Raw genomic sequence first — 57,671 nt, 5'->3', positions numbered from 1 at the left:
ACGCCTCGCCCGACCTGCGCGGCTTTGCCCACTGGGAACACGATGCGCTGATCCGCCGCTTCCGGGAATTGGATCAGGCGATGACCGCGCTTGCGCCTGCCGAGGTGATGCGCCGTCTGGGCAATGATCTGCCCGCCCGCGACGCCGTGCCGCGCAATTCCGAACTCGGCGTGCTGCGGTATCAGCTTGGTCTGCAACGCCCCTCGGTGACCATTCGCAACCTGATCGGGCAGATGAAATCCAGCTTTCCGCAGCTTGCGCCCTGCGTGCTGATGTCGCCGCTTTCGGTGGCGCAATATCTACCGCCGGGACAGGGGCAGTTCGATCTGGTGATCTTTGACGAGGCCTCGCAGATTTCGACCTGGGATGCGATCGGGGCGATTGCGCGGGGGCGGCAGGCCATCATCGTCGGCGATCCGAAGCAACTGCCGCCGACCAATTTTTTCGGCCGCAGCGAAGATGACGAGGCTGATGCGGAACTGCCGGTTTTCGAAAAGGACATGCCCTCGATCCTCGACGAGGTCTGCGCGGCCGGCATCCCGACCCATCGCCTGAATTGGCATTACCGCAGCCGGGACGAGGCCCTGATCGCCTTTTCAAACCACAATTACTACGGCGGGGGGCTGGTGACATTTCCCACACCCGATGCCACGACCCAGGCCCTGAGCCTGCATCGCGTCGCCGGAGTCTATGGCAGAGGGCAGGGCCGCACCAACCCCGAAGAAGCCCGTGCCGTGGTGCGGATGATCCGCGCCCGGCTGGGGGAATGGATCAATCTGCCGGAAGCGGATCGCCCGACATTGGGCGTCATCACCTTCAACAGCCAGCAACAGAGCCTGATCCTTGATCTGCTCGATGCCGAGCGCAAGCAGGCGCCCGAACTGGAATGGTTCTTTTCGGACGATCGTGAAGAACCGCTGATCGTGAAGAACCTCGAGAACATCCAGGGCGACGAACGCGATGTCATGCTGTTTTCGGTGACTTTCGGCCCGGATCCGGCGGGCAAGCTTTCCATGAGCTTCGGCGCGCTGAACAATGACGGCGGCGAGAAACGCCTGAATGTCGCGGTCACGCGTGCGCGGGCGGAGCTGCATGTCTTTGCCTCGATCACCGCCGACAGGATCGACCTCAGCCGGACGCGGGCGCGGGGCGTGCGCGATCTCAGGGCGTTTCTGGATTATGCCGAGCGCGGCGCCATCGCGCTGTCGGCCCAGGACAGCGGATCTCTGGGCGGCGTGGACTCTCCCTTCGAGGCCGCGGTGCGCGACGCGCTCGAGCGCCGGGGATGGGAGATCCACAGCCAGATCGGTGTCTCGGGTTTCCGGATCGATCTGGGCGTGCGCCATCCCGATCTGCCGGGGGTCTGGCTTGCGGGTGTCGAATGCGATGGCGCCACCTATCACCGCGCCGCCACCGCCCGCGACCGCGACCGTGTCCGGCAGGCGGTGCTGGAACATCTGGGCTGGCGGATTCTGCGGATCTGGTCCACCGACTGGTTCCGCAATTCCCCCGAGGTAATCGGCCGCATAGATGCGGAACTGCGCGAGGCGCTGGAGGCGGATCGCAAGCGCCGTCTTGAACGGGACGAGGCGCTCCGCCTTGCCGCCGAGGCCGCCGAGGAGGCGCTGGAAACATCGGATCAGGCCGAGGCGGAACCCACGCCAGAGGACGCGGCGGCTGATGCGCCGCGAACCGACTTCGATCCCGAGAAGTTCTTTTCGGCGGCTTACAGGCCCGAACTTGCGGCGCGCGTCTTGGCCATTGTCGCGGAATCGGGACCCGTGACCGAGGCCGCTCTTGCACGGATGGTAGCGCAGCAGCATGGCTGGCAGCGCACCGGCACGCGCATACAGGCGCGGGTGGCCGAGTTTCATCCCATGTTCGACATTGCCGATGAAGCTGGGACAGCATTCCTTTGGCCCAAGGATGCGATGCAGGCGCGCTGGCCCTTCCGCGGCCTGGCGGGTCGTCCGCTGCGCGAAATCTCTCGCGCCGAGATCGCCTGGCTCGAGGACCAGCATGAGGCAAGGATCGCCTCGGCACCCGACCCGGTTCTGGAACTCTCCCGTCTCATGGGCGTGGTGCGCCTGTCGCAGGACGGCCGGGCCTATCTCGAGGCCTGCCGGTCCTGGCGGCTGGACGTACCGCTCGCGGCGGAATAGCTGGAAAGGGACTTCACCTTCGCGGCGGCTGGGGGCAATCTCGGGCCCTCAGCATTTGACGAGGAAACCAGCGATGTCCGATTTGCCCCAGCCCGCGCCGATCCCGGCAATCGATCCTGCCCTGCTCGGCCGCTGGCGGCGTGTTCCCGTCGCGGTGCTGGTCGATCTTGCACCGGAATGCCAGATCGACATCGCGATCCGCCCGCTGCGCCCGGCGGGACTGCAGCCTGCCCTGTTCGGCCGCGCGGTCACGGCGCGCTGCGACGTGCCCGATTTCGGCGCGGTCTTGCGCGCGATTGCCCTGATCGAGCCCGGCGACGTCCTGATGATCGACGCCGGGGCCTCGGCCGCATGGGCCGTGATCGGCGAGATCCTGGGCGGTCACCTGCATCGCATCGGTGCCAGCGGCATCGTGTGCGACGGCGCGGTCCGCGACAGCGCCGCCCTGGCGGGATTGGCGGATTTCCCGGTCTATGCGCGCCATGTCAATCCTCTGGGACCCGTCGGCGCACAGGGAAAGCAGGTGAACCAGCGGGTCACCATCGGCGGCTGCCAGATCGCGGCCGGAGATCTCGTGCTGGGCGATGCCGATGGCCTGGCCGCGCTTTCTCCCGCGCGGGCCGCCGAGCTGATCGACCTGGCCGAGGCCAAGCTGGCGCTGGAAGCAGAATGGATCAGCCGCCTTGGGGCCGATGAGCCGATCGAACGGGTCTTTGGGCTGCGCTGAGCGTCGCGGGATCAGGAAAACGCTCGGGCGATCTGGTCGCGGGAACAGCCATTTGCCAGCAGCAGGGCAAGCAGGATCCGGGCTTGACCGGGGCGAAGCCAGGTCGAATGGATTGCGCCCGCCCGCATCAGATCATGCCCGCCGCCGCCGCCGCCATAGGCCGGCGCAAGCCGCCCCTCGGGGACACGGCTGCTGGTGACGACCGGAATGCCTGCCGCGACCGCCTTGGCGACGGCTTCGGCAATGGTGGGCGTGGCATTGCCCGAACCAAGCGCCACCAGAATGATCCCCGCGGCCTCTGCCTCGATGCTGGCCAGCAGATGCAGCGCATCCGCGCCGGGATGCAGTGCCACCAAGTCGATGCGCCGATCGCCGACAGGGGCGGGCAAAGGCGGCAGGTCCCCGGCCTCGGACTGGGTCGCGCGGCGAAAGGCGTCGGCCTGATCCGAGGCCGCCTTGTAAAGCCCCCAGGCCGGAAGCCGCCGGCCGCCAAAGGCAAGCTGCACCCCTTTCGGCCCCAGCGCCTCGCGGATCGCATCGGCCAGATTCCCCGGCCCGTCGGGCGCATCGCTATCGGCCGAGAATTGCGCTCCGGTAAAGATCACCGGCTTTTCCGGTGCCAGCTGCAGCTGGACGAGCAGCGCGCTTTCCTCCATCGCATCGGTTCCGTGAAGGACAACGACCCCTGCGACATGGGGATCGGCCAGTTCCGCTGCGACGGCATCGCTGATCCGTTGCATGTCCCTCAGCGTCAGGCAGGATGAATCCATCGCCAGCAGTTCGACCGCGCGCAGATGGACGGGCAGGGGCGGCAGGATGTCCAAGAGATCCTGTCCTGTCAGGCTGGGACTGGCCGCCCCCGCCGCGTCCTTGCGGCTGGCGATGGTTCCTCCGGTGGCAATCACCGAGATCAGCGGCAGGTTCTGGGGGCTGGTCAAGGGGGTCTCCTTTTCATCACGAGACCCAGTTTACGCCATGGCCGACCGGATGGACATGGTGGTCCCGGGGGCCCGTCACGGCCCCCGGCAGGTCTGTCAGACGCGTTCGAGCGTGATCGCGATGCCTTGGCCGACGCCGATGCACATGGTCGATAGCGAGCGCTTGGCACCGTTCAACTGCATCTCCAGCGCCGCCGTCCCGGTGATGCGTGCGCCGGACATGCCCAAGGGATGCCCCAGAGCGATGGCCCCGCCATTGCGGTTCACGCGCGCGTCGTCATCGGCAATGCCGAGTTGGCGCAAAGTGGCGAGGCCCTGCGAGGCAAAGGCCTCGTTCAACTCGATCACGTCGAAATCGGACTGCGTCAGCCCCAGCCGCGCCATCAGCTTTTGCGAGGCGGGGGCGGGGCCGATCCCCATGATGCGGGGCGGCACGCCCGCCGTCGCGCCGCCCAGCACGCGGGCAATCGGGGTCAGGCCATATTTCTTCGCCGCCGCTTCGCTGGCAAGGATCAGCGCCGCCGCCCCGTCATTGACGCCCGAGGCATTCCCGGCCGTGACCGAGCCACCCTCGAAGAGCGGCTTCAGCTTGGCCAAGGCCTCGACCGAGGTCGCGCGGGGATGTTCGTCGCGGGTGATGGTCAGCGGATCGCCCTTGCGCTGCGGGATGGTCACCGGGGTGATCTCCTGCGCCAGACGCCCATTCTCCTGCGCCGCAGCAGCCTTGGCCTGAGAGGCCAGCGCCATCGCATCCTGATCCTCGCGCGAGATGCCGAAATCATCCGCGACGTTCTGCCCGGTCTGCGGCATGGAATCGACGCCGTACTGCTTTTTCATCAACGGGTTGATGAAGCGCCAGCCGATGGTCGTGTCATGGATCTCGGCATGGCGAGAAAAGGCCGTCTCGGCCTTGGGCATGACGAAGGGCGCGCGCGACATGGACTCGACGCCGCCCGCGATCATCAGCTCGGCCTCGCCCGCCTTGATGGCACGGGCGGCGGCGATAATCGCATCCATGCCCGAGCCGCAGAGGCGGTTGATCGTCGTCCCCGAGACCTCGATCGGCAGGCCCGCCAGCAGCGCCGACATGCGGGCGACATTGCGGTTGTCCTCGCCTGCCTGATTGGCGCAGCCATAGATCACGTCATCGACGGCGGCCCAATCGACGCCTGCATTGCGCTCCATCAAGGCGCGCAGCGGGACCGCGCCCAGATCATCGGCCCGGACGGCGGACAGCGCGCCGCCGAAGCGGCCGATGGGGGTGCGGATATAGTCGCAGATATAGACTTCGGTCATCTCAAAGCTCCGGCACGGTCAGGTCGGCCACGTCGCCGTCCCGATGCAGGGTCGCGCCCGTCAGGGATTGCAATTCGTCGAAGGACATCGAGGCGAGCTTTTCGCGCAGGACGAAATGGCCGTCCTGAATGTCCACCACCGCCAGCGAGGTATAGACCCGCGTCACGCAGCCGACGCCGGTCAGTGGCAGCGAGCATTGCTGCACCAGCTTCGGCTTGCCGTCCTTGGTGACGTGATCTGTGATGACGGCCACGCGTTTTGCGCCATGGACCAGATCCATCGCGCCGCCGACCGCCGGAACGCCCTTGGGGCCGGTAGACCAGTTCGCGAGATCTCCGTTTTCGGCGACCTCATAAGCACCAAGGATCGCGACATCCAGATGCCCGCCGCGCACCATGGCAAAGCTGTCGGCATGGTGGAAAAAGGCGGTGCCGGGCTTGATCGTCACGGCCTTCTTGCCCGCGTTGATCAGGTCCCAGTCTTCGGTGCCGGGGGCAGGGGCCTCGCCAAAGCCGAGGATGCCATTCTCGGTGTGGAAGATCGCCTGACGGCCCGGAGGCTGGAATTTTGCCACCATCTCGGGGAAGCCGATGCCGAGGTTCACATAGGCCCCATCGGTGATGTCCTGCGCCGCGCGCCAAGCGATCTGGGTCGAGGAAAGCTTGGTCATGCTGCGACCTCCGGATAGGCGGCATTGGCGCGGTTCAGGTCTTCTTCCTGCGCGGGATTCGACACCTCGACGAGGCCCTGCACGAAGATGCCGGGGGTGACGACGGTTTCCGGATCAATCGCGCCCGGCTCGACCAATTCGCTGACCTGCACGATGGCGGTCTGTGCGGCCATGCACATCAAGGGGCCAAAGTTCCGCGCGGCCATGCGGTAGGTCAGGTTGCCAAGCTTGTCGCCCTGATCGGCCTTGACCAGCGCATAATCGGCCTTGAGCCAGCGTTCCTGCACATAGGCGCGACCCTCGAATTCCTCGACGGGTTTGCCCTTGGCGAGGTCGGTGCCGTAGCTCGTCGGCGTGTAGAAGGCCGGGATGCCCGCGCCGCCGGCGCGGATGCGCTCGGCCAAGGTGCCCTGCGGGACCAGTTCCAATTCGATTTTTCCGGCAAGGTAAAGCTCGGTGAAGACGCGCGGATCGGCCGAGCGCGGGAAGGAACAGATCAGCTTCGCGACCATGCCCTGCTCGATCAGCGCGGCCAGACCGACATGGCCATTGCCCGCGTTGTTGTTCACGACCGTCAGGTTCTTCGGGTGGCCGGTCGCGAGATAGCGGTCGATCAGGGCGTGGATCAGTTCGATCGGCGCGCCCGAGCCGCCGAAGCCGCCGATCATCACCGTCATTCCGTCTTCGATCCCCGCCACGGCGGCGGCAAGATCGGGAAGCGTCTTGTCCATTCTTCCTCCTCTGCGGACGGGCCGCATGTTTGCAGGCTTGACCTACACAAAAGGCGGGACTTCCGTCCATGCGGTTTGTGCGATATGATGCATTTGTTCACATATCGCACGAAGGCCCGGCATGAGTATCAATGAACGCGACATCATGGGCGGCCTCGCCAAGGGGCTTTCGGTGATCGAGACCTTCACCGCCGAGCATCCGCGCCAATCCATCGCCGAGGTCTCGGCGGCATCGGGACTGGACCGGGCGACGGCGCGGCGCTGCCTGCTGACGCTCGCGCATCACGGCTATGCCGATTACGACGGCAAGTTCTTTACCCTGACCCCACGCATCCTGCGGCTCGGCACCGCCTGCCTCGCCACCATGCCGCTGCCGCAGATCGTGCAACCCAATCTCGACCGCCTGTCGGAAGAGATCGCGGAAAGCTCGTCGGTTTCGGTGCTGGACGGGGTCGAGATCGTCTATGTCGCCCGCGCGGCGCAGCGCCGGGTGATGTCCATCGCTCTAATGCCCGGCTCGCGCCTGCCAGCCTATTGCACCTCGATGGGGCGGGTGATGCTGGCGGCGCTGAACCCGGCCGAATTGAGCGCATTTCTGGCGCAGGCACCTTTCGCGCAGCGAACGCCCTATACGCGATTCACGGCGGAAAGCCTGATCGATGAACTCGCCCGCGTCCGGCGCGACGGATTTGCCATCATCGACCAGGAAGTAGAGATCGGTCTGCGGTCGATCGCCGTTCCCTTGCTGAATTCGCGCGGCCTCGTGGTCGCCGCGCTGAATGTCGGCCTTGCCGCAGCCCATGCCACGCCGCAGGAGTTGCAGAACCGTTTTCTGCCGCAACTCCTGCGGATGCAGTCCGAGATCCGCGGCCTGCTGCGCTAGCTCGGGCGGCGTGCGACGGCGGCGGCGATGGCCTGACGGATCTGGACCTCGGCATAGGGCTTGGTCAGCAGCACCGCGCGCTCTGGAGATCCCTCGGGCAGGCGGCTCTGTCCGGTGGCGAAGATCAGGGCCAGATCGGGCCGCGCCTGCAAGGCCTGCCAGGCCAGAATGTCGCCTGAGGTGTCCGGCAGGCCCAGATCGGTCAGCAGGAGGTCGAAATCCCCGCTCGCCAAGGCATCCAGCGCCTGTTTGGCATTGGCCGCCTGACTGACGCTGTGGCCCAGGTCCTCGAGCGTCATCGCGGTATCTGCGCGGATCAGAAAATCGTCTTCTGCAAGCAGGATGTTCAGGGATCTGCGGCTGCTCGGGCTCTCCGGCCGGGCATTGATGACCTGCCGCAGTCGGCGGGCCAGGGTCTCGCGGGAATAGGGCTTGGCCAGCAAGGTTACGTCCGGATCAAGCTTGCCGTCATGGACCATGGAATCCTCGACATAGCCCGAGGTGTAGAGCACGGCGATGTCGGGCAGGATCTCGCGCGCGCGGCTGACCATCTGGCGGCTGGTCATGGCGCCGGGCATCACAACATCGGTAAAGATCACGTCGATCGGCGTGCCGCTCTCGACAATGGCAAGACCCGCTTCGGGATCCTTGGCGGTCAAAAGCCGATAGCCAAGCCCCGAGAGCAGATCGACGACGGTCCGGCGCACGGCTTCGTCATCCTCGACGACGAGGATGGTTTCCGTGCCGTTTTCGATCAGGCCGCTGCCAAGGGTCGTATCGGCCTCGGCCTCGCCCATTGCCCGGGGCAGGAAGACCCGGACCACGGTGCCCGATCCTTGCGTGCTTTCGATCGCGACATGGCCGCCCGACTGCCGGACAAAGCCATAGACCATCGACAGGCCAAGGCCGCTGCCCTTGCCCTCGGGCTTGGTCGAAAAGAAGGGCTCGAAGACCTTTTCGAGGATTTCGGGCGACATGCCCGAGCCGGTATCGGAGATCGCGAGCATGACATATTCGCCCGCGACCATTTCCGGATCATCCCCCGTCTCGTCAAGTTCGATCCGGGTATTCGCAAGGGTGATGGTCAGTCGGCCGGCCCCCGACATGGCGTCACGGGCGTTGATGGCAAGATTGAGCAGGACGTTTTCCACCTGGGCCGGATCGGCGCAGCTGTTCCACAGATCGTCCGGCTGCTCCAGCGCGATCTCGATCATCTCGCCCAGCGAATGCCGCAAGAGGTCATCCATCCCGGCAATCAGCCGGCCGATATTGATGACACGCGGCTCCAGCGCCTGCCGCCGGCCAAAAGCCAGAAGCTGGCTGGCGAGCTTCGCGCCGCGCTGAACGCCGGCAAGCGCATGCGTCACCCTTTCGCTGGCGCGGGCATTGCCCGCGACATCCTCGGCCAGCAGGTGAAGATTGCCCGATACGACTTGCAGCAAATTGTTGAAATCATGCGCCACGCCACCGGTCAGCTGGCCGATCGATTCCATCTTTTGCGCCTGATGCAGCGCATTCTCGGCGCGGTGGCGGCGGGCGACCTCGGCCTCGACCCGGCTTTCCAGACCCTCGTTCATCTGTCGCAACTGCTCTTCGGCGGCTTCGCGCTGCCGGACCTGCCGTTCCAGATCCTGGGCGCGCTCGCGCAGGAGCGCCTCGGCCTTTCGCTGCTCGGTAATGTCGGTATGGACGCCGACCCATTCCCGGACCTGCCCCCGCTCGTCAAAGCTGGGCACGGCGCGGATCGCAAAATTGCGCCATTCCCCATCGCGTCGGCGAATGCGATGTTCGTTGATATAGGTGTTTCCGGTTGCGACCGACGCCCGCCAGGTTTCTAGAGACAGCGCACGGTCCTCGGGATGAATGGCGTCGAGCCAACCGGTCCCCCCGAATTCTTCGGGCTGCTGGCCTGTCAGCCCGGTCCAGCCAAGCTGTTCGCCCCGCATCACGCCGTCGGGATCGGTGGTCCACAAGACGCCATGAACTGCGCCGACCGCCGCGGCAAAGCGCTGGTTGCTTTCGCGCAGGGCGCGTTCGGTGCGCATGCGGTCCTCGATATCGACCATCAGGACAAAGATGCCGCTGACCTCTTTGTCCGGCCCAAGGCGCGGGATGTAGCGCACTTCGAATGTGCGCGTCTCGCCGCTGGGGAGCCTGATCGCGGCATCGAAGATCTGCGTCTCGCCGGAAAGCGCGCGTTTGAGGATCGTGGCCCGCGCTCGGAAATATTCCTCGCCGACGATGTCGCGCTTGTGGCGGCCGATGACCTGATCGGGACGGACGCCGAACACGTCCAGATAGCGCTCATTGGCGAGGCGGTAGGTCAGGCTCGAGTCGAAGAACCCAATCAGGGCGGGCACGGAATCCGTCAGGATCTGCAACTCGGCCTGGCTTTCGGCCAGATCCCGGCGGGCCGCGACGGCCTCGGTGATGTCGAGGACGGTGCAAAGCACCCCATCGACCCGCAGGCCGTCGGTACTGTGGATCGGCGTATAGAACAGGTCGAAGACCACGTCCTCGGCCCGACCGTGACGCATTAGCGTCATGGATTGTTCGCGGAAGGATTGAACCTCGCCCTTGAACCCCTCGATCAGGATGCGTTGGTTCCAGTCCCAGATCTCGGGCCAGATCTCATCGACCCGGCCGCCCAGAGCACGGGGATGATTGCTGCCGGCAATGTCGATATAGCCGTCATTATAGATCATCACATGATCCGGTCCCCACATCAGGACCTGAGGAATCGGGGAATTGACAAGCGAGTTGACCTTGACCCGAAGGTTCTGGGGCCAATCCTCGATCGGACCCAAGGAGGTCTCGGACCAGTCCAGACGGCGGATCAGATCCCCCGCGACGCCTCCCCCGATTGGCCATGTCGACGGGGCGTTTCGATAGTTCAAGATTGATCCTCATGCGATGCGAAAACGGATTTGGGCCACATTATGAGGGATCTGGGCGAATGCCAATATTTCCCTGAATCATGGGCCAACACAGAAAATTCAATGGCAGCGAGGGAACAAAATTGCGCCTTGCCAATTGACCGGATGACTGCCTAAGACAGCATTCCCGTTCCTGAGCGACCTTGATGAGCCAGAACCCATGCCGGAGATTTCGATCATGCCCGCCGTGATCCTTGGCGTGGTCGTGGCCCTGTCCGCCTCGGCCATAGGAATGGCCTGCGGGATGAGCTTTGGCCACGCCCTTGCACTTTACAGTTTCGTAGGGATCGGGACGCTTCTCCTTTCGGCGCTTTGGCTCTACCTCCGGCCGCAGCATTGATCCCCCGCCAGGATGATCAGCTGGCTTTGCCGACAGGCCGGAACGGCGCAGGCTCGCTCTTCACTGTAATATTCTCGCCATTTCGGGCAAAGCTGTAGAGCTCGGCCGGATGGTGCGGCAGGGCAAAGCGGACAGCATCGCCGTCATTCATCTGCATCATGATCTGGTGGCGCTCGCCCGGCGCGGCCTTGTCGGCATAAACGGCAACGACATGGAACGCCTGGCTGTCATCGGTCAGATAATAGACCGACATATCGGCCGCTTCGCCCTGAAGGGTAGCCCCATGCATCGGGGCCGCGAGCGTGACCTCCGCCGCCGAGGCGGCAAAGGGGGCGAGCGAGGCGGCCAAAGTCAGGGCCAGGATCTTATTCATCTGATTTCTCCATCTGTCGAACTGTCTCTGGACAGATGGAGCGGGCGCGGCCATGCTGCAAATCGATCACAGGAATAGCTGCCATAAGCCTGATGGATTTCCACGGCAAGGATCTGGGTCTGCTGGTGTCGCTGGACGTGCTGCTAAGCGAGCGCAGCGTGACAGCGGCTGCAAGGCGGTTGGGCATCAGCCAACCCGCAATGTCTGCGCAGCTTGCCCGGCTGCGGACCATGTTCGGCGATGAGCTTCTGGTCGGCCATTCCCACGGCATGGTTCCGACCAGCCGGGCGGCGGCCATTCATCCCGCTCTGAACGCGGCGATCGCGGATCTGCGCGCACTGGTCGCTGCGGCCCCCGGCTTTGACCCGGCGAATGACCACCGCCATATCCGGATCGCCTGTTCCGATCTGGCGCATTTCCTGCTCTTGCCGCGGATCATGCCGGTCCTTGCGGCGAAAGCCCCCGGCATCACGGTCGAGGCGTTGCCGCCCACGATCCTGCGGCTGGCCGAGGGGATGGAGCGGGGCGAAATCGATTTCGCCCTGACCGGGGCGGATCGCGCGCCGCAGAGCTTTCCCGCGCGCCATCTTCTGGACGAAACTTTCCAGGTCATCTGGCGGCCGGGGCATCCGCTGATTTCCGGGCCTCCGAACCTGGACCAATTCTGCGCCAGCCGCCACGCTGTCGCTGTGATCGAGGATGGCAGTATCCTGGACGGCGTCACCCAGGCGCTGCGCCAATTGGGGCGCAGCCGGGACGTCGCGGTCAGCGTGCCGAATTTCCTGCTTTTGCCGTCGATCGTGCGGGCGACCGATCTTGTTTCCGTGGTTCCGAGCCTGCTGGCCCGCGCGCCCGAACCGGCGGTCGAGGCGACGGTCGAGGCGGGCGAGCTTCCTTTCGAACTGCCCGGCCTCTCGATCTATCTGAGTTGGCATCGCCGGCATCATCAGGACCCGGCGAGCCAATGGTTCAGGCAACTCGTGGCGGAAATCGCGGCCGAAATTCAGGCCGCGCGGAACTAGCCCAGCAGATTGACCAGAGCCAGGCTGACCACCGGGAAAGCGATCAGCAGCAAGATCCGGACGATATCAGAAATCAGGAAGGGCAAGACGCCGCGGAAGCTTTCGATCATCGGAACATCCTTTGCCATCCCGTTGATCACAAAGACATTCATTCCGACCGGAGGGGTGATCAGCCCGACTTCGACCACCACCACGGCAAGGATGCCGAACCAGATCAGCGTGGATTCCCGGTCCATGCCGAAATCGAGCCCGCCGATGATCGGATAGAAGATCGGAATGGTCAGCAAGAGCATCGACATCGAATCCATGACGCAGCCAAGCGCCAGGTAAAGGAGCAGGATCGCGCCCAGCACCAGCATCGGAGACAGCCCCGCATTCTGGATCGCCTGCGCCGCCAGCATGGGCGTCTGGGTCTGTGCGAGGAAGGCGTTGAACATCTCGGCCCCCAGCATGATCAGAAAGATCATGGCCGAGGTCTGAGCCGTGCCGCGCAGGCAGGCCATCAGCCCCGAGAGACGCATGCCGCCATGAAAGATCGCCAGCACGCCCGCTCCGAACGCGCCCACCGCGGCGGCCTCGGTCGGGGTGAACCAGCCGCGATACATGCCGATGATGACAAGGGCAAAGATCAGGATGATCGACCAGGTTTCGCGCAGCGCGGCGAGGCGTTCGCTCCAAGGCAGGCGGGGGCCGGCGGGACCCTCCTCGGGCCGAAGGCGGACATAGATGGCCACGGCGATCATGTAGCCGATCGCGGCCAGCACGCCGGGGACCATCGCGGCCACGAACATCTTGGCGATGCTCTGTTCGGCCATCAGCGCGTAAAGCACGAGGATGACCGAGGGTGGGATCAGGATGCCCAATGTCCCGCCTGCGGCCAAGGCCCCGGTCGAGAGCGCGCCGGAATAGTTGTAGCGGCGCATCTCGGGCAGGGCGACCTGGCCCATCGTGGCCGCGGTCGCAAGCGAGCTGCCGCAGATCGCGCCAAAGGCGGCACATCCTCCGATGGAGGCCATTGCCAGCCCGCCCTTGCGATGGCCCAGAAAGGCGGCCGCTGTGCGGTAGAGCGCGCTGCTCATGCCAGCCTTGGTCGCGAACTCGCCCATCAGCACGAAAAGCGGGATGACCGAAAGCGAATAGGTCGAGAATTGGTAATAGGTCGAGGTCTTCAGAAACGCCAGAAGCGGCATTGCCCCGGTATAAAGCGCATAGCCCCCGATCCCCACGGACAGCATTGCGACGCCAATCGGGATGCGCAGCGCCATGAGGCCCAGCAGCACCGCAAAGCCGGTCAGCCCGGCCGTGATCCCCGTCATGCCCGTGCCCCTTTCAGATGGCCGGCCAATGTGGCTGTGCAACTGGCGACCAGCAACGCCATGGCGGGCAGAATGATGACAAAGCTGGTCCAGATCGGCAGCCGCAGCACCATGGTCTGTTCGCCATATTGCCGCATCTCGGCCGCGCCGTGGAACAGCCGCCAGAGCAGAAGCGCGGCGATCAGCAGGTAAAGCAGATCCCCGATTGCCTCGAGCAGATGATTGACGCGCGAACTCGTCTTTTGTGTAAAGAAATCAACCAGCACATTGCCACCATTGATCTGGCACCAAGGCAGGAAGCAGAAGATCGCGATCGCGCTGCCCACCTCGACCAGCTCGAAATCTCCTGGGATCGGACGCCCGGTCACGCCGCGCAGCAGGATGCTGGTCACGGTCATCACCATCATCGCAAGCAAAGTCACGCCCCCGATGCCGGCAAAAAGCCGGCAAAGGGCGGCAAGCCAGCCGGGCACGGCGACGGGATGCGCGTGTTCGGTCAGTTCTTCGGCTGACATGCCGCCCTCCGTCCCGTCACTTGCCCTGAGCCGCAGCCAGCATCGCGCGGGCGTCGTCCAGCATGGCCTGGCCGTCATGGCCGGCATCACTCATTGCCTTGACCCAGGCATCGGTCACCGGCTGGGTCGCCGTCTTCCATTCGGCGAGATCGGCCTCGGGGATCACGTTGATGGTGCCGCCCGCGTCGATCGCCTTCTGGCGCTCGGCGGCCTCGGCCTCGTCAAAGGCCTTGCCGGCGATCTCGGCCAGTGCCGCACCGGTCGTTTCGTCGATTACCTTCTTCAGATCCTCGGGCAGGCCGTCATATTTCGCCTGGTTCATCACCAGCGCCATGACCGAAGTCGAAAGCCCGCCATTCTCGGCACCAAATTCGGTGTGATCCTTGGTCACGCTTTCGATCCTCAGCGAGCCAAAGACCTCCCAGGGGATCACGGCGCCATTGATGACGCCCGTGGTCAGCGCCTGAGCGATCTCGGGAACGGGCATTCCGATCGGATTGGCGCCAAGCGCGCTAAGCCCGTCGGTCATGGTCCGCGAGGGGGTCCTGATCTTGAGGCCGCCGAGATCGGCCATTGCGGCAATCGGCTTGTCCTTGGTGTGGAACTTGTAGGCAGCCGGGGCATGGATCAGCAGAGGGCGGACCTCTTTCAGCTCATCGCCCATGTATTTCGCCTGATAATCCTGCAAGGCGGCCGTGGTTTCGCTGGCGCTTCCCGACAGGAAGGGCAGCTCGAACACTTCCGAAACCGGGAAACGGCCCGGCGTATAGCCCAGAAGCGTCCAGGACACATCGACGATCCCGTCGCGCGCCTGATCGAAAAGCTGCGGCGGCTTGCCGCCAAGCTGCATCGAGGGGAAGAGCTGGATGTCGATGCGCCCGCCGGATTTCTCCTCGACCATCTTTTCCCAAGGCTCAAGGACACCCTTGTGCATCGGCGCTTCGGCGGACAGGAAATGGTGAACGCGAAGCGTGACCTCCTGGGCCGTGGCGGCACCGGTGGCCGATAGAGCCGCGATCCCCGCCAGCAAAATCTTTCTCATGTGAATTCCTCCCTTACTGACCTTGTCTTGTGACGCCCGCCTATGGCCGGTCAAGGGCCGCTTGCAGGGCGATCATGGCAGATTGGCGAAGTGGGTCCACAGGCAGCCGCCCGCCGGGCGGGACGCGGCTCGCCAAAGACGATTGGCCGCAATTTCTGCATGTGTTTCCTCCTCAAGCGGGACCATCACATATGGTGCATGAAAAGTAAAATGCCCTATTCTTCTGTTTGATTATCAGAATTGGTATGAAATGGACCGACGCATCAAGTTCCGTCACCTCCAAGCGCTGGTCGAGATCGTCCGCCGGCGAAGTTTCAAACGCGCGGCCGAAGCCTTGCATGTCACGCAGCCCGCCATCTCACGCACGCTGTCGGAACTCGAAGAGATCGTCGGGGCGGAATTGCTGGTTCGCGGCAGGGGCGGGGTCACGCTGACACCTCAGGGCGAATTGTTCCAAAGCTTTGCCCAGGCCAGCCTGGGGGCGCTCGAACAGGGACTGTCGGGGCTGCGGGCGTTTGACCGCGCGAGCAGCGCGCCGTTTCGCATCGGAGCGCTTCCCTCGGTCGCCGCGCGACTGATGCCGCAGGTGGCGCAAGAAATCGCCGAGGCCGCGCCGGCGATGCGGCTCAATATTGTCGATGGTTCGCATCTGCATCTGACGCGGCTCTTGAACGATGGCGAACTGGACGTGGTGATCGGCCGTCTGGGCGAGCCCGAGACCATGCGCGGGCTAAGCTTTACCCAGCTTTACATGGAAGAGGTCGCGATCGTCGTGCGGCCCGGCCATCCGATTCTAGAACAACCTGAATTGCGCCGGATCTCGGAATGGCCGGTGATCTATCCGCCCTCATCGGCGGCGATCCGACCGGCTGTGCGCCGTTTGCTGATCGCCGAGGGCGTCGCGCTGCCGCATGACCGGATCGAAAGCGTCTCGGTTGGCTTTGGTCGGGCGCGGACCTGCGACAGTGACGCAATCTGGTTCATCTCGGCGGGGGTGGTGGCCCGCGAGGTGGCCGAGGGCCATCTGGTCCGCCTGCCGATCGACATGGCCGCAACGCGCGGCGCGGTCGGGTTGATGACGCGGGCGGGCGATCCCGAGACCAGCGCGCGGCGGCTCTTTGCCCAGACGCTCGAGCGCGTGATCCGGCGCATGGGTGAGGCGGGCGAGGTCTGGCCCGGCCTAGCGCCATTGCGCGGGATATCGCCGAGCGGAGTGACGAGGGATCCTGATCCGTAGCCCGGACGTTTAATGCAGGATTATAGTTCCCCTTCCCGTGATTGAAGGACCATGCTTATGCCCCGTCTTATGCCCTTTGCCACCGCCCTGATGCTGCCGGTGCTGGTCGCCGGCATCGCCTCTGCCGATCCGAAATGGGATAAAAAAGGCCATCACCGGGACCATGTCGCGGCGGGTTGCCCTCCTGGCCTGGCAAAGAAATCCCCGGCCTGCATCCCGCCGGGACAGGCCAAGAAATACGCCGGGCCGCGCGTCGGACAGCCGCTTCGGATCGGGGATTACGTGCTGATCCGCGATCCCCGGCAATATGATCTCGAACGGCGTTCGAACTGGTCCTACTACCGCGACGCCGACTCCATCTATCGGGTCGACAACCGCAGCCAAAAGCTGCTGGCGGTGATGGATCTGGTCCGGGCCTTTTCCAACTGACCTGACCGGATCTTGGGCGGGGAACGATTATCTCTTGCCAGATCGGGACTTACCCGGTGAAGTGCGGGGCGCGAATGATCGCGCCGCACCAGCCCTCAGGAGTTCCGATGCGTCCCTTGGCACTTGCTTCCGCCCTTCTGCTCTCGACGGCACCCTTTGCCGCCCATGCCGAGGAGGCGCTCAGGATCGGGGTGCTGGTCACGCTTTCAGGCCCGCCCGCTGTCTTGGGCGAGCATGCGCGCGACGGGGTGCTGCTGGCGGAAAAGGTGCTGGGCGGCAAGGTCGGGGGACGCGACGCCGAACTGATCGTGGTCGATGCCGAGGGCAAACCGGATATTGCCGCACAGAAGGCGCGGGAACTGGTCGAGAACCAGGGCGTCGATTTCGTCATCGGCCCGATCTTTTCAAATATCATGAATGCGATCGCGGCTCCGGTGACCTCGGGGGGCGCAATTCTTGTATCACCAAATGCAGGCCCATCGAATTTCGCCGGGGCGGATTGCAATCCCGATATCTTCGTCGTGTCCTATCAGAATGACCAGATGCCGCAGGCTTTGGCCGAGCATCTGAACCGGCAGAACGTGACCAGCGCCTATCTTCTCGCGCCCAATTACCAGGCGGGCAAGGACAGCCTCAACGGTTTCAAGTCGATCTACAAAGGCGAGGTTACGGGCGAACTTTTCGTGCCTTTGGGTCAGCTCGATTTTTCGGCCGAGCTGGCGCAGATCGCGGCGGCGCAGCCCGAGGCGGTCTATGCCTTCATGCCGGGCGGGATGGGGGTCAACCTGGTCAAGCAATGGGATCAGGCCGGTCTTTCTACAATCCCGCTCTTGTCGGCCTTTACCATAGACGAGACGACCTTACCCGCGCAGCAGGATGCCGCACTTGGCAAGATCACCGCATCGAACTGGGCACCAGATCTTGACACGCCCGGCAATGCGGATTTCGTCAAGGCCTATCGCGACGCCTATGGCCGCGCGCCCTCGCTTTATGCGGTGGGGGGCTATGACGCCCTGATGTTGATCGACAGCGCGGTCCGTCGATCCGGCACGGAGGATCGTGAGGCCCTGCGAGCCGCGTTGAAGGCGGCGGATTTTTCCAGTTTGCGCGGAGAGTTCTCTTTCTCGGCCAATCATTTCCCGATCCAGGATTTCTATCTGACCCAGGCCGTGAAAGCGCAGGACGGGACCTATCATACCGCGATGGTCGAAAAGGTCTTTGCTCAGGCGGCGGACAGCTATGTCGGCGCATGTCCGATGAAATGAGACGGCAGGCCGGAAACTGATGCTCAATCTTATCCTGTTGCAACTCATCAACGGTCTGCAATTCGGCATTCTGCTGTTTCTGGTTGCGGCAGGGCTGACGCTTGTTTTTGGCATCATGGACTTCATCAACCTCGCCCATGGGGTTCTTTACATGGTGGGGGGCTATGTCATGGCGGCCCTGTCCGCGGCGACGGGCAATTTCTGGCTGTCGCTCGTCCTTGTCCTGCCAGCCATGCTGGGCATCGGCCTGCTGCTCGAGGCTGCCGTGTTCCGAAAGCTGCATGACCGCCCCCATCTGGATCAGGTTCTGGCCACTTTCGGTCTGGTCCTCATCCTGTCGGAACTGGTCAAGCTGATTTGGGGCGCGGCGCCTCTGTCGGTGACCCTGCCCGAGGCCCTGGCCGGATCGGTCCCGCTGGTCGGGCCGCTGCGCTACCCGGTCTACCGCATCGCGGTGATCGCGGCGGGGCTCGCGATCGCGCTGATGCTCTGGTTCGTGATCGCCCGGACCCGGATCGGGATGCTGCTCAGGGCGGGGGCGGCCAATCCCGCGATGGTCTCGGCGCTGGGGGTCAATGTCAACCGCTTGTTCATGCTCGTCTTTGCCGTCGGAGCCATGCTTGCGGGCTTTGCGGGAGCCATCGTCGCGCCCATTCTCTCGGTCGATCCGGGCATGGGCGATTCCATCCTGATCCTCACATTCGTCGTGATCGTCATCGGTGGCGTGGGGTCGGTCCGGGGTGCCTTTGTAGCGGCGCTGTTGGTCGGGATCGTGGATACGATGGGCCGGATCTTTGGCCCGATCCTGTTGAAGCAATTGCTTGAGCCCGCCGCGGCGGCGCAGGCCGGACGGACCCTTGCACCCATGCTGGTCTATCTCTTGATGGCAGGGGTGCTGTTCTGGCGGCCAAGCGGATTGTTCGGTCGGAGCACGGGCGCGTGAGCATCGCGAAAGGGGCCGCGCCCCTCGTCATCCTTGGTTTGACCTTGCTGCCCCCTTTGGCCTCTGCCGCGGGCGATCCCTTCCTGACCGTCATCGCGACGCGGATGGTCATATTCGCTCTCGCGGCGCTGTCATTGGACCTGATCCTGGGATTTGGGGCGATGGTGTCCTTTGGTCATGCCGCCTATCTTGGCATAGGCGCCTATGCGGTGGCCGTGCTGGGCGGGATGGGCGTCACGGATCTTGGCCTGCAGATGCTCGCGGCGGCTCTGGCGGCCACGCTCTTCGCCCTTCCGACCGGTGCGATTTCCCTGCGCACACGCGGGGTCTATTTCATCATGATCACCCTCGCCTTCGGGCAGATGGCCTATTTCGTCTTCGTGTCCTTCTCGGCGCTCGGAGGCGATGACGGCATGGCGCTGAAGGGATATTCAACCCTGCTCGGCCTGCCCGTTCTGGCAAGTGGTACGGGACTTTTCTACGTCAGCCTTGCGCTGCTGACGCTTGCCCTGATCGGGCTGGATCGCATCACCCGGTCGCGTTTCGGCCGCGTGCTGCGCGGCTGCCGGGAAAACAGCCTGCGGATGCAGGCGGTGGGATTCCGTCCCTTTCCCTTCCAGTTGACGGCCTATGTCGTCGCGGCCGCGATCTGCTCGGTTGCGGGGGTGCTTTTGGCCAATCAGGCGCTTTTCGTCTCGCCGGCCTATATGAGCTGGCAGCGCTCGGGCGAGTTGATCGTGATGGTGGTTCTGGGCGGCGCGGGCAATCTGATCGGCGCGGTGCTGGGGGCCCTGGCCATTGTCGGGCTCGAGGAAGGGCTGGCCCGGTTTTCGCATCATTGGCGACTGGGCTTTGGCCTGATCCTCGTGCTGGTCGCGCTGTATTCACCGGGCGGGATCACCGGAATGATACGGCGCATCTTGCCGGCGGGACGGCCGGGATGAGCGCTCTTCTCACGATCAGCGGCCTGACCAAGTCCTTTGGTGGGCTAAGGGTGACCGATGACCTCTCGCTCTCGATCGAAGAATGCACCACACATGCGGTCATTGGTCCCAATGGGGCGGGCAAGACGACGCTGATCTCGCAGCTTTCCGGACAGCTCCGCCCGGATGCCGGGCAAATCATCTATGCCGACGAGGATATCACCCGGCTGGACATGGCAGGCAGGGTCCATCGGGGGCTGGCGCGCAGCTTTCAGATCACGACCTTGCTGCCGGGTTTCTCGGCCTTGGAAAATGTCGCTCTGGCGGTTCAGGCCCGGCGCGGTTCGTCCTTTCGCTTCTTCCGCGCGGCCCGCGCCGAGAAGGCGTTGAACGACGCGGCACTGGCCTGTCTCGAAGAGGTCGGACTTGCCGCGCAGGCCAATCGGCTTGCCTCCGAGTTGAGCCATGGCGAGAAGCGTCAACTCGAATTGGCCGTCGCCCTTGCCACAGGGCCGAGGTTGCTGTTGCTGGACGAGCCTCTGGCCGGAACGGGACATGACGAGGCCGAGGCCCTGATCGCCCTGCTTGGCCGGCTGAAATCCCGGCTGACCCTGGTCCTGATCGAACATGACATGGCCGCGGTCTTTGCTCTTGCCGATCAGGTATCGGTCCTGGTCAATGGCCGTCTGATCGCCAGCGGTCCACCCGCGAGGGTGCGCAGCGATCCCGCCGTGCGCGCTGCCTATCTGGGCGAAGAGGAGGCGGATCCGTGCTGCGCGTCGAGGGTCTGAAAGCTGGCTATGGCGACAGCCGCGTGCTGTTCGGGATCGACCTCGCGATCGACCGGGGCGAGGTCGTGACGCTCTTGGGCCGCAATGGCATGGGAAAGACCACCACGGTTCGGGCAATCTTTGGCCTGCTGCGGCCCAGTGCGGGACAGATCGCGATCGACGGGCGTGCCGTGACCGGCGCGCCGCCCCATGTGATCGCCCGCGCGGGGCTGGGTCTTGTTCCCGAAGGCAGGCAGGTCTTTGCGCCTCTGACGGTCGAGGAAAATCTGGTCGCGACCGCGCGGGGGCGCGGCGCATGGACGCTCGAGCGGATCTTTCGGTTTTTTCCCCGTCTCGCCGAGCGTCGCCGGAACATGGGCGACCAGCTTTCGGGTGGCGAGCAGCAGATGCTGGCGATCGGGCGCGCCTTGATGACCAATCCGGAACTGCTCGTGCTGGACGAGGCGACCGAGGGCCTCGCGCCACTCATCCGGGACGAGATCTGGACCTGCCTGCGTGAGCTTAAATCCGAAGGGGTGGCCATTCTGGTCATCGACAAGAATATCGACGCCCTGAGCAGGCTGGCCGACCGGCATGTCGTGATCCAGAAGGGCCGCGTGGTCTGGAGCGGAGAGAGCAGCGCGCTGACGGAAGATCCCGCCACCATAGCGCGTTTCCTGCATCTGTAAGACGGCATTGAACTTTCAACCCCTTACGGGCGAAACCCAAATTCGCTATGACCGACCGACCATCTGGAACAATCAAAGCCCGAGGAAGCATGCTGCGCCGGATCGATGACTGGGACCCCGTCTATGACAACAGTTCGAACATTCCGAACGGCGACACCTGGCCCGCGCAATGGGTCGAGCCCGCCCGCGCCTTCCGGGCCGCCTGCGAAAGTGCAGGACGGGCACGACTGGGGCTGAGCTACGGGGTGGGGCCGCGCAACCGCTACGACCTTTTCCTGCCTCCAGGCGAACCGCGTGGTTTGGCGGTCTATGTCCATGGCGGTTTCTGGATGCATCTCGACCGCAGTTACTGGTCGCATTTCGCTGCCGGGCCGCTGGCCCATGGTTTCGCTGTCGCAATGCCGGAATATACGCTTTGCCCCGAGAACCGGATTTCCGGGATCACGCACGAAATCGGGACCGCCATCGCAGCCGCCGCAGTCCAGATCGCCGGACCCATCCTCCTTGCCGGGCATTCGGCGGGCGGGCATCTCGTGAGCCGGATGCTGTGCCGGGATGCGCCGCTGGATCCGGCGGTGCAGAGCAGGATCGCCAAGGTCGTCTCGATCTCGGGATTGCATGACCTCCGGCCGCTCTGCGGGACGTGGCGCCGCGAGGCCCTGTCGCTCGACGCGGATGAGGCCGAGCGTGAAAGCCCCGTTCTCTTGCGCCCGATCGAGGGGGCGCGACTAAGCTGCTGGGCGGGCAGTATGGAAACCTCGGAATTCCGGCGGCAGAACGCGCTTTTGGCGAATATCTGGCTGGGTCTGGGGGCGGCGACGGAATGCGTGGTCGAACCAGACCGCCATCACTTCGACATTATCGACGGGCTCCTTGATCCAGAGCACCCGCTGACCCGCGCGCTGGTCGATCTTCCGCGTGGCTGATGAGGGGCTGCGCTTGATCATCGGACCCCATCGGTGGCAATCTCCGGACCGTCAGGCAGGGTGTCGCAGAGTTGAACGACCAGCATGTTGTTTTCCGAAAATGAACTTCTGAGTTTCTTTGATCTGTCCGTTCAGACCGATATCCGGCCGAGAACAAGGGGCCTGTCCAGATCGGTCATAATCTGTGGATCGGAGACAAGGTGAATGTCCTTTCCGGCGTCAGCGTCGGTCATGGCGCGGTTGTCGCAGCCGGGGCGACCGTGACGCGTGACATTCCCGATTTCGCAATTGCGGCGGGTTGTCCGGCCAAGGTCCTGCGCCATCGCTTCACCCCCGAGGTTGTCGCCCAGATGCAGGAACTGCGTTGGTGGGACTGGGAGGACGAGCGTATCGCCCGCAACCGGGCATTTTTCGAACTGGCAATCGGGCCTGAGCAGTCGATCGACCTCGCGGCTGTGGTGAACCCCTGACGGCTTGGGGAGTGGACCTCCGCGCCGGGGCATCTTAGGCTTGCCAAAACCCAAACGGACAAACCTATGCAAGATCCGGACGCATCTCATCGCCACGACTCCGGCCAGAGCAGGAAGGGTCGGGTCTATGTGGCCTATCACAAGCCCGCGCCCCTGGTTGCGGGCGAGGGGCTCGTGCCGATCCAGGTGGGTCGGCACGGTGCTGCGCAAAAGCTTGCCATGATCGGCGATGACACGGGCGCGCATATCTCGGATCTCAACCCGTCGCATTGCGAACTCACGGCGCATTACTGGATCTGGCGCAATGATCCGGGGGCGGAATTTCTCGGCCTGATGCATTACCGCCGGTTTCTGGATCTTGCGGCGCGGCGGCCCGCGCGGCGCCATCCCGAACATTACGAACTTGGCTTTGACCCGGCGGCTTACGCTCGAAGTGTGGCGACATTCCTCGATCAGCCGGATTGCGACATAATCGCCGCCGCGCCGACCCGGCTGCGCTTTACCCTGAGGCGCCAATATGCGCGCTGCCATGACGTGGCCGACCTGAACCTTTTGGAACAGGTCGTGGCCGAGCGTCGTCCCGATTTCGTCGAGGACCTGCGGCGGGCGCTCGACGACAGCGCTTTGCGCATCGGCAATATGTTCATCATGCGCCGCCCCGTATTCGAGGATTACAGCACCCTGCTTTTCGATGTGATCGGCGCTGTGCATGAGAAACTGGCGCAGCAGGGCGGGGCCAGGACCGGCTATCAGGCCCGCTATGCCGGCTTTCTGGCCGAGCGCCTGCTGACCGCCTATCTGGCCGGGCCGCGTCTGCACAGCCTCTATCCGGGCCTGCATATCCGCGATGCGGTGGTGCTGAATGTAGATCCCGAACCGGTGGCGCGCGCCGGCGCGGCGCAGCGCGTGAAATGGGTCATGCGGCGCCAGATACCCTTGGTCCATGCGATCCGGGCACGATAGAAAAGACGGAATAACATGAAAATTCTAGTGGTTGGAGCGGGTCTCTCAGGTGCCGTCATTGCCCGCCAATTGGCTGAGGCAGGATATTCCTGCCATGTGATCGACCAGCGCGCGCATCCTGCGGGAAATTGTCATACCGAACGTGACCCCGAGACCGGGATCATGGTCCATCGCTATGGCCCGCATATCTTTCATACCGACGACCTGCGGGTCTGGACCTATGTGAACCGCTTTGCCGAGATGATGGCCTTTGACCACCGGGTCAAGATCACCCTAAGCGGGCGGGTCCACGCCATGCCGATCAACCTACTGACGATAAACCAGTTCTTTGGCACGGCCATGCGCCCGGACGAGGCGCGGGCGTTTTGCGCAGAACTGGCCGAATGCCCCGATGGCAACCCCGGAAACTTCGAGGAACAGGCGCTAAGTCTGGTTGGACGCGGAATTTATGAGGCATTCTTCAAGGGGTATACCGAAAAGCAATGGGGCTGTGCCGCGCGAGATCTGCCGGCCAGCGTGCTGAAGCGGCTTCCGCTGCGCTTCGATTACAATGACCGGTATTTCGCTCATAAATATCAAGGCATTCCGCGACAAGGCTATACGGATTTGACCGCCGGTGTTCTGGATCATCCACGGATCAGGACCGAGCTTGGAAGAGCGTATCGGCCAGAGATGCGTTCGGACTATGACCATCTTTTCTGGACCGGAAAACTGGACGAATTCTTTGATTTTCGGCTGGGCGATCTGGCCTATCGGACCCTGGATTTCGAGGAGTTCCGCTATCAGGGCGATTATCAGGGCTGCGCGGTGATGAACTATGCCGATGCCGATGTGCCCTATACGCGGATCACCGAACACAAACATTTCGCGCCTTGGGAAAGCCATTCGGGAAGCGTCTGCTACCGGGAATACAGCCGCGCGGCGGGGCGCGGGGACACGCCCTATTACCCGATCCGGCTTGCGGCCGAACAGCGGATGCTGGCCGGTTACGAACAACTTGCGGCCGCCGAAACGCATGTGACCTTTCTGGGCAGGCTTGGGACCTATGCCTATCTCGACATGGATATGAGCATTGCCGCAGCGCTGGCCGTCGCCGAAGAGTTTCTCGCAAGGCGCTGAAACAGCGGGCGGTCCGCCCTCAGGGCACGAGCCGGCTGAGCAGACGGATGATGGGGCTGCGGCCCCAGATCGCCTCGCGTCGGCGGATCTTTTCGCGCCGGGCGAATGCCCGCATCTGGCGCGTCGTTGCCGAGGCTCGGAATGTGGTTGCACCCAGTTCCGAAAGCGCCCCAAGGATCCGTTTCTCAAGATGGTCGACATCATCGGCGCGGGTGCAATAGGCGTTCAGATACCAGCCGACAAATCGCGCCACTGCATCCGCATCGGGCGGCAGGGCGGCATCCAGCGCGGCGGGAATCTCCTCAATATTTCTGGCCGGAACGGTCAAGGCCCGAAAATCCGACTTGCCGAATGTCACGACCGGACGCCCGTGGATCAGGCTTTCGAACAGGACCCCGGAATTGCAGCCGATGACCGCCTTGGCTTGCTCGATATAGCGATGCACCGAGCCGTCGCGGATCTGGAGGCAGGGATATTCGGCGGCAAGACCGGTGAGCCGATGGGCGACCCTTTTGGCGCGACAGAGCGGATGGCGTTTGGCGATGACCGCGACGCCGCGCGATGACGCGTGGCGAAGCACGGCCTCAAGCGCGTCGATCTGGTCGATCTCGGCCAGAGAGGCAACCGGGTCATCGACGGTCTGCAATGGAAAGAAGAAATACCGCTCTGGCAGCGCGTCGGAATCACGCGAAGGTTGGCGATATTTCGAAAGATTGCGCTGGGTGAAATCGCTTTGCAGTCTCGAAACGCACGCGCGGCCGCGAGGCAGATCGAAAGCAGCGATTTCGGCATGAAAGCGTTCGGGGTGGCGGGCCAGTTCGGAAAACCCGGCATAGCCCAGCCGGTCCATGCTGTAATGGCCGGAAATGTAGCTTTCCTTGAATCGCAGGACGCCCGGCCCCTCGCCGCGTGAATGATAAGAGATCACCAACTGGCCCGGCCCGGCCTCTCGCGGTGCCTCATCCATACCGAAGCCCAGCGGACGCAGCAGAATGCGCGCCTCGATCCGCGCCAGCGCCGAGAGGAGGCTGGTGTAGAGCATCCGGTGATGGTGACCGTCATCGGGATTGGCGAACCAGGGCTCGGGCAATTCCAAGATCACATCCGGGCGCGGGCCGTCATGCTGATCGGGGTGCAACGTGCTGCTCACGGCTTTCGGGCCCGGGGGCGCAACTCACCAAGGGGAAAGAGGATGCGCCCGATGATCCGGTTCAAGGGCTGGTTGAGACTACGCATGAGACGCACCGGGTCCTCATGCAGAGCCGTCACCGCCCGCCGGCCGCCCCGGCGTGCAAAAAACGGCTCGAGCAGCGGTACCCAGATACGCAGCATGTTTCGCGGACCGAGGACGTTCCCTTCGGGATAGAACATGCGCGTCATCATGGGGCGGTTCGTAGACCAGTATTTGCGCGCGAAATCTGCAGGTTCCTTGCGATATTGCGCACGCAGATCCGGCCCGACGCGGCGCTTGAAGAGCAGATGGTCGATCATGGGCGTCAAGAGCCAGTAGCGCCATCCGAAAAGCCCGTAATTCACGATCTCCCCGTCGCGCCTCGCCTCTTGTGCGAAGGCGTCGCGGGCTTGTGTCGCTGCGCCTGCAACGGGATGGGCGCGCCGGCGCTCGGGTCTGCGATGCCGAGCAAAGGCCGCATCGATCAAGGCAAGCTCTTCGACATGGATACCCGTCGGCTCGGGCGGCGCGGCACGGCGCGGAAAGAGATCGGCTTCCGCCCCGGCAATATGCGCGGCCAGGGCGGCATTCCCAGGTTCCGCCGCTGCCATGATCCGCCGCGACAATTCATCGGTCAAAAACCACGGTCCGGGCATCGGCATGGCTTTCGACGCGCGCCAGGTATTGAGGCCGGTCGTCACCTCTTCGATGAAGCGGAAATAGGCCTCGCGGTCGGCGAAGTCGGCATTGCCATAGCGGCGCAGCAATTCGACATGGGCCGTCGACAGCCGTTCGGCATTGCGCTTGTGTTTCTCGGGGACGGGCAAGTCCAGCAACTCGGGCAACCCAGTGACCTCGGCGAAATCCCGCAGCACGTCCCAACTGGCGTTTTTCTCGGCGTCAAGACCGCCATAGATCCGCATGTGAATGCGTTCTTCGGGCAAGACGCGCCGCCAATGCCGGTATAGCGCCTCGTAATCCAACCAGGCCCGCACCTCGTCGCGGTCGAGCCATGCGGCGAAGGGCTCCTCGACGCGACCCACTGCGCCGCCGGCGACGAATTCCGCATATTGCGAACCGGCCCATTCGTCCTGACGCCGCAGATAGGCCACCATCTCGACCGGATAGTCCTTGAAGTAACCGACGATCCGCGCCGCGTTGCGGTTCAGGAAGAAGGCCTCCGAGGACAGGACGATGGTATGGACATGCGGCAAATGGGCCAGTCCGGCTTCGATCTGATGGCGCAGATCGGCGCGATCCGCGACCGCCGCAGGCGTGAACTCGGCGTGTCCGGCCTGTTTGTGCGGGCGGTCCTTTTGCCAGAAGAGGCCGATTTCCGGATACCAAATCCCCTTGCGCAGCAATTCGGGGCGATGATCGGACATCAGGTTCTGAAGCGTCGTGCTGCCGGTCTTGGTCGAGCCGATATGCAGGATGATCCGGGGCCGCGAGAGTTTGCCGCCCGGACCTGCGCCATGCCCTGCCGATTTCACCAGATGATTGCGCGCATAAAGGTTGAGCGCGCGCAGTAGATCGGAGGCTTCCGGGCTTTCGGGCGGGGTCAGGTAAAGCGCGTGAAGTTCCTTTTGCGCCACCGGGCGCGACACGATCGCCTTGTCGATCAGATCCCATCTGCCGCTGCGCAAGGCGGCGGCGAGCAAACCATAGGCGTCATTGCGGACATGGGGCAAAGAGAGGGCTTGCGGGGCCTTGGACACATCCGCCGAGGTGAAATCGCATTTCCGCAACACTTGGGCGACGCGCGCCAAGCCGCTTTCCAGTGGGGCCGAGCCTGCCGATTGCAGGGTCGGATACCAGAAGCCAAGGAACAGGTAATGCAGATACTGGGTCATCTGGAAGTCCAGATGCGGTCGCAATGGGCTTTGGCGGTCGGCCGCGCCATGGGCGCAAAGAAGGTCCCCGACCGTCTCGAAATTCTGCAGGAAGCTTTCCGCATCCGCCGGCGTCTTGGCACGGCGCGCAGTCGAGTTCCGGCGCACGCGATAGGTGACGGCGGGGCGCGTGGTCAGGCTCAGGCGATCGGCCCCGAGCAGCGCCTTGAGCAGGAACGGCCGCTCTTCCCACTGCGCGGTGGTAAAGCGGATCTCGCGCTCGTTCAGATAATCGCGACGGTAGAGCCAGGTCCAGAAATGCCGGTTATGCGACAATTCGAAATGTTCGGCGAAATTCGTGACGCCGATATCCTGCGTGAAATAGGCCTCTCCGGGATCGGGGCGCTCGTGCAGGAAGTTGTCATTGACATCAAAAACCGCCTCGGCGGATTTCTTTGCCCGGACCATCTGGCTTTGATTGGCATCCGCGACCGCCACGATGTCGCGCAGGAAGTTGCGGTCGGTGAACCAGTCGTCCGAATCGAGAAACCAGAGATATTCGCCCCGCGCGAGGTCTATTCCCTTGTTGCGCGCGAAACCCTGACCGGAATTTTGGCTCATCGTGACGGGGCGGATGCGCGGATCCTCGGCGGCGAGCCTTTCGATGATGTCCTGCGAGCGGTCGGGCGAGCAATCATTGACCGCGATGATCTCGATTTCCTGCAGGCTTTGCTCCATGGCCGAGCGCAGCGCCTTTTCGAGATATTTTTCGACATTATGGACGGGCAGGATCACCGAGACCTTTGGCGGCGCGGATGAGGGCGCAGGCGACGGCGGCAGCGAATAGGGGCGATGCAGGACGATGTGGTCCAGCGCATCCTCGATCTGGCTCGGGATCGGCCTGCCTGGCACGCAATAGATGGAATACCAGATGTAGAAATAGTGAAAGAGCGACTCGAGATCGCGGTAGCGATGGCGATGCGGGATCTTCTTGCGATCCTCGGTCAGTCCCCAGCCTCCGTAGAAGGGCGCGCCAAAGGTCACGACCTTCTTGCCCGCCAGCAGCGCCTCGAGGCCCATCTGGCTGGTCCCGACATAAACCGTATCGACCAGGTCAAAGAGCAGGAACGGGTTCATCGGCTCGCGCAGGATGCGCACCCGGCCCGAGGATTGCAGATGCGAGTAATAGCCCGCGCGCTTGTCCTTTTCCCAGGCCGTGTCGGGATGCGACTTGACCCAGATTTCCGCATCCGGGTTTTCCGCAATCGCCGCCAGCAGCATGCGCTCGTAATCGGCCTCGTCCATCTTGCCGTAAACGGTCGAGGCATCGCCATAGGACTGGTCGCAGACCAGAACGCGGCGGGAATAACCCTCATCCGCCACGGGCGCGCACATTGGCTGGGCATTGTATTTGCTGATCCGCTCGCGCACGATGCGGTCGATCAATGCGCGCGCGCGCAGCCGCTCGGTTTCGGTGATCTCTTCGGCGCTGTTCAGCTTGCGATTGATCCGGCTTTGGTAATCGGCCATGAAATAATAGGCCAAATCATCGAATACATAGCCGAGACAGGCGATTTCCGGCTTTTTCTCGCGGAAGCCATGCGACCAGCTATGCGACGAGGCCAGAAAGGCCATCTCGAAGAGGATGGTCTCGCGCCCCGACGGCATCCGCCCCAGCGACTGGACCGCGCCCTTGTGGGAATGCTGCGAGTCCCGATAGACCGTGCCCGACAGCAAAAAGGCATCCGCGGCGGGAAATGCCCCATCCTCGAACGAGACCGCCTTGGGAAAGAGGCGCGCCATATTGGCGGCAAACCCTCCCGCCAGATTGTCCTGGGCATAGCCGATCCCCAGCGGTCGGTTGCGCAGCGCGAGCATATGCTGGCGGATGTCGCGCTCGGGGTCGCTGGCCGCACCCTGAGACGAAAGGAATTCGGCGAAGCGCAGGAAGGCCTTTTCGTTATTCTTGTCCATTTGGCCCTCAGAAGATCCTCTTTTCGACCAGGGGCTGGGGCCCCCAGACCAGTTCGTCCAGCGCCAGCATCATGCGCTGGCGTTGATTGGGGCGCGTGCTATCGGCCCCGATTTCGACGGCCTCGGCAAACATCGCCTCCCAGGCGTCATGGATACGCTCTGCGCCGTAGGTATTCGCAAAACGCTGCGCAGAGGCCGCGCCCATCTGGCGGCGCAACGCCGCGTCGCGCATCAGGGGGCGCAAGGCCTCGGCCAGCGACGGGACGTCCTGCCAGCCCTTGGCAAGGACGCCGTTCACGCCCGGCACGACCTGCTGGTTCAGCCCGTTGCACAGCGCATAGCCGACGATGGGCAAGCCATGCGCCATCGCCTCGCATGTGACCAGCGGAAAACCTTCGACGGTCGAGGGCAGGGCGAAAAGATGCGCCGTCTCGAAAAGCGGGTAGGGATCGGCGATCTCTCCGGCGAAATCGACCTGGTCCGCAATCCCCGCCGTGCGGGCAAGGGCTTTGAGCGAAGCCTCCTCGGGGCCATCGCCGACGATCCGCAACCGCCAGTCCGGAAATTCCGGGGCAAGCCGGGCAAATGCGGAAATCAGCACATCGACATTCTTGCGCGGGACGAGTCGGCTGACCGTCATCAGAACCTTGAGCGCGACATCCGCGCCGGGCTCGGCCAGGTGCTTGGCAGGGCGAACGGTATTGGGGACTACCCGGACCCGGTCGGCATGCAGCGGACCCAGCGTGTGGCGAAAGGCGTCGGTCAGGACATGGATCAGCGTCGCCCCGAAAAAGGTCGCGGCGCGCTCGTCCGCATCGAAGCGCCCGATCCAGTTCGGCATCCGGGGATCGATATGTTCGGACAAGACGATCGGCAGCCCAAGACGGCGTGCGCAGCGGATGTAGCGCGTGAAGGTCCGGTTCATGTGCAGCCCGACCAGCAGGTCCAGCCCATGCACCGCGACATCCAGCGCCATCTGCTGATCGGCGCGCTCGTCCTCGTCCTCGCTTAGATGGACCAGCCGGATGCCCTGCGCCAAGGGCCAGCGCGGCGCGGCGCGCTGATCGTCGAAGGTGAAAATCACGACCTCATGGCCGCGCTCTGCCATGGCATTGGCCATCTGGTGACCAACATTTTCGGTCCCGCCCAGCCCCTTGGTGATCCAGGGCACGAAGAGGCCGATGCGCATCCGGGGGATTTCGGGCGGATGACGCAGGTGACCGCGCGGGCGAGGCAGTTCCTGCGGCGGGACCGACCATTGCCAGTTCAGACGTTCCAGATTGCCCGGGAAATTCTGCTGGAAATCCACGCCTTCCGGAAGGCGGCCGGCATCGCGCAGCATTTCCAGATCGCCGTTGGAAAAGCGCATCCCCTCCAGCGGCCCCTCGCCGCGCTCGGCCACGCCGAACAGGTTGTAACCATGATGGACGAAACGACCCGCCCGCAGGTCGAACCCGGCCACGGCAAGCACATAGACCAGGTAGCCAAGGTTCCAGCCGACATGGACATGGCCGCCCACCACGTCATGCTTGAAGGGCGGGACAGTGATCAAGAGCCGGCCGCCGGGCTTGAGAATGCGCCGGATCTCGGCCAGCGCCCGCCCGGTATCAAGCACATGTTCCAGGACATGCGCGCACCAGATCATGTCGAAATGCCCGTCGGGGAACAGCGCCATGTCGCAGATATCGACATTCTGATGCAATTCGATGCCCGCGCCAAGGGATGCCTCATCCCCGCCATAGCGCTCGATATCGAAGCCGGTCGCGCTGACCTCCCAGCCCGCATCGCGAAAGGCGCGCGCGGCATGGCCTGCGCCGGTTCCGATGTCGAGAAGCCGTCCACCCTCTGTCGGCGCCGGAAAGGCCGCGACCATTTCGGCCAGAAGATCGAGTTGTCCGGGGGTATGCCGTGTCACTTGCGGGTTCATGCGCTGCTTTCTGCTCTTTCACCTTGTTTGCACCGAAGATCGGCGCTCCCGCCTGTTGCCGGCGGGTTCGTGACCGGCCGTTCGGCCGGAATGGCGAATGTGATCGCGCGCGCATCGCCCTGTCGTATTTGTTGCCTCCCGTGCGGGAAGGTCAAGAGCGATCCAGCGCCGGATGCAGGGGAATGCAGACTATTGCCGAAACCGGACGGCAGGGCGGGAATTCAGAGAATCTCGCCGCCGTCGATCACCAAAGCGAGCCCGGTGACGAAAGAGGATCGGTCCGAGGCAAGATAGACGATCCCGTCGGCGATTTCCTCGGGGCTGGCCCAACGGCCCATCGGGATGGTCTCGGCGACATAGCTTTCCAGCGCGCCACGCCCGCCCATCTGGGTCTCGAAACCGGCATTGAAGGGGGTATCGACGAAACCCGGGCAAAGCGCGTTGAAGCGGATATTTTCGCGGGCGTAATCCGCCGCCATCTGGCGCACCATCGCCACTGCCGCGTGCTTGGTCGTGGCATAGGAGATCATGCCCCGGTCATATTGGCAGCCCGAATTCGAGGCGGTGACGATCACCGAGCCTCCGCCTTGCGCCCGCATGGGGGCGACCACCTCGCGCGCCAGCACGAAATGCGCCCGGACGTTCAATTGCCATGACAGGTCCATCTGCTCGGGCGTGACCTCCTCGAGGCGGCCCGCGATCTGGATGCCGGCATGGGAATGCAGCACGTCGATGCGGCCATGCCGGTCCAGCACATCTGCGACCAAGGCGGCGATGGCCGCATCGTCGCGCGCGTCCAGCGCCCGACCCTCGGCGCGCCCGCCCGCCGCGACGATCGCCGCGGCCGTGGCCTCGGCCAGATCGGCGCGCAGGTCGGTGACGATGACCGTGGCCCCCTCGGCCGCCATGGCCAGCGCCCCGGCGCGCCCGATCCCCGAGCCCGCGCCCGTGACAAGGGCGATCCGCCCCGCAAGACATCCTGTCATGGTATTCTCCTACTGTCCGGGGGCTTTGCCCCGCCGGAGCGTCAGTTGCGCGATGACCAGAAGCGCAAGCGAGACGCCCATGACCATCGTGCCGATGGCATTGATCTCGGGTGTCACGCCGCGCCGGATCGACGAGAAGATATAGATCGGCAGGGTGGTCTCGGACCCGGCAACGAAAAAGGCGATGATGAAATCGTCGAAGCTGAAGGTGAAGCTGAGCAGGAACCCCGCGAGGATCGCCGGGGCCAGCATCGGCAAGGTCACTTGCCAGAAAGTCGCGACAGGCCCCGCGCCAAGGTCATTCGAGGCCTCGATCAGCGCGCGGTCCATGCCCTCGATCCGGGCGCGCACGATGATGATGACCAGCGACATGGTGAAGAGGACATGCGCCGCGATCAGGCTGCCGCGCCCCATCGACAGACGCCACCCGGTCACGGCCTCAAGCGATGGGTTCACCGCGTCAAAGACCGTGACCAGCGCGATCAGCGTGGCGATGCCGATGACGATGCCGGGGATCATCACCGCGATATAGATCAGCGCGTCGAAAAGGACGCGGATGCGGCCCTTCATCCCGCTAAGCGCCAGCGCGGCCATGGTGCCAAAGATGCTGGCGAGGATGGCCGAGATCAGCGCGACGGTGGCCGAGGTTTTCAGCGCGTCCGTGACAAAGGGGTTCGACAGGGCCTTGGCATACCAGCCGGTCGAGAAACCCTGCATCTGGCTGGCCGAGCGTCCGGCCGAGAAGCTGAACAGCGCGATGATGCCGATGGGCAGGTAGAGGAAAACATAGACGGCAAGGGCGTAGATTCTCATGGGCGAAGTCTCACATCAGGCCGGTATCGTCGCGCGCCGCGCCGATGCGGCGCAGGAAGCGCATGTAGAGCGTGACCGTCACCAGCATGATCGCGACCAAAGTCACCGCCATAGCCGATCCGAAGGCCCAGTTGCGCGATTGCAGGAACAGATCGACCAGCGCATTGCCGACGAAGAAGACCTTGCCTCCGCCCAGCATCTGCGGGATCAGGTATTCCCCCATCAGCAGGATGAAAACCAGCATCGAGCCGGTGGCGACGCCGGGCAGCGACAGCGGCAGCGTCACCTGCAGGAAGCTGCGCCAGGGCGCCGCGCCAAGGTCCGAGGATGCCTCGAGCAAGCGCTTGTCGAGTTTCTCAAGGCTGACATATATCGGAAAAACCATCAGCGGCAGATAGCCATAGACGATGCCCACGAGTACCGCGAAGGGCGTGTTGATCAGCCGGATGTCTCCCAGCCCCAGATCCGAGAGCAGCGCGGGGATGCCGCGTCCGCCCAGCAGGAAGATCCACGCATAGCTGCGGATCAGGATCGAGGTCCAGAACGGCACGATCACCAAGACCAGCAGCAGCGTGCGCCAGCGCGGATTGGCCCGCACCGCCAGAAAATAGGCCAGAGGATAGGCGATCAGCAGCGCGGCCAGCGTGCCAGCCGGGGCCAAAAGCAAGGTGTTCTGGAAAGCCGCCCATCGGCTTCCCAGATTGGCATATTGCGCCAGCGTCAGGGCCGGGGCGTAACCGCCCGCAGGCGCCCTTTCGCCAAGGGAATAGACCAGAACGACAGCCAGCGGCAGCACCAGTAGCGCCGCATACCAAAGGCCCGCAGGTCCAAGCAGAAGCCAGCGTGCCCGGCCCTTCGTCATGGTCATCCCCCTCGCCTCAGGCCGATTTGAAGCGCGCCATCAGCTCGGCGCGGTTCGGATCGGTCAGCGTCGCCGCCGCGCCGAACTCCTGCGCGTTGAGCAGATCGGCGGCCGGGTACAGGATCGGGTCTTCCAGCACGTCCTTGGGCAAAAGCGCGTTGACGCGGCTGTCGGCCACCGGGAAGCCATGCGCGGTCGCCTCGCGCGCGTTCACCTGCGGGTCGATCAGGAAGTTGATCAGCGCATAGGCCGCCTCGCGATGCGGCGCGCTTTTCGGGATGGCGTAATAATCTGACCAGATCTCGCCGCCGTCCTTGCCAAGGGCGAAATGGATTTCGGGCATGTCCCGGTTCATCTGCTTGCCTTCGCCGGTCCAGCACATGGTCAGCCAAGCATCGCCATTGCGCATCGGCGGCTGGTAGTCCGAGCTGATCGCGAAGAGATGCGGCTTGACCTGCAAGAGCAGATTCTCGGCATCGGCCAGTTCCTTGGGATCGACCGAGTTGAAGGAATAGCCGTAATATTTCAGCGCGTTGCCAATGGTGGTCAACTGGTAGTCATGCACCATGGTCCGGCCCGAGAAATCGGTCATGGTGATGTCGAAGAATTCCTTCCAGCTGGTGAAGGGGGCCTTGGCCTTGGTGCTGTCCCAGGCCATGCCGGTCGTGCCCCAGTTCTTCGGCACGGCGTAAAGCTTGCCATCGACGGTGCCGGCATCGGCAAAACGCGCCTCGAAGGCCGCCGGGTCGTAATTCGGCAGCTTGGACAGGTCCAGAGGCTCGATCAGGTCGGCCTCGACATAGGTGGTGATGGTGTAGTTCGTCGGCACGAACACATCCCAGCCCGAGCCGCCCGCCTGCAGCTTCGCCAGCATCTCTTCGTTCGAGCCGAAGACGTTGACCTGCGTCGCGACGCCCGTGGCCTTTTGGAAGGCTGCAAAGCTTTCAGGGTCGTGATAGTTCGGCCAGGTCGCCAGAACGGCGCGGTCGCCCAGTTCGGCGGCATGCGCGCCCCGCGGGCGCATCATCGGCATTGCGCCGGCCATCACAGCCATGGCCGTCCCGAGGCCGGTCACCCCAAGGAAATGCCGACGCGAAACCGAGCCCTTGCGGTAGCGTTCCAGTTCCTCGGCGAATTTCCGGCGCGAGATCGGTGCGTTATCGTCCTGCATGTAGCGTCTCCCTTTTTGGAAATCTCAGTCCTGACCCAGGATCAGGCCATTGCCCTGATCCCAGAGGATATGAACCTCATGGCCCGTATCCACGCCCGGCAAGGCTCTTTCGGCCTGTCGCGGGACCATGACCTGCAATTGTCCCAGTGCGGGATGGCTCAGCAGGTATTCGACATGTTCGCCCAGAAAGGTCATCCGGCACAGCTTGGCCACGATATCGGGCAGGCCGGGCTGGGGCGCGGTGGCGAGGCGCAGCGCCTCGGGGCGGATCGCCAGATCCACCTTGGCGCCGGGGCTGACGGGATGGGGGGCCTCGACCACGACATCGTGGTTCGAGGCCAGCCGCACCAGCGCGTGTTCTCCGATATTGCGGATCACCGTGCCGGTCAGGATATTCGCGCGGCCGACGAAATCGGCGACATAGCGGTTGGCGGGGCGGTCATAAAGCTCGCGCGGGGTGCCGATCTGGGCAATCCGGCCCTTGCCCATCAGGCAGATCCGGTCCGACATGGACAGGGCCTCTTGCTGGTCATGGGTGACGAGGATGAAGGTGATGCCGAGCTTTCTTTGCAGAGACAGCAATTCGGTCTGCATCTCGCCGCGCAGTTTCGCGTCAAGCGCGGCCATCGGCTCGTCCAGAAGCAGGATCTTGGGCTCGTTGACAATGGCGCGGGCCAGCGCGACGCGCTGCTGCTGCCCGCCCGACATTTCCCAGATGCGGCGCGGGCCGAAATCGCCCAGACGCACCGTGTCGAGCGCGCGTGTGACCCGGGCGGCGATGTCCTCCTTGGCGAGCCTCGGGCGACGCTGCCGCAAGCCGTAGCCGACGTTTTCCGCCACCGTCATATGCGGAAACAAGGCGTAATGCTGGAACACCATATTGACCGGACGGCGATAGGCAGGTTCCGCCCCGACCTCTTGTCCGTCGATCAGGATGCGGCCCTCGGTCGGGGCCTCGAAACCCGCGAGCATGCGCAGCGCCGTGGTCTTGCCGCAGCCCGAGGGACCGAGAAAGGACAGGAATTCGCCCTTGCCGATCTTCAGGTTCAGCCTGTCGGCGGCCAGAACCCTGCCGAAACGCTTGGTGGTGTTGACGAACTCGGCGATGGTCTCGCCTTGCGTCGCATATGCCATGCTTCAGTCTTCCCTGTCGATAAACCCTTGACGCGGGCTACCCCTTGCTTTGAGAAATTCGTAAGAAACTGGCGAAGCGTTGTATATACCACAAAAGGCATAGCGCTGGCTTTGGCCCGGAAAGGACGCAAAATGGACTGGTTCAATGCGAGCGCGCGGGTGGTGGAAGCGGTTGGCACGCCCGAATTTGCGGCAGAACTGGTCGCGGCGCTGCGCAGCATCGCGCCATTCGAACATAGCGTGACCTTTGCCTATTTCCAGGATCGCCGACCGCTGGCGCTGCATGACGAGTTTCCCGCCTGGAAACGGCAGGTCATGGTCGCGGATTATCAGGCTGGCCCCTATCTGCTGGACCCGTTCTACCTGAACCCGCCCCAGCCCGGTACGGCCTGCCTGATGCGGCTACGAGAGCTTGCGCCGGACCGCTTCTACCAGGCCGAATACTTTCGCAACTACTATGTCCAGACCGAACTTGCCGAGGAAATAGGCTTCATGTTCGATATGGGGCAAGGGGTACATCTCGTCGTTTCGGCGATGCGCGCGACTCGGGTCTTTTCGGCGCGCGAGTTCCGGGAATTGCGCGCCGTCCTGCCCTTTGTCGCGGCGGCAGCGCGCAAGAACTGGCCCGATCTGGTCCAGGAATTCGGGCCGCAGCCTGCTGCCGCGCAGGGCAGCCTTGCCGAATTGATCGAGACGGCCTTCCGCAATGTCGGGCGCAATCTCCTGACCCCGCGCGAGACGGAAGTGGTGGAATATACCCTCAAGGGCCATTCCGCCGAGGCCACGGGCAAGGCGCTGGGGATCTCGCCGGGGACGGTGCGCATCCACAAACGCAATATCTATGCCAAGCTTCGGATCGGCTCGCAGGGCGAGCTTTTCTCACATTTCATTGCAGCGCTTTCTGGCGTGAAATAAGCGCGGCATAACCGCGCATTATAAAGATCATTAGCCTTTAGAAATTTATCTGATCGACACAATGGCATAATACTTTCGACGAAGCGCGAGTCACCGAGGCCCGTCCCGTTGCCGGGCGGATCAAGGTCGCAAGTCAGCCGAAGGAAGACAGAGATGGACGACAAACAAGTCAGAACGGGCGGCGGATGCCCGGTCATGCACGGCTCCAACCGCAACACCCGTGTCAGCGCCCGGTCGAACCGGGAATGGTGGCCGAACCAGCTCAACCTCAAGATCCTGCATCAGGACAATCACCAGCTGAACCCGCTGGGCGAAGCCTTCGATTATGCCGAAGAGTTCAAGAAGCTGGACCTCGAGGCCGTCAAGGCCGACCTGCGCAAGGTCATGACCGACAGCAAGGATTGGTGGCCGGCCGATTGGGGCAATTACGGCCCGCTCTTCATCCGCATGGCCTGGCACAGCGCCGGGACGTACCGCACCGCTGATGGCCGGGGCGGCGCGCGCTCGGGCGCGCAGCGTTTCGCGCCGCTGAATTCGTGGCCGGATAACGTCAACCTCGACAAGGCCCGCCGCCTGATCTGGCCGATCAAGCAGAAATACGGCAACAGCCTGTCCTGGGCCGACCTCTTGATCCTGACCGGCAATGTCGCGCTGGAAGAGATGGGCTTCAAGACCTTCGGCTTCGCCGGTGGCCGTCCCGACGTCTGGGAGCCGCTGGAGGATATCTATTGGGGTTCCGAGGTCGAATGGCTCGCACTGAGCGGTTCGGAAGGCAGCCGCTATTCGGGCGAGCGTCAGCTGGAAAGCCCGCTGGCCGCCGTTCAGATGGGCCTGATCTATGTGAACCCGGAAGGTCCCGACGGCAACCCGGACCCGGTCCTGGCCGCCAAGGACATCCGCGAGACCTTTGGCCGCATGGCCATGAATGACGAGGAAACCGTCGCGCTGATCGCGGGCGGCCACACCTTTGGCAAATGCCATGGCGCGGGCGAAGCAAGCCACGTCACCGCGGATCCCGAAGGTGCGTCGATCGAGTTGCAAGGCTTTGGCTGGCACAGCACCCACGGCACCGGCTTTGGTGCCGATGCGATCTCGTCGGGGCTCGAAGTGGTCTGGACCCAGACGCCCACGCAATGGAGCCACAACTTCTTCCGCAACCTGTTCGAATTCGAATGGGAACTGACCAAGTCGCCCGCAGGCGCGCATCAGTGGAAGCCCAAGGGCGATGCTGGCGCAGGCACGGTTCCGGACGCGCATGACCCCAACAAACGCATCGCGCCCTCGATGCTGACCACCGACCTCTCGCTGCGCTTCGATCCGATCTATGAAAAGATCTCGCGCCGCTTCTACGAAAACCCCGAGCAGTTCGCCGACGCATTTGCCCGCGCATGGTTCAAGCTGACCCATCGCGACATGGGGCCGAAAGCCCTGTATCTGGGCCCGGAGGTTCCGGCCGAGGATCTGATCTGGCAGGACGTCGTCCCGACCCCGGACTACCCGATGATCGACGCCGCCGACGTGGCCGATCTGAAAGCCAAGGCTCTGGCCTCGGGTCTCGCCGCTTCGGAACTGATCCAGACCGCCTGGGCCTCGGCCTCGACCTTCCGCGGCTCGGATTATCGCGGCGGCGCGAATGGCGCGCGCATCCGTCTGGCCCCTCAGAAGGACTGGGAGGCGAACCAGCCCGAACAACTGGCCCGTGTCCTGTCGGTGCTGGAAGGCATCAAGGCCGAATTCGACGCCAAGGGCGCGAAAAAGGTCTCGATGGCCGATCTGATCGTGCTGGCCGGTGATGCCGCCGTCGAAGCTGCTGCCAGTGCCGCCGGTTACGAACTGTCGCTGCCCTTCGCCGCCGGCCGTGGTGACGCCACCCAGGAGCAGACCGATGTCGAGAGCTTCGACTGGATGGAGCCGATGGCCGATGGTTTCCGCAACTATCAGCGCAAGCAATTCTCGGTCGCGGCCGAAGAGCTGCTGATCGACCGCGCCCAGCTGCTGAAACTGTCCGCGCCGGAAATGACCGTGCTGATCGGCGGGCTGCGCGCCCTGAACGCCAATTACGGCGGCACCGCGCATGGCGTTCTGACCAGCCGCCCGGGGCAGCTGACGAATGACTTCTTCGTCAACCTGCTCAGCATGGACACGGTCTGGAAGGCCCAGTCCGACGCGCAGGACGTGTTCGACGGCACCGATCGCGCGACCGGCGCGCCGAAATGGACCGCGACCCGTGTTGATCTGGTCTTCGGCTCGAATTCGCAACTGCGCGCCATCGCCGAGGTCTATGCCCAGGACGACGCCAAGGCGAAATTCGTCGCGGACTTCGCCAAGGCCTGGACCAAGGTGATGAACGCAGATCGTTTCGACCTGCCGAAATAAGCCGGTCATCGTCACAGAAAGGGCGCGGGCATCTGCTCGCGCCCTTTTTCATGCCCGCCGTCAGGGCATGTATTGCCCGCCATTCACATCGAGGATCTGGCCCGTCACATAGGCGCTCAGCACCGGTGACGCGAGAAACAGATAGGGGCCGACGCAATCCTCGACCGTGCCAAGCCGGCCCAGCGGTATGGCCGCCTTCATCGCGGTCATGATTTCGGGCGGGGTCGCGGCGTGAAACGGCGTGTCGATCACACCGGGCGCCACGGCATTCACCCGAATGCCCATCGGCGCGAATTCCCGCGCCATGCCACGGGTCAGGTTATGCACATAGGCCTTGGCAGCGGCATAGAAGCCCGCGCCAATCCCGCCACCATTGCGCCCCGCGATCGAGCCGGTATTCACCACCGCGGAATTGCCGCTCTGTTTCAGCCAGGGGAGGGCGGCATGGGTCACACTGACCAGCGCCCGGCAATTCAGGTCGAACACTTCGGCGGCCAGATCGCCGCCCGCCGCAGCAAAGGGCTGGCGCGGCCCCATCGCACCGGCATTGTTGATCAGGATGTCGAGCCCGCCCAAGGCCTCGGCGGCCTCGGCCACCAGACCCGCGGCCGCGTCGTCCGATTGCAGATCCGCCTGAACGGCCGTCGCCGTTCCTCCTTCAGCGTTGATGCGCGCGGCCAGCGCCTCGGCAGCTTCGGCGCCACGATTGTAGTGGATCGCGACGGCGGCACCCTGACGGGCCAGCGCCGCGGCGACGGCATGACCGATTCCCGAACTTGCTCCGGTCACCAGGGCGCGGCGCCCGGTCAGGCCAAAGACATCGCTCATGCGTCAAATCCGATCCGCGACAAGGCCGAAAGAGAAAGGGCAGGGGGCATTGGGCTTCTCCTCAGAAGGGGGATGAGCGACGGTTATGACGCGAAGGCGCTTCGTGCTGCAAGCCGTGCCGGTCCTGACCGCGTCCCGCTGCCGACCAAGCATCGGCCGGCGACAGGATTTTTGCAGCCGCCCCCTCAGCGACGTTTGACGCCGGGCAGGGCGCAGAGCATCTCGAACAGGAAATTGGCGGCGATGACAGCGGTATTGCCCGCAGGATCATAGGGCGGCGAGACTTCGACCAGATCGCAGCCGACAAGGTTCAGCCCGGCGCAGCCCCGGATGATCTCGAGCCCTTGGATCGTGGTCAGGCCGCCAACCTCGACGGTGCCGGTGCCGGGGGCGAAGGCCGGGTCGAGGCTGTCAATGTCATAGGACAGGTAGACGGGCGCATCGCCGATGCTGGCACGGATCTCGGACATCAAGGGGGACAGGCTCTTGTGCCAGCATTGCTCGGCTGGGATGACCGTCCAGCCTTTCTCGCGTCCCCAGTCGAAATCTTCTGCCGTATAGCCCGAGCCGCGCAGGCCAATCTGGAAGACCTTGTCGTTCAGCAGGCAATCATCCTCCCAGGCGCGGCGGAAGGGGCAGCCATGCGCCTCGCGCTCGCCGAACATGTGCTCATTCGTGTCGGAATGGGCATCGACATGGATCAGCGCGACCGGCCCATGCTTTTCCCGGATGGCCCGCAGGATCGGCCAGGTCAGGGTGTGATCGCCGCCCAGCGTCAGTGGGATGACGTCATGGCGAAGCACTTCGCGGTAATGTCCCGTGATGATCTCGACCGATTTCTTCAGGTCGAAAGTGTTGATCGGCACATCTCCGATATCCGCGACCTGCAGGCTGTCAAAGGGCGCGGCACCGGTTGCCATGTTATAGGGACGGATCATGCGGCTTTCGTCCCGGATCTGGCGTGGCCCGAGGCGGGTGCCGGGTCGGTTGGACGCGCCGATATCCATGGGAATACCGATGAAGCAGGCATCGAGCCCCGCCGCCGTGTCTTGCGCGGGCAGGCGCATCATGGTGGCAGGCCCCCCGAAACGCGGCATGCTATTGCCGCCAAGCGGCTGATTGAAAATGTCTTTCATGGGTCGGGCGCTCCTGCATTCCGGGTCTTTTGCAGAGACGTTAGCCCCGTTCCCGGGCCGGCGAAAAGCATTCCTCGACGAGATGAACGCGGTAATTTCGCTCTGCCACAGCCTATCCGCCTTTTTGGGCGCAAGGCCCGATTTTGCGCCGGGCAATTCCTTGGCGGCAGGGGGCAGCGCTGGATCCGGTTCCTGCCAAGTCTAGAATGTCGGCGGCGTGCAGGCGCTGACGATGACGCAGGGCTCGCCCCCCACCTGCCGGAACCGATGCGGTTTGCGGCTGTCGAAATAATAACCGTCACCCGGGCCGAGGATGCGGCGTTCCTCGCCCACGGTGACCTCGATCCGGCCCGAGACGACGACACCGCCCTCTTCGCCCTCATGCTGATACATCACCCGGCCCGTATCCGCGCCGGGCTCGTAGCGTTCGTGCAGTATGGTCATCGCGCGGCCGAATTGACTATTGCCGACGCGCTTCAAGGACAGCTTTCCCTTGCCGATTTCCGGCAGGTCCTCGGCCTGATAGAAGATCACCTGCTCGGGTTCTGGCTCAAAGGCGAAGAACTCCGAAAGGCTCACCGGGATGCCGTCGAGGATGCGCCTGAGCGCACCGACCGAAGGGTTCGTCTTATCCGCCTCGACCAGCGAGATGGTCGCATTGGTGACATTGGCGCGCTTGGCCAGGGCACGCTGCGACAGGCCTGCACGCTCGCGCAGGATTCGCAGCCGCTCGCCCAGACGCAGATCGCGGAGTTCGGTGTTTAGGTCGTTCATGATCGTTAACACTCTGCCAGTCACTATAGAAAATTCAATGCGTTGCGCAGAGTAAGAATTAGACTGTCAAAACCATTTTGAACAGGGCATCTGCGAAGCTAACCGGACGAAAATCAGCCCGGACCCTTCAGGAGGCATCACATGCTCAACGCCGAAATCGCCGCTCGCCGCCAGACCACCATCGCCCGTGGCGTCGGAATGCAGACCCAGATCTATGCCGCCAAGGCCCGCAACGCCGAGGTCTGGGATGTCGAGGGCACCCGTTACATTGACTTCGCCGCCGGCATCGCGGTCGTCAATACCGGACATTGCCACCCGAAAGTGATGGAGGCCGTGAAAACTCAACTCGAGGCTTTCACCCATACCTGCCATCAGGTCCTGCCCTATGAGAATTACATCGCCCTCGGCGAGCGCCTGAACGCGCTGGTCCCCGGCGATTTCGACAAGCGCACCACCTTCGTCACCACCGGTGCCGAAGCCGTCGAGAACGCGATCAAGATCGCCCGCGCCCATACCGGCCGCAATGCCGTCATCGCCTTTGGCGGCGGCTTCCACGGCCGCACCTTCATGGGCATGTCGCTGACCGGCAAGGTCCAGCCCTACAAGGCCGGCTTTGGCGCAATGATGCCCGATGTCTTCCATGTGCCCTTCCCGATCTCTCTCTATGGTCAAACGACGGCGGATGCGATGGCCGGCATCGAGAAGCTGTTCAAGGCCGATCTGGACCCGGCTCGCGTCGCCGCGATCATCTTTGAACCAGTTCAGGGCGAGGGCGGCTTCTACCCGGCACCGACCGAGTTTGTCCGCGCAATCCGCGAGCTTTGCGACAAGCATGGCATCGTGATGATCGCCGATGAGATCCAGACCGGCTTCGCCCGCACCGGCACGCTCTTCGCAATGGAACAGCACGGCATTGCCGCCGATCTCGTGACCATGGCCAAGGGCCTCGCCGGCGGTCTGCCGCTCGCTGCCGTCACCGGCCGCGCCGAGATCATGGATGCCGCCAATCCCGGCGGGCTGGGCGGCACCTATGGCGGCAACCCGCTGGGTATCGCAGCAGCCCATGCCGTGCTGGACGTGATCGAGGAAGAAAACCTCTGCGCCCGCGCCAATGAGTTCGGCTCGCGCCTGCGCCAGCGTCTGGAAGCGATCCGCGCCACCACCCCGGAACTGGCCGAAGTGCGCGGCCCCGGCATGATGGTCGCCGCCGAGTTCAACACCGCAGACGGCAAGGCGCCGAACGCCGATCTGGTCAACCGCATCCGCACCGAGGCGCTCAAGCGCAAGCTGATTCTGCTGACCTGCGGCGTGAACGGCAACGTGATCCGCTTCCTCGCGCCGCTGACCATCGACGAAGGTCACTTCGCCGAGGCGCTGGACATCCTCGAAGACTCCATCGCCGCTGCAAAGGCCGCATGATGCTGGACAATAAACATGGGCTTAGCCTCAAGGACCCGAGCCTGATGACCGGCAGCGCCTATATCAACGGCGCGCGCTTCAAGGGCGACAAGGTCTTCGCGGTGACGAACCCGGCCACCGGCGAGGAACTCGCCCAGGTCGCGAACATGGGGGTGGCCGAGCTCTCAGTTGCCATCGACGCCGCCCATGCCGCGCAGAAGCCCTGGGCCGCGCGCACCGGCAAGGATCGCGCGTCGATCCTGCGCCGCTGGCATGACCTGATCCTTGCCAATGTCGAGGATCTGGCCGTGATCCTGACCGCCGAAATGGGCAAGCCGCTGGCCGAGGCCAAGGGCGAGATCGCCTATGGCGCGGCCTATGTCGAATGGTTCGCCGAAGAGGCCAAGCGCGTCTATGGCGACACCATTCCGGGCCACATGCCGGACAAGCGCATCATCGTGCTGAAGCAGCCGGTCGGCGTCGTCGGCGCGATCACGCCCTGGAACTTCCCGAATGCCATGCTGGCGCGCAAGATCGCCCCGGCTCTGGCGGCGGGCTGCACCATGGTCGCGCGCCCCTCGGAACTGACGCCGCTTTCGGCGCTGGCTCTGGGCGTGTTGGCCGAGCGTGCGGGCATCCCGGCAGGGGTCCTGAACATCGTGCCGGGCCTCGATGCTGCGGGCATGGGTGCTGAGCTTTGCGCCAATCCCAAGGTCGCCAAGATCTCGTTCACCGGCTCGACCCGGGTGGGCAAGATCCTGATGCGTCAGGGTGCCGAGACGATCAAGAAACTGTCGCTGGAACTGGGTGGCAACGCGCCCTTCATCGTCTTCGACGATGCCGACATCGATGCGGCGGTTGAAGGCGCGATGGTCGCCAAGTTCCGCAACAACGGCCAGACCTGCGTCTGCGCGAACCGCATCTACGTCCAGTCGGGCGTTTACGATGCCTTCTCCGAGAAGCTTGCGGCCCGCGTCGCGGCGATGTCGGTGGGCAATGGCCTGACCGAGCCGGTCCAGGTCGGCCCGCTGATCAACACCGCGGCTCTGGCCAAGGTCGAGGATCACATCGCCGACGCCGTCGCCCATGGCGCGACCGTCGCCACCGGCGGCGCGCGGCACGAGCTGGGCGGGACCTTCTTCCACCCGACCGTGCTGACCGGCATGAAACCCGAGATGAAGATCAGCCGCGAAGAGACCTTCGGTCCCGTCGCCCCGATCTACCGCTTCGAGACCGAGGACGAGGCGATCGCACTGGCCAATGCCAGCGAATTCGGCCTCGCGGGCTATTTCTACGCCCGCGACCTGAGCCGCGTCTGGCGCGTGGCCGAGGCACTCGAGACCGGCATGGTCGGCGTCAATACCGGCCTGATCTCGACCGAGGTCGCGCCCTTCGGCGGCGTCAAGCAATCCGGCCTCGGCCGCGAGGGCAGCCATTACGGTCTCGATGATTACTTGGAAATCAAGTACATGTGCCTCTCGGTCTAATCCGAACAGAAGCCCCGCCAGTTCGGCGGGGCTTTTTCCGCTTCAGGCGCTCGGCATTCCCGCGGGGCGTGAGGTGCGCTTCTGGGCGGCGATGCGGAAGGGCGCATTCGGCGCGCCATAGCCTTGATAATTCCCATGCCGCTGGACGATCTCCAGAAAGAACCCGTCCTTGCGCGGCACCGAGTAAAGCTGGAAGAACTGCCCGCCCGCATCCTCGTCATACATGATATTGGCGCGCTTCAGGCGCTCGGTCAGGCTGGCATCCAGCCCGAAGCGGGCGGCGAGGTCGTCATAGTAATTTGCCCCGATCCGCAGCACCGGGAAACCCCGACTTTCCAAAGCGGCAGCCGTGGCAAAGATATCGGCACTGGCAAAGGCGATGTGCTGCACGGATGAGCCAAGGCTGTCCTCAATGAAGCGCCCGGCGAGGGTGCGGCGCGCCTCGGCCCCGTTCAGCGTGACGCGCAGCCCGCCCGATTGCACCGCCTGCGAGCGCACCAGCCCGTCCGGGTCGATCACATCGACCATCGGCGATTTGGTCCCGGCAAAGATTTCAGTGTAGAAAAGCGAGGAACTCAGCATCTCGTCATAGGGCATGGTCTGGGCGATATGGTCGATGCCGATGATGCCCGCGCCGATGGGCGCTCCGGCGATGGTGCGGAAATCGACATCCCAGATCCGGCCCAGATCCGAGGCCCCGTCGAGAAAGCGCAGCACGCTGCCGCTGACGCCGCGAATGGCGGGGATGGTCAGCTCTCCGCCCTCGACGGGCTGCTGATGCGGCTGGGCCAGCAGCGCGGTGGCGCGTTGGAATGCCGCCTGCGCATCCGGCACGGTCAGGCCAATCTCGGAGACAGTCGTGCCATGTGCAAGGAACGAGGTCCGGGCAAAGCCTGCGGCGTCGGTATTGACGAGCAGGTTCACCCCGCCCTGCCGCCACAAAGTCACCGGCTTCGAGACATGCTGCCCGGCGGGCTGGAAGCCGGTCGCGGTCAGGAGCGCGGTCAGGTCCGGTGCCTCGGCCTCGCTGGTGGCAAATTCGATGAACTCGATGCGCTCGACCGGGGCAGGGGCGGGGAAGGCGGGCAGGTCCACCGCCAGCGCCGGCTCGGCGCGCCGCGCGCGGTCCTGCAGCGCGATCAGGCTGCGATGCCCGTCCAGCGCGACAAGGCGCGGCAGGCCCGAGCGGAACTGGTCGTTGAAGATCTCGAGGCTCAGCCAGCCGTCATAGCCGGTCGCCAGCACCGCCCGCATGAAGCCCGGCACGTCCAGGTCGCCCTCGCCGGGCATGTTGCGGAAATGGCGCGACCAGTAGAGCAGGTCCATCTCGATCGCCGGGGCATCGGCAAGCTGGACGAAGAAGATCCGGTCGCCGGGGATCGAGCGGATGGAATCCGGGTCGATCTTGCGGCCGAGCGTGTGAAAGCTGTCGAGGATCAGGCCGATATTCGGATGGTCGGCGCGGCGCACCACCTCCCAGGCGTCGCGGTGATCGTTGACGTAGCGGCCCCAGCACAGCGCCTCGTAGCCGACGCGGACGCCATGCTGCGCGGCCAGATCGCCAAGCGCGTGGAAATCATCGGCCATGCGGTCGATGCCGCCCATCGCGGCCGGATGCAGCGACGAGCAGAACAGCACCAGATCCGTGCCAAGCTGGTTCATCAGCTCGAACTTGCGGGCGGCGCGGGCGAAGGCGCGCGAGCGATGCGGCTCGGGCAGGCCCTCGAAATCGCGGAAGGGTTGGAAAAGTGTGATCTCCAGCCCGTGGTCGCGCACCATGCGGCCGACCTCGGCGGGGCTGAAATCCGAGGCGATGAAATCCTGCTCGAAGATCTCGATGCCGTCGAAACCCGCGGCCTGGATGGCGGCCAGCTTCTCGGTCAGCGTGCCCGAAAGCGAGACGGTGGCGATCGAGGTCTTCATTCCGGATCCTTTCCCAGTTGTTTCGGGCGGGCCGCGCAAGGCGGCCCGCATCTTGGCTCAGGCGGCCTTGTTGCGGCGGACGTAGCGCCAGACCGGGGTGTTCGACAGGATGATAAGCAGCACCGCGAGGAAGAGGCAGAGCGACAGCGGGCTGGTCACGATGCCGCGCATCAGCCCGCCCAGGCTTTCCTGCTCGGAGATGATCGCCCGGCGCCAGTTGTCGTCCAGAAGGCGGCTCAGGATGACGCCCAGGATGACCGGGCCCAGCGGATAGCCGTATTCCTTCATGAAATAGCCGAAGACCCCGAAGCCGAGCATCCAGTAGACATCGGTGACGTTGTTGTTCACCGCATAGGCCCCGACGATCGACAGGATCAGGATGACCGGGATCAGCACGGTGCGCGGCAGCTCGACGATCTTCACGAAGAGCTTGATGCCGGTCAGGCCGAAGATCAGCATGAAGCAATTGGCGAGCATCAGCGAGCCGACGATGAACCAGAACATGTGCGGCTGCTCGACCATCAGCATCGGGCCGGGATTGAGCCCGTGGATGAAGAGCGCGCCGATCATGATCGCGGTCACCGCGTCGCCCGGGATGCCCAGCGTCATCATCGGGATGAAGGCGCCGCCGACAGCCGCGTTATTCGCCGTCTCGGGCGCGACGAGGCCCTCGACCGCGCCCTTGCCGAAGGGCGTCTCGGGGTTGCGGGTGGTGCGCTTGGCATAGTCATAGGCCATCAGCGCCGCGATATCGCCGCCGGTGCCTGGCAGCGCGCCCACGACCGTGCCGATGGTCGAGGTCTGCATGCCCAAGGGCAGGTGCTTCCTGACCATCGACCAGGCCGGGATGATGCGGGTGATCCTTTGTTTGACAGCCGGGGTATTGACCGAATGCAGCTGCGACAGCGCCTCGGCCACGCCGAACATGCCGATCATCACGGCGATGAAGGAAACGCCCCCGCGCAGTTCGTCGAACCCAAAGACAAAGCGGTCCTGCACGGTCAGCGGGTCCATGCCCACCGCGCCGATGCCGATCCCGAGCGCGCCCGAGAAGACCCCCTTGATCAGGCTTTCACCCGAGAGCGAGCCGACCAGCAGGATGCCCATGATCGCCAGCAGCATGAAGTCGCGCGGCTGGAAGCGGATGGCGAAATCCGAGAGGCTCGGCGCAAAGAGCGCGAGCGCCAGGATGCCGATGAAGCCGCCGATGAAGGAAACCACGGTGACGATGCCGATGGCCTCTCCGGCGCGGCCCTGCTGGGCCAATGGGAAACCGTCCATCGCCGTGGCGATCGCCGAGGGCGCGCCGGGGATGTTCAAGAGGATCGCGGTGCGCGAGCCGCCATAGACCCCGCCCATATAGATGCCGATCATCAGCGCGAGCGCCGGATAGACATCCCATGAAAAGGTGAACGAGATCAGGATCGACACCGCCATGGTGACCGACAGGCCGGGGATCGCACCGACATAGATGCCGGCAAAGGTCCCGACAGCGATCAGGCCCAGCAGTTTCAGGTCCGTGACCGGCATCAAGAGGTTGGAAAGAATGTCCATGATGCGCTCCGATCAGAATAGCCGCGAGAACCAGGCGAGGATCTCGCCTTCGGGAACGATGCCCTGCGGCATCAGCACGCTGAAGATCAGCCGGAAGACGAGATAGATCAGCGCGACCGTCCCGACCGCGACGCCGATGCAGAAGCCCCAGCCACGCCGCGAGAGGTAGCGCACCATCACGATCAGGAAGAGCACCGAGGTCGGGATGAAGCCCAGCCGGCTCAGCGCCAGCGCATAAAGCGCGACCATGGCAATGGTGACGACGATCGGCATGGGCAGGATGTCGCGGATAAAGCTCTGATCCGTGGCGACAGGCTTTCGCAGGACCTCCCAGAGGATGCGGCCGGCGGCCAGGACCATGACGGCGGTGGTGAGCATCGGCACGGCGCCCGGCGAGGACAGGGCCTCGAAACCGGAAATGCCATAGGCCGAGTAAAGCAGGAACAGGCTGGCCCCGACGAGGATCAGGTTGAAGACCAGTTCTCCGGGGCGTCGGTTGCGCGAGGGGTGCATCGCATGACCTCCCTTGATCTTTGAATGAGGACACCGCCCCGCATCGCTCGGGATCCGGGGCGGCGCTTACAGGTTACACGATGGGATCAGGGCTTCGGGATGCCGAATTCTTCCGGAGATTTCTTGGCGATGCCTGCGTCCCAGACCAACCAGGACGTCTTGGACTGCCAGTCGGTCAGGAATTTCTGCGCATCATCGCCCGAAAGCGACAGCATCTTATAGCCGCGACCGTCGATCAGCTTGGTGAAGTCCTCATTGGCCGCGCCGGTCTTGTAGGCTTCGGACAGCTTGGCCACGACATCATCCGGCGTGCCCTTCTTGACGAAGACGCCGAAGAACGGCCCCCAGGGCAGGAAATCGGCGAATTCCGGGTTGGTCTCGACGATGGTCTTGACCTCGGGCAGCTGCGGCGCCGCTTCGGTGTCGAAGATGGCGATGGGCTTCATCTTGCCGCCCTTGATGGATTCAATCGCCGCGCCCAGAACGGCGGGCATCACATCGACCGCGCCGCCTTGCAATGCGGTCAGCGCCGGGCCGTCGCCGTCATAGGGGACGAAGGTGACCTCGATCGGGGTCTTTTGCTGGATCATCGCCGAGACGACCGAGGGCAGGCCGCCCGGGCCGGTCGAGCCGAACTTGACGGTCTTGGGGTTCGCCTTGATGTATTCGATCATCTCAGGGAAGGTGTCGAAAGGCGCATCTGGGCGCGCGACAAGGATCGGAACGCCGCGGGCAAGGATGTTCACCGGAACGAAGTCCGAGTAATCCTTCTGCCCCAGCTGCATGACCTTGTAGAGCAGCGGGTTCTCGGCCCCGAAGAGCACCGTGTAGCCGTCAGCATCCGCGCGCTCGACCTGGTTCAGGCCGATGGCACCGACGCCGCCGGTGACGTTTTGCAGGATGACCTTGCCGCCCAAGGCCTCTTCGGCATGGGGCGTGACCGAGCGCGCGACGGTATCGGTCGAGCCGCCGGCACCCCATTGGATGATGCCCTGAATGTCCTTTTCGGGGAATTCGGCAAGGGCCGGGGTCGCAGCCAGGCCAAGCGCGATCGCCGCGCCAAAGACGGATTTGAACATGTGTTCCTCCCTGAACTCTGCGGGACCACTCCTCGGGGTTCCGCTTGAAACTCACCATGTGCGATCAGGGTGTTAACTGCAATTACCGTTTGGTTGCCAGCGTTAACGTCGTGTTACGCCCAAAAAGGCCCGCGCGAGGGAATCGCGCGGGCCGATACCTTAGGCGAGGGCGGTTTTCCGCGCCCAAAGGGCTTGCCGCATCGCGACGGCCGCCAGGATCACACCGCCAATGGCGCTCGAGACCGGCTCTGGCGCGATCAGCAGGAAGGCCGCGATCACCAGCAGGACGCGCTCGACCAGCCAGAGCGGCGCGATGAGCCAGTTGGTCAGCGCGGCCGAGAGCGACAGGATGCCCAGAACCGCGCCGGTGAAAGCCAGCGCGAAGGAACCCCAGGTGAAGCCTTCGGTCACCAGTAGCAGCGAGGGCGAGAAGACGAAGACAAAGGGCACCAGCGCCTTGCCCATCGACAGCCGGAAGGCGGTGTTCCCGGCCTTGAAGGCATTGGCCCCGGCGATCCCAGAGGCGGCATAGGCCGCCATCGCCACGGGTGGCGTCACATCCGCGATCACCCCGTAATAGAAGACGAAGAAATGCGCGACCAGCGGCTGCACATTCATCATCCCCAGCACGGGTGCCGCCACCGCGACCATGATGATGTAATTCGCCGTGGTCGGGATGCCGCAACCCATCAGGATGCAGACCACCGCCGTCATCATCAGCGTGAAGAGCAGGGTCAGCGTCTGCACGCCCATGATCTCGAAGGGTAGGAAGCTCAGCGCCTCATAGGTCGAGACCCCCCAGCCCTGCGCGATCGAGGTCACCATGAAGGCGATCTTGAAGCCGATCCCGGTCAGCGTGACGATGCCGATGACGACGCCGACCAGTGCCGCGGCGGCCGTGACCGAAAGCGACTGTTTCGCGCCGAGGACGAATCCGTCAAAGATGCCGCGTGCGGTCCCCTTGATGCCATCGACCAGTCCAGACGCCATGACCTGCTGGATGAGATAGACGACGATACAGGCCGAGATGGCGCAGAAAGCCGACCAGAAGGGGGTGCGTCCCGACATCAGCATGAAGACCAGCAGGATCAGCGGGAAGGTCGAGAGCCAGCCCGCGCGCAGCACGGCGATGGCATTGGGCAGTTCTTCCTTGGTCAGGCCGCGAATGCCAAGGCGCTTGGCCTCGAGATGGACCTGAACCAGAACGCCGAAGAAATGCATGAAGGCCGGCACGATGGCGGCGATCAGGATGGTGCGCAGCGGAATGCCCAGATATTCTACCATCAGGAAGGCGACCGCCCCCATGACCGGCGGCGTGATCTGCCCGCCCGTCGAGGCCGCAGCCTCGACCGCTGCCGCGAAATGCCGCTTGTAGCCGACCTTGATCATGGTCGGGATCGTCAGCGCCCCGGTCGTCACGGTATTGGCGATGGACGAGCCCGAGATCGAGCCCATCAGCGCCGAAGACACCACCGAGACCTTGGCCGGCCCGCCCGAGAACCGCCCGGTCAGCGCCGTGGCGAGGTCGATGAAAAGCTGCCCCAGCCCGATCTTCTGTGCCATCACCCCGAACAGGACGAAATGGAACACATAGGTCGCGATCACCCCCAGCGCAGTGCCGTAGATGCCCTGCGAGGTCAGGTAGAGATGGTTGACGATGGCTTTCCAGTCGGCACCGGGATGGACAAAGATGCCCGGCATGCTTTTGCCGAAATAGGCATAGGCCATGAAGAGCATCGCGATCACCGGCAGCGGCCAGCCCATCGAGCGACGTACCGCCTCGAGCAGGGTCACGATCAGGATGGTGCCCATCGTGACATCGAGCATGTTCGGATTGCCGACGCGGAAAGCCAGTTGCTCATAGATCCAGGGCACGTAGAACGCGCTGACTGCGCCCGCGATGCCAAAGGCCCAGTCCAGAAGCGGCAAGCCCAGAAAGGTCGGCCCCGCGCTCTTGTGCCGGCCCGAAGCAAGGGCCGAGAAGCTCAGGAAGACCAGGAAAATCGTCACACCCATATGGATGCCGCGATGGGTCGTGGCGCGGGGAATGCCGAAACCGGCCGTGTAATAGTGATAGACCGACAGCAGGAACAGCACGATCGCGGTCAGGATGGCCACCGGGCGGGTCACGTCGCGAAAACGCGCCTCGGGGTCGAATTCCTCTTCGATTGCGCGCAGTTCGGCATCGGAAAGTGGGCGCGTGGACTCGGACATGCGTCGCTCTCCCTTCATTTCAACGGTTATACTTGCTTATACAATAAAACACGGCCCCGAAGGGCCGTGTCTGGATTCCGAGGGGGCGGCCCTTATTGAAGCTTGCCCATTTCCTTGTAGAACTTCTCGGCCCCCGGATGCATCGGGATGCCCGCGCCCTTGGTGGCATTGTCGAGCGTGATCAGCTTGCCCTTGGCATGGCCGGCGCCGAACAGCTTCTGGGTGCTGTCATTATAGAGCGCTTTGGTGATGTTATAGACCAGTTCTTCGGACTGATCCGCGCTGGTCACCATCTGCGCCCCGACCGAGATCGTCGCAACATCGGCATCCTGACCGCTATAGGTCCCTGCCGGGAAGCTGTCCTCGGCAAAGAAAGTGTATTTCTCGCGCAGTTGCGCGGCAGCCTCGCCGTCGATCGGGATCAGCTTGATGTCATGCTGGCTGGAAAGTTCGGCGATCGCGCCCGCCGGATAGCCGCCGACGAAGAAGAACGCGTCCATCGCGCCATCGCGCATCCGGTCGGCCGCCTGATCGGGCTTGAGGAACTCGGCCTGAACATCGCCTTCGCTCAGCCCATAGGCCTCGAGGATGATGCGGGCATCGACCAGGGTGCCCGAGCCGGGCTCGTCCAGCGACACCTTCTTGCCCTTGAGATCGGCAACGGTTTCAATACCCGAATCCGCGCGCGCCACCAGATGGATGCTCTCGGGATAGAGATTTGCGATCAGGCGCAGCTTCTCGACGGCGGGTTGTCCCTCCCACAGGCCGGTGCCGGTCTGGGCCCAATAGGCCACGTCGGACTGAGTAAAGCCCGCCTCAAGCTGGCCACCATTGATTGCGTTGATGTTGCCCACCGAACCGTTCGAGGCCACGGCCGTCGCAACAAGACCCGGCACGCCACAGGAACCGCCATCTTCGCAGGCGCGCGAACCGGGCGGGTTCGAGATCGCATTCGCGATCAACCCGCCGATCGGATAGTAGGTCCCGGCGGTGCCGCCGGTGCCGATGCGGAAAAACGACATTTCCTGCGCGATTGCACCTTGGGTGAAAATGCCGATTGCGGCGGCGACGCCCAGAATAAGGCTCTTGTTCATCTTGTTCCTCCTGTTGGATCCGGTGCTGTCTAACATGAGCCGACAGGCGTTTGAAGCCAGAGCATAAACCTGGTATAGAAGCGACGCACCGTCGTTCTCCGAGTAGGTGCCACTCCGCCTTGACGGGCCCTGTGCGTGGGGCTGCAGCATTGCCATCCTGCCTGCCATCGCAATCTTTTCGGCTGTCTGGCGTGGAAGTGCAAGAATATTTGATCGGCCCGAGATGTGGTTCAACTCTGAAGACGGCAACCTTGCCGCTCATCAGCTGATCCATGGCCGCGCGCCGCCTTCCTCTGGTCCCTGATCGACAAAGCGGGCCGCGAAGCGATGGTCATGGCCCCGGTCAGACGCATGATCCCGGCAGATCGAACCGCTGGCCGCGCCGGAGCCCGCGTACCCGCCGCCCGTGTCATCGGCTGGCGCGAAGGCCTGATTGACGCCAGCCGAGCGGAGCGGACGGCGGGTAAACCGGCCGAGATGCAGTCTGGTACAAGCAGTTGATAATTGATTTTCCATGAAGGAGAGGCGGTTTTCTTCGCTCTCACATACAGGGTTTCGTATGCTCAGGGCAGGAATACTCATGATGGCGCGAGATTTCGGCCATTGTTGCGCGTTAAAAACATGTAACGGGTCTTCCGCTCGACCAGCGTGGCCACATTCGCGTCGCCCTGAGCGCGCTCGAAGATCATCAAATCACCCTCACAATTGCCGAACTGACTGCGGTCGTTGATCTCCCCGGGGCGGTTGTGAATGATTGTTTCTGCGGGAAAATCGCGGTTTCTGGGCTGGCGGGCTTAGCGGGCCTTCCACTCCCGGCGCCGCTCGGCGCGCAATTCCGGCAGGCGCTCGAACTTGCGCCTGCGTGACCGCCTGCGCGCGGCTTGGGATTGCGCGCTCATGCGCCAGTAGCCATCGGCCTGCGGCACGTCCTTGTCGAGCCACCAGTTGCGCTTGACCTCGCGGGTGATCGTCGAGCGATTGCGGCCGAGCGTCGACGCAACTCTCGTCTTCGGCACCTTGGCCTGAAGGAGGTTGGCAATGACACGACGCTCGTCCGGCGTCAGATTTGTGGACGGGCGCCTCATGACATCCTCCGGAAGTTCATCAGGAATCTATCCTGTGATGCATTCCAGAATGGAATGTGCCCGGCTATAACCAATGTAGCAACCATTCAGAACTGTCCCAGTTCTGGCCATTCAGAAATGTCACCGTGCGCGGCATTGGCGGGCAGCCGGGCAGGGCGGAGACCTCCGCCATCGCAGCCCGGACCGGCTGCCCCGGGGACGGTCGGCGACGCTCAGAAATGAGGTAATACGCGCGTGTGATGCAGCGTCGGGCGAGGCCTGGCTCTGGTCTCTTGGCCGTCATTCCGCGGGCGATTGGCCAGCTGCGGCGGCCTCGGCGGCCAGCCGTTCGGCGCGCTTGTCGAGGATGGTCTTCTTGCGGCCGAGCGGCCTGCCGGTCAGCTCGTAGCGGGTGCGTTGCGTGCCGACGCGGCGCTCCTTCGGCGGATCCGTTTCCTGCTGCGCCTTGATGATCGCCAGGATCTCGCCGAGCCGCTTGTTCTCGGTGATGGCGGCGTGGGTGACGCGCTGCTCCTTGTCGAACATTGTATAGGGCAGGGCGATGCCGTTGACCGCGACCTCGATGGTGCCGTCCGCGTATTCGTAGAGATCGACATATTTGCCAGCGGCGGCCCGGCTCAGCTCGTTCGGTTCCAGGATGATGCGCTGCTTCTCGTAATTCAGGGCGAGATGCTGCGAGACCTGGCGCTCGTCGCGTCGGCACAGGATCCGGCGCAACCGGTCCGGCTCGACATTCAACGCGCGATGCAGGTTGTCGGGGCGATGCGGGATGCGGGCGAAGCGCGTGTTGAACGCCGCGATGAAGCCGGGCAGAAAGGCGTTCGCCGTCACCATGTCGCTGATGCCCGCAAGGCGCAACTCCTTGACCAGGCGGTCCTGCAGGGTGCGGTTGGCGCGCTCGACGCGTCCCTTATCCGGCATGATGAGAGCGGCGCTTCGAGGCCCTGCCGATTCTTCAGGATTGGCGTTATGGTGAGACCATCCGGGTTCTGGGGCGCCGGGAGCACGTGAGTGCGGGCAGACCGATCAACAAGCATGGGCCGCGAGCCCGAGCCTTTAAGTGGTCGCCCCTGCGGTCCGCCCGGATGCGCTGCGAGCGCGGATCTGTAGGTGCCGCGTGCCCGCCGCTCCCGTGAATGAAGACTCATTCGTTCCAAGAAGGGGAGGAAAGCATGAGGATCATCGGTTTGGACATTCACCGGGTCTTTGCGGAGGCGGTGGCGCTTGAAGGCGCGGAGTTCACGCGTCTTGGGCGGATTGGGATGACGCGCGAGCACTTGGCAGCTTTCGCTGCGACACTGAAGAAAACAGATCACGTGATTGTCGAGGCGACAGGGAACGCCACGGCGCTCGTGGAAATCCTGACGCCGTATGTCGCACGTGTGGCCGTCGCCAATCCGCTGCAGGTATACCTGATCGCCAAGGCGAAGACCAAGACTGACAAGATTGATGCCCGCGTCTTGGCACAGCTCTACGCCGCAGGCTTTCTGCCGGAGGTATGGGTGCCGGACGAGGCCACGCTGGCGCGGCGCCGCCAGGTCACACGCCGGAGCCAGCTCGTCAAACAGCGGGTCCGTCTGAAAGGGATCGTGCAATCTGTCCTGCACGCCCATCTCGTCCCGCGCTGCCCCCATGTGGATCTCTTTGGCATCAAGGGTCGAGCCTGGCTCCAGGCGCAGTATCTGCCCGAAGACGAACGCGAGGCAATTGCGCGCCACATCGACGAGTATGACCGCTTGACCGAGGCTCAGAAAGGCGTCGAGAAGGACATTGCCCGAGCCGCTTTGGACGACAAGGATGTCAAGCGGATCATGACTGCGCCCGGCATCGACATGGTTGTGGCAATCGGCGTGATGGCAGCCATCGGCCGGATCGAACGTTTTGACAACCCCGACAAGCTGGTCGCCTACTTCGGATTGAACCCAAGCGTCCGACAATCCGGCGAAGGGCCGGCGTATCATGGCCGGATCACCAAGCGTGGGCCATCGGGCGCCCGTCATCTCCTGGTCGAAGCAGCGTGGCAGGCCATTCGCGTCCCGGGTCCCTTGCGGGCTTTCTACGATCGAATCCGCGCACGCCGCGGCACCCACATTGCGGTTGTGGCAGTGGCCCGGAAATTGACCGCTCTGATTTGGCACATGCTGACAAAAGGCGAAGACTACACCTGGGCGCGGCCGGCGCTGATGACTCGAAAGATGCGGTCATTGGAACTGGCGGCCGGTCTTCCCGCGCGACGCGGCCAACGCGGTGCCACCTATGCCTACAACCTCCCGGACCGCCGACAAGCAGATCGGGCCGTTGCGGATCAGGCTGAGTGTGACTATCGGCACCTGACCCAAGGCTGGCGAAAGCAAGGGCCGGATCGCGGCGCAGGCGCCACACATGAGGAACGTCAATGATCTGGCCACGCGACGAGGTTTGAACCTCACACCCCGTCCTTTGCCCCGTGGTCGCCTGCAGTGCAGAAAATAGCACGTACACACCGAAAGGGTCTATTCAATCTCATCCGTGGCCTGGGAGGAATTGGCGCAGAGGATCTCGATGTTGAGCTCGTCGAGGGCGCGGCCGAACTGCGTCATGCCATGGCCGGTCCGCGCCTCGGCGCGGGTCACCCGGAACACAGAATGCTTGTCCGAGTAGAAGGCGACGGGCCGGCCATGTTCCTGCAAATAGCCTTCCAGTGCCTCGAAATAGCTGAAGGTCGTTTCCGAGGCGACGAAGCGCATCTGCATCAGCCGGC

General features: G+C 63.9%; 47 protein-coding genes and 3 pseudogenes (1 of these 50 running past the window's edge). 21 read left to right on the top strand and 29 right to left on the bottom strand.

The window, feature by feature from the left end:
• Together ESZ60_RS14895 and ESZ60_RS14890 are read left to right on the top strand one after the other, a co-directional pair.
• Positions 1 to 2,162, top strand: the end of a protein-coding gene (locus tag ESZ60_RS14895; protein ID WP_134681523.1) for a DUF3320 domain-containing protein. Its footprint begins 3,643 nt before the window's first position; only the last 2,162 of its 5,805 coding nucleotides appear in the window; the start codon falls outside the window, past its left edge; its stop codon occupies positions 2,160 to 2,162.
• 73 nt (positions 2,163 to 2,235) lie between these two features.
• Positions 2,236 to 2,889 carry an RraA family protein gene (locus ESZ60_RS14890; protein WP_134681522.1) on the top strand — a complete coding sequence of 218 codons (654 nt, stop codon included), beginning with the start codon at positions 2,236 to 2,238 and terminating at the stop codon, positions 2,887 to 2,889.
• Between the two features lie 11 nt (positions 2,890 to 2,900).
• On the opposite strand, the gene ESZ60_RS14885 is transcribed toward ESZ60_RS14890, so the two are convergent.
• The 4 genes from ESZ60_RS14885 to ESZ60_RS14870 all read right to left on the bottom strand — a co-directional run bounded on the left by ESZ60_RS14885 (position 2,901) and on the right by ESZ60_RS14870 (position 6,524).
• Positions 2,901 to 3,827: an asparaginase gene (locus ESZ60_RS14885; RefSeq protein ID WP_209021312.1), complete on the bottom strand. Its 927-nt coding sequence runs from the start codon at positions 3,825 to 3,827 to the stop codon at positions 2,901 to 2,903.
• Between the two features lie 96 nt (positions 3,828 to 3,923).
• On the bottom strand, positions 3,924 to 5,123 hold the full coding sequence (gene pcaF, locus ESZ60_RS14880; protein ID WP_134681521.1) for a 3-oxoadipyl-CoA thiolase: 1,200 nt from the start codon (positions 5,121 to 5,123) through the stop codon (positions 3,924 to 3,926).
• A 1-nt stretch (position 5,124) separates the two neighbouring features.
• Entirely contained in the window at positions 5,125 to 5,793 is a 669-nt protein-coding gene (locus ESZ60_RS14875; RefSeq protein WP_134681520.1) for a 3-oxoacid CoA-transferase subunit B, read from the bottom strand.
• Positions 5,790 to 6,524, bottom strand: a complete 735-nt coding sequence (locus tag ESZ60_RS14870) for a 3-oxoacid CoA-transferase subunit A (RefSeq protein WP_134681519.1) — start codon at positions 6,522 to 6,524, stop codon at positions 5,790 to 5,792. Before ESZ60_RS14870 ends, ESZ60_RS14875 begins: the two co-directional genes overlap by 4 nt.
• 121 nt (positions 6,525 to 6,645) lie before the next feature.
• Between ESZ60_RS14870 and ESZ60_RS14865 the strand changes: the two genes are divergently transcribed.
• The gene (locus ESZ60_RS14865) at positions 6,646 to 7,407 is read left to right on the top strand and encodes an IclR family transcriptional regulator (RefSeq protein ID WP_134681518.1); all 762 of its coding nucleotides are present in this window, start codon (positions 6,646 to 6,648) and stop codon (positions 7,405 to 7,407) included.
• On the opposite strand, the gene ESZ60_RS14860 is transcribed toward ESZ60_RS14865, so the two are convergent.
• Entirely contained in the window at positions 7,404 to 10,304 is a 2,901-nt protein-coding gene (locus tag ESZ60_RS14860) for a PAS domain-containing protein (RefSeq protein ID WP_209021311.1), read from the bottom strand. The genes ESZ60_RS14865 and ESZ60_RS14860 overlap by 4 nt on opposite strands.
• 199 nt (positions 10,305 to 10,503) lie before the next feature.
• Here ESZ60_RS14860 and ESZ60_RS14855 point away from each other — a divergent pair, with 199 nt between their 5' ends.
• Complete coding sequence (locus ESZ60_RS14855; RefSeq protein WP_134681516.1) at positions 10,504 to 10,683, top strand: hypothetical protein; 180 nt, start codon at positions 10,504 to 10,506, stop codon at positions 10,681 to 10,683.
• A gap of 16 nt (positions 10,684 to 10,699) precedes the next feature.
• On the opposite strand, the gene ESZ60_RS14850 is transcribed toward ESZ60_RS14855, so the two are convergent.
• On the bottom strand, positions 10,700 to 11,056 hold the full coding sequence (locus ESZ60_RS14850; protein WP_134681515.1) for a hypothetical protein: 357 nt from the start codon (positions 11,054 to 11,056) through the stop codon (positions 10,700 to 10,702).
• Positions 11,057 to 11,148: 92 nt separating this feature from the next.
• Here ESZ60_RS14850 and ESZ60_RS14845 point away from each other — a divergent pair, with 92 nt between their 5' ends.
• Positions 11,149 to 12,078, top strand: coding sequence for a LysR family transcriptional regulator (locus ESZ60_RS14845; protein ID WP_167620173.1), 930 nt, complete (start codon positions 11,149 to 11,151; stop codon positions 12,076 to 12,078).
• Here ESZ60_RS14845 and ESZ60_RS14840 read toward each other — a convergent pair.
• The 3 genes from ESZ60_RS14840 to ESZ60_RS14830 are packed head-to-tail and all read right to left on the bottom strand — an operon-like array spanning position 12,075 to position 14,951.
• Positions 12,075 to 13,394, bottom strand: coding sequence for a TRAP transporter large permease (locus ESZ60_RS14840; protein WP_134681513.1), 1,320 nt, complete (start codon positions 13,392 to 13,394; stop codon positions 12,075 to 12,077). The genes ESZ60_RS14845 and ESZ60_RS14840 overlap by 4 nt on opposite strands.
• Entirely contained in the window at positions 13,391 to 13,909 is a 519-nt protein-coding gene (locus ESZ60_RS14835; RefSeq protein WP_134681512.1) for a TRAP transporter small permease, read from the bottom strand. The genes ESZ60_RS14840 and ESZ60_RS14835 overlap by 4 nt, the downstream gene beginning before the upstream one ends.
• A gap of 16 nt (positions 13,910 to 13,925) precedes the next feature.
• Complete coding sequence (locus ESZ60_RS14830; protein WP_134681511.1) at positions 13,926 to 14,951, bottom strand: TRAP transporter substrate-binding protein; 1,026 nt, start codon at positions 14,949 to 14,951, stop codon at positions 13,926 to 13,928.
• A gap of 250 nt (positions 14,952 to 15,201) precedes the next feature.
• On the opposite strand from ESZ60_RS14830, the gene pcaQ reads away from it, so the two are divergent.
• The 11 genes from pcaQ (at position 15,202) to ESZ60_RS14775 (ending at position 24,685) form a co-directional block, all read left to right on the top strand.
• Entirely contained in the window at positions 15,202 to 16,188 is a 987-nt protein-coding gene (pcaQ, locus tag ESZ60_RS14825; RefSeq protein WP_134681510.1) for a pca operon transcription factor PcaQ, read from the top strand.
• A gap of 57 nt (positions 16,189 to 16,245) precedes the next feature.
• Positions 16,246 to 16,617: a hypothetical protein gene (locus tag ESZ60_RS21310; RefSeq protein WP_245155712.1), complete on the top strand. Its 372-nt coding sequence runs from the start codon at positions 16,246 to 16,248 to the stop codon at positions 16,615 to 16,617.
• A gap of 107 nt (positions 16,618 to 16,724) precedes the next feature.
• Positions 16,725 to 17,882, top strand: a complete 1,158-nt coding sequence (locus tag ESZ60_RS14815) for an ABC transporter substrate-binding protein (protein ID WP_134681509.1) — start codon at positions 16,725 to 16,727, stop codon at positions 17,880 to 17,882.
• Positions 17,883 to 17,901: 19 nt separating this feature from the next.
• A complete protein-coding gene (locus tag ESZ60_RS14810; protein WP_134681508.1) occupies positions 17,902 to 18,825 on the top strand; it encodes a branched-chain amino acid ABC transporter permease in 924 nt (307 codons plus the stop codon).
• Complete coding sequence (locus ESZ60_RS14805) at positions 18,822 to 19,769, top strand: branched-chain amino acid ABC transporter permease (protein ID WP_245155711.1); 948 nt, start codon at positions 18,822 to 18,824, stop codon at positions 19,767 to 19,769. The genes ESZ60_RS14810 and ESZ60_RS14805 overlap by 4 nt, the downstream gene beginning before the upstream one ends.
• Positions 19,766 to 20,539, top strand: coding sequence for an ABC transporter ATP-binding protein (locus ESZ60_RS14800; RefSeq protein ID WP_134681506.1), 774 nt, complete (start codon positions 19,766 to 19,768; stop codon positions 20,537 to 20,539). Before ESZ60_RS14805 ends, ESZ60_RS14800 begins: the two co-directional genes overlap by 4 nt.
• Positions 20,518 to 21,207, top strand: a complete 690-nt coding sequence (locus ESZ60_RS14795) for an ABC transporter ATP-binding protein (RefSeq protein WP_134681505.1) — start codon at positions 20,518 to 20,520, stop codon at positions 21,205 to 21,207. The genes ESZ60_RS14800 and ESZ60_RS14795 overlap by 22 nt, the downstream gene beginning before the upstream one ends.
• A gap of 89 nt (positions 21,208 to 21,296) precedes the next feature.
• Positions 21,297 to 22,133: an alpha/beta hydrolase gene (locus ESZ60_RS14790; RefSeq protein WP_134681504.1), complete on the top strand. Its 837-nt coding sequence runs from the start codon at positions 21,297 to 21,299 to the stop codon at positions 22,131 to 22,133.
• Positions 22,134 to 22,303: 170 nt separating this feature from the next.
• A complete protein-coding gene (locus ESZ60_RS14785; RefSeq protein ID WP_134681503.1) occupies positions 22,304 to 22,603 on the top strand; it encodes an LbetaH domain-containing protein in 300 nt (99 codons plus the stop codon).
• 66 nt (positions 22,604 to 22,669) lie between these two features.
• A complete protein-coding gene (locus ESZ60_RS14780; RefSeq protein WP_134681502.1) occupies positions 22,670 to 23,566 on the top strand; it encodes a DUF4422 domain-containing protein in 897 nt (298 codons plus the stop codon).
• A gap of 15 nt (positions 23,567 to 23,581) precedes the next feature.
• A complete protein-coding gene (locus tag ESZ60_RS14775; protein ID WP_134681501.1) occupies positions 23,582 to 24,685 on the top strand; it encodes a UDP-galactopyranose/dTDP-fucopyranose mutase family protein in 1,104 nt (367 codons plus the stop codon).
• 19 nt (positions 24,686 to 24,704) lie between these two features.
• Here ESZ60_RS14775 and ESZ60_RS14770 read toward each other — a convergent pair whose 3' ends face one another.
• The 8 genes from ESZ60_RS14770 to ESZ60_RS14735 form a co-directional block, all read right to left on the bottom strand.
• Positions 24,705 to 25,835, bottom strand: coding sequence for a capsular polysaccharide export protein, LipB/KpsS family (locus ESZ60_RS14770; RefSeq protein ID WP_134681500.1), 1,131 nt, complete (start codon positions 25,833 to 25,835; stop codon positions 24,705 to 24,707).
• Positions 25,832 to 29,662 carry a glycosyltransferase gene (locus ESZ60_RS14765; protein ID WP_134681499.1) on the bottom strand — a complete coding sequence of 1,277 codons (3,831 nt, stop codon included), beginning with the start codon at positions 29,660 to 29,662 and terminating at the stop codon, positions 25,832 to 25,834. Before ESZ60_RS14765 ends, ESZ60_RS14770 begins: the two co-directional genes overlap by 4 nt.
• Positions 29,663 to 29,669: 7 nt before the next feature.
• On the bottom strand, positions 29,670 to 31,577 hold the full coding sequence (locus tag ESZ60_RS14760) for a glycosyltransferase (RefSeq protein ID WP_167620171.1): 1,908 nt from the start codon (positions 31,575 to 31,577) through the stop codon (positions 29,670 to 29,672).
• Between the two features lie 233 nt (positions 31,578 to 31,810).
• Positions 31,811 to 32,575, bottom strand: a complete 765-nt coding sequence (locus tag ESZ60_RS14755; protein ID WP_134681497.1) for an SDR family NAD(P)-dependent oxidoreductase — start codon at positions 32,573 to 32,575, stop codon at positions 31,811 to 31,813.
• Between the two features lie 9 nt (positions 32,576 to 32,584).
• On the bottom strand, positions 32,585 to 33,388 hold the full coding sequence (locus tag ESZ60_RS14750) for an ABC transporter permease (protein ID WP_134681496.1): 804 nt from the start codon (positions 33,386 to 33,388) through the stop codon (positions 32,585 to 32,587).
• 10 nt (positions 33,389 to 33,398) lie between these two features.
• Complete coding sequence (locus tag ESZ60_RS14745; RefSeq protein WP_134681495.1) at positions 33,399 to 34,256, bottom strand: ABC transporter permease; 858 nt, start codon at positions 34,254 to 34,256, stop codon at positions 33,399 to 33,401.
• Between the two features lie 10 nt (positions 34,257 to 34,266).
• Positions 34,267 to 35,421 carry an ABC transporter substrate-binding protein gene (locus ESZ60_RS14740; RefSeq protein ID WP_134681494.1) on the bottom strand — a complete coding sequence of 385 codons (1,155 nt, stop codon included), beginning with the start codon at positions 35,419 to 35,421 and terminating at the stop codon, positions 34,267 to 34,269.
• 24 nt (positions 35,422 to 35,445) lie between these two features.
• Complete coding sequence (locus ESZ60_RS14735) at positions 35,446 to 36,555, bottom strand: ABC transporter ATP-binding protein (RefSeq protein WP_134681493.1); 1,110 nt, start codon at positions 36,553 to 36,555, stop codon at positions 35,446 to 35,448.
• A 132-nt stretch (positions 36,556 to 36,687) separates the two neighbouring features.
• On the opposite strand from ESZ60_RS14735, the gene ESZ60_RS14730 reads away from it, so the two are divergent.
• The gene (locus ESZ60_RS14730) at positions 36,688 to 37,470 is read left to right on the top strand and encodes a helix-turn-helix transcriptional regulator (protein ID WP_134681492.1); all 783 of its coding nucleotides are present in this window, start codon (positions 36,688 to 36,690) and stop codon (positions 37,468 to 37,470) included.
• 153 nt (positions 37,471 to 37,623) lie between these two features.
• Positions 37,624 to 39,846 carry a catalase/peroxidase HPI gene (gene katG, locus ESZ60_RS14725; RefSeq protein WP_134681491.1) on the top strand — a complete coding sequence of 741 codons (2,223 nt, stop codon included), beginning with the start codon at positions 37,624 to 37,626 and terminating at the stop codon, positions 39,844 to 39,846.
• 60 nt (positions 39,847 to 39,906) lie between these two features.
• Here the strand turns inward: katG and ESZ60_RS14720 are convergent, their stop codons facing one another.
• From ESZ60_RS14720 to ESZ60_RS14710, 3 genes are all read right to left on the bottom strand, one after another.
• Entirely contained in the window at positions 39,907 to 40,674 is a 768-nt protein-coding gene (locus tag ESZ60_RS14720; RefSeq protein ID WP_134681490.1) for an SDR family NAD(P)-dependent oxidoreductase, read from the bottom strand.
• Positions 40,675 to 40,859: 185 nt separating this feature from the next.
• Positions 40,860 to 41,810: an agmatinase gene (gene speB, locus ESZ60_RS14715; RefSeq protein WP_134681489.1), complete on the bottom strand. Its 951-nt coding sequence runs from the start codon at positions 41,808 to 41,810 to the stop codon at positions 40,860 to 40,862.
• A gap of 201 nt (positions 41,811 to 42,011) precedes the next feature.
• A complete protein-coding gene (locus ESZ60_RS14710) occupies positions 42,012 to 42,584 on the bottom strand; it encodes a cupin domain-containing protein (RefSeq protein WP_134681488.1) in 573 nt (190 codons plus the stop codon).
• A gap of 141 nt (positions 42,585 to 42,725) precedes the next feature.
• Here ESZ60_RS14710 and ESZ60_RS14705 point away from each other — a divergent pair, with 141 nt between their 5' ends.
• Together ESZ60_RS14705 and ESZ60_RS14700 are read left to right on the top strand one after the other, a co-directional pair.
• Positions 42,726 to 44,003, top strand: a complete 1,278-nt coding sequence (locus ESZ60_RS14705) for a 4-aminobutyrate--2-oxoglutarate transaminase (RefSeq protein ID WP_134681487.1) — start codon at positions 42,726 to 42,728, stop codon at positions 44,001 to 44,003.
• Positions 44,003 to 45,469: an NAD-dependent succinate-semialdehyde dehydrogenase gene (locus ESZ60_RS14700; RefSeq protein WP_134681535.1), complete on the top strand. Its 1,467-nt coding sequence runs from the start codon at positions 44,003 to 44,005 to the stop codon at positions 45,467 to 45,469. Before ESZ60_RS14705 ends, ESZ60_RS14700 begins: the two co-directional genes overlap by 1 nt.
• Positions 45,470 to 45,511: 42 nt before the next feature.
• Here ESZ60_RS14700 and ESZ60_RS14695 read toward each other — a convergent pair whose 3' ends face one another.
• The 8 genes and pseudogenes from ESZ60_RS14695 to ESZ60_RS21305 all read right to left on the bottom strand — a co-directional run.
• Positions 45,512 to 47,392 carry a bifunctional sugar phosphate isomerase/epimerase/4-hydroxyphenylpyruvate dioxygenase family protein gene (locus tag ESZ60_RS14695; protein ID WP_134681486.1) on the bottom strand — a complete coding sequence of 627 codons (1,881 nt, stop codon included), beginning with the start codon at positions 47,390 to 47,392 and terminating at the stop codon, positions 45,512 to 45,514.
• A gap of 57 nt (positions 47,393 to 47,449) precedes the next feature.
• A complete protein-coding gene (locus tag ESZ60_RS14690; protein WP_134681485.1) occupies positions 47,450 to 48,946 on the bottom strand; it encodes a tripartite tricarboxylate transporter permease in 1,497 nt (498 codons plus the stop codon).
• A 12-nt stretch (positions 48,947 to 48,958) separates the two neighbouring features.
• Positions 48,959 to 49,459 carry a tripartite tricarboxylate transporter TctB family protein gene (locus tag ESZ60_RS14685; RefSeq protein WP_134681484.1) on the bottom strand — a complete coding sequence of 167 codons (501 nt, stop codon included), beginning with the start codon at positions 49,457 to 49,459 and terminating at the stop codon, positions 48,959 to 48,961.
• Between the two features lie 86 nt (positions 49,460 to 49,545).
• Positions 49,546 to 50,538, bottom strand: coding sequence for a tripartite tricarboxylate transporter substrate binding protein (locus ESZ60_RS14680; RefSeq protein ID WP_134681483.1), 993 nt, complete (start codon positions 50,536 to 50,538; stop codon positions 49,546 to 49,548).
• 159 nt (positions 50,539 to 50,697) lie between these two features.
• Positions 50,698 to 52,752 carry a TRAP transporter permease gene (locus ESZ60_RS14675; protein ID WP_134681482.1) on the bottom strand — a complete coding sequence of 685 codons (2,055 nt, stop codon included), beginning with the start codon at positions 52,750 to 52,752 and terminating at the stop codon, positions 50,698 to 50,700.
• Positions 52,753 to 52,844: 92 nt separating this feature from the next.
• Positions 52,845 to 53,846, bottom strand: a complete 1,002-nt coding sequence (locus ESZ60_RS14670) for a TAXI family TRAP transporter solute-binding subunit (RefSeq protein WP_134681481.1) — start codon at positions 53,844 to 53,846, stop codon at positions 52,845 to 52,847.
• A gap of 584 nt (positions 53,847 to 54,430) precedes the next feature.
• Positions 54,431 to 54,931, bottom strand: a pseudogene (locus tag ESZ60_RS21870) (helix-turn-helix domain-containing protein); the annotation flags it as partial.
• Between the two features lie 279 nt (positions 54,932 to 55,210).
• Positions 55,211 to 55,843: pseudogene (locus ESZ60_RS21305) on the bottom strand (transposase family protein); the annotation flags it as partial.
• A 260-nt stretch (positions 55,844 to 56,103) separates the two neighbouring features.
• On the opposite strand from ESZ60_RS21305, the gene ESZ60_RS14655 reads away from it, so the two are divergent.
• Positions 56,104 to 57,330, top strand: a complete 1,227-nt coding sequence (locus ESZ60_RS14655; protein ID WP_134681479.1) for an IS110 family RNA-guided transposase — start codon at positions 56,104 to 56,106, stop codon at positions 57,328 to 57,330.
• A 96-nt stretch (positions 57,331 to 57,426) separates the two neighbouring features.
• On the opposite strand, the pseudogene ESZ60_RS14650 reads toward ESZ60_RS14655, so the two are convergent.
• Positions 57,427 to 57,671, bottom strand: a pseudogene (locus ESZ60_RS14650) (ISNCY family transposase); the annotation flags it as partial.

This window comes from Paracoccus ravus (assembly GCF_004522175.1).
Taxonomy (GTDB): domain Bacteria; phylum Pseudomonadota; class Alphaproteobacteria; order Rhodobacterales; family Rhodobacteraceae; genus Paracoccus; species Paracoccus ravus.
This window is presented reverse-complemented; position numbering and strand designations above follow the sequence as displayed.

Excerpts from the sequence above, each read along its gene's own strand:
- ESZ60_RS14815 (WP_134681509.1), top strand. The coding sequence starts at position 16,725 with ATGCGTCCCTTGGCACTTGCTTCCGCCCTTCTGCTCTCGACGGCACCC.
- ESZ60_RS14810 (WP_134681508.1), top strand. The coding sequence starts at position 17,902 with ATGCTCAATCTTATCCTGTTGCAACTCATCAACGGTCTGCAATTCGGC.
- katG (WP_134681491.1), top strand. The coding sequence starts at position 37,624 with ATGGACGACAAACAAGTCAGAACGGGCGGCGGATGCCCGGTCATGCAC.
- ESZ60_RS14890 (WP_134681522.1), top strand. The coding sequence starts at position 2,236 with ATGTCCGATTTGCCCCAGCCCGCGCCGATCCCGGCAATCGATCCTGCC.
- ESZ60_RS14865 (WP_134681518.1), top strand. The coding sequence starts at position 6,646 with ATGAGTATCAATGAACGCGACATCATGGGCGGCCTCGCCAAGGGGCTT.
- ESZ60_RS14835 (WP_134681512.1), bottom strand. The coding sequence starts at position 13,909 with ATGTCAGCCGAAGAACTGACCGAACACGCGCATCCCGTCGCCGTGCCC.
- ESZ60_RS14670 (WP_134681481.1), bottom strand. The coding sequence starts at position 53,846 with ATGAACAAGAGCCTTATTCTGGGCGTCGCCGCCGCAATCGGCATTTTC.
- ESZ60_RS14750 (WP_134681496.1), bottom strand. The coding sequence starts at position 33,388 with ATGAGAATCTACGCCCTTGCCGTCTATGTTTTCCTCTACCTGCCCATC.
- ESZ60_RS14850 (WP_134681515.1), bottom strand. The coding sequence starts at position 11,056 with ATGAATAAGATCCTGGCCCTGACTTTGGCCGCCTCGCTCGCCCCCTTT.
- ESZ60_RS14745 (WP_134681495.1), bottom strand. The coding sequence starts at position 34,256 with ATGACCATGACGAAGGGCCGGGCACGCTGGCTTCTGCTTGGACCTGCG.
- ESZ60_RS14740 (WP_134681494.1), bottom strand. The coding sequence starts at position 35,421 with ATGCAGGACGATAACGCACCGATCTCGCGCCGGAAATTCGCCGAGGAA.
- ESZ60_RS14830 (WP_134681511.1), bottom strand. The coding sequence starts at position 14,951 with ATGAGAAAGATTTTGCTGGCGGGGATCGCGGCTCTATCGGCCACCGGT.
- ESZ60_RS14845 (WP_167620173.1), top strand. The coding sequence starts at position 11,149 with ATGGATTTCCACGGCAAGGATCTGGGTCTGCTGGTGTCGCTGGACGTG.
- ESZ60_RS21310 (WP_245155712.1), top strand. The coding sequence starts at position 16,246 with ATGCCCCGTCTTATGCCCTTTGCCACCGCCCTGATGCTGCCGGTGCTG.
- ESZ60_RS14675 (WP_134681482.1), bottom strand. The coding sequence starts at position 52,752 with ATGTCCGAGTCCACGCGCCCACTTTCCGATGCCGAACTGCGCGCAATC.
- pcaQ (WP_134681510.1), top strand. The coding sequence starts at position 15,202 with ATGGACCGACGCATCAAGTTCCGTCACCTCCAAGCGCTGGTCGAGATC.
- ESZ60_RS14655 (WP_134681479.1), top strand. The coding sequence starts at position 56,104 with ATGAGGATCATCGGTTTGGACATTCACCGGGTCTTTGCGGAGGCGGTG.
- ESZ60_RS14680 (WP_134681483.1), bottom strand. The coding sequence starts at position 50,538 with ATGTTCAAATCCGTCTTTGGCGCGGCGATCGCGCTTGGCCTGGCTGCG.
- ESZ60_RS14800 (WP_134681506.1), top strand. The coding sequence starts at position 19,766 with ATGAGCGCTCTTCTCACGATCAGCGGCCTGACCAAGTCCTTTGGTGGG.
- ESZ60_RS14875 (WP_134681520.1), bottom strand. The coding sequence starts at position 5,793 with ATGACCAAGCTTTCCTCGACCCAGATCGCTTGGCGCGCGGCGCAGGAC.
- ESZ60_RS14870 (WP_134681519.1), bottom strand. The coding sequence starts at position 6,524 with ATGGACAAGACGCTTCCCGATCTTGCCGCCGCCGTGGCGGGGATCGAA.
- ESZ60_RS14695 (WP_134681486.1), bottom strand. The coding sequence starts at position 47,392 with ATGAAGACCTCGATCGCCACCGTCTCGCTTTCGGGCACGCTGACCGAG.
- ESZ60_RS14755 (WP_134681497.1), bottom strand. The coding sequence starts at position 32,575 with ATGACAGGATGTCTTGCGGGGCGGATCGCCCTTGTCACGGGCGCGGGC.
- pcaF (WP_134681521.1), bottom strand. The coding sequence starts at position 5,123 with ATGACCGAAGTCTATATCTGCGACTATATCCGCACCCCCATCGGCCGC.
- ESZ60_RS14780 (WP_134681502.1), top strand. The coding sequence starts at position 22,670 with ATGCAAGATCCGGACGCATCTCATCGCCACGACTCCGGCCAGAGCAGG.
- ESZ60_RS14790 (WP_134681504.1), top strand. The coding sequence starts at position 21,297 with ATGCTGCGCCGGATCGATGACTGGGACCCCGTCTATGACAACAGTTCG.
- ESZ60_RS14855 (WP_134681516.1), top strand. The coding sequence starts at position 10,504 with ATGCCGGAGATTTCGATCATGCCCGCCGTGATCCTTGGCGTGGTCGTG.
- ESZ60_RS14690 (WP_134681485.1), bottom strand. The coding sequence starts at position 48,946 with ATGGACATTCTTTCCAACCTCTTGATGCCGGTCACGGACCTGAAACTG.
- ESZ60_RS14720 (WP_134681490.1), bottom strand. The coding sequence starts at position 40,674 with ATGAGCGATGTCTTTGGCCTGACCGGGCGCCGCGCCCTGGTGACCGGA.
- ESZ60_RS14705 (WP_134681487.1), top strand. The coding sequence starts at position 42,726 with ATGCTCAACGCCGAAATCGCCGCTCGCCGCCAGACCACCATCGCCCGT.
- ESZ60_RS14765 (WP_134681499.1), bottom strand. The coding sequence starts at position 29,662 with ATGGACAAGAATAACGAAAAGGCCTTCCTGCGCTTCGCCGAATTCCTT.
- ESZ60_RS14730 (WP_134681492.1), top strand. The coding sequence starts at position 36,688 with ATGGACTGGTTCAATGCGAGCGCGCGGGTGGTGGAAGCGGTTGGCACG.
- ESZ60_RS14700 (WP_134681535.1), top strand. The coding sequence starts at position 44,003 with ATGCTGGACAATAAACATGGGCTTAGCCTCAAGGACCCGAGCCTGATG.
- ESZ60_RS14735 (WP_134681493.1), bottom strand. The coding sequence starts at position 36,555 with ATGGCATATGCGACGCAAGGCGAGACCATCGCCGAGTTCGTCAACACC.
- ESZ60_RS14775 (WP_134681501.1), top strand. The coding sequence starts at position 23,582 with ATGAAAATTCTAGTGGTTGGAGCGGGTCTCTCAGGTGCCGTCATTGCC.
- ESZ60_RS14685 (WP_134681484.1), bottom strand. The coding sequence starts at position 49,459 with ATGCACCCCTCGCGCAACCGACGCCCCGGAGAACTGGTCTTCAACCTG.
- ESZ60_RS14710 (WP_134681488.1), bottom strand. The coding sequence starts at position 42,584 with ATGAACGACCTAAACACCGAACTCCGCGATCTGCGTCTGGGCGAGCGG.
- ESZ60_RS14840 (WP_134681513.1), bottom strand. The coding sequence starts at position 13,394 with ATGACGGGGATCACGGCCGGGCTGACCGGCTTTGCGGTGCTGCTGGGC.
- speB (WP_134681489.1), bottom strand. The coding sequence starts at position 41,810 with ATGAAAGACATTTTCAATCAGCCGCTTGGCGGCAATAGCATGCCGCGT.